At 61.3% G+C, this 42,222-nt stretch carries 39 protein-coding genes (1 of these 39 only partly in view); 26 read left to right on the top strand and 13 right to left on the bottom strand.

The features are described from left to right. Nucleotides 1–505: 505 nt before the first annotated feature. From ACP7E6_RS20210 to ACP7E6_RS20180, 7 genes are all read left to right on the top strand, one after another. Nucleotides 506–1,450: an ornithine cyclodeaminase family protein gene (locus ACP7E6_RS20210; RefSeq protein WP_426231486.1), complete on the top strand. Its 945-nt coding sequence runs from the start codon at nucleotides 506–508 to the stop codon at nucleotides 1,448–1,450. Nucleotides 1,451–1,552: 102 nt separating this feature from the next. Continuing rightward, nucleotides 1,553–2,791, top strand: a complete 1,239-nt coding sequence (locus ACP7E6_RS20205; protein ID WP_426231485.1) for an ABC transporter substrate-binding protein — start codon at nucleotides 1,553–1,555, stop codon at nucleotides 2,789–2,791. A gap of 76 nt (nucleotides 2,792–2,867) precedes the next feature. Then, the gene (locus ACP7E6_RS20200) at nucleotides 2,868–4,499 is read left to right on the top strand and encodes an ABC transporter permease (protein ID WP_426231507.1); all 1,632 of its coding nucleotides are present in this window, start codon (nucleotides 2,868–2,870) and stop codon (nucleotides 4,497–4,499) included. After that, nucleotides 4,500–5,162 carry an ATP-binding cassette domain-containing protein gene (locus tag ACP7E6_RS20195; protein ID WP_426231484.1) on the top strand — a complete coding sequence of 221 codons (663 nt, stop codon included), beginning with the start codon at nucleotides 4,500–4,502 and terminating at the stop codon, nucleotides 5,160–5,162. It begins immediately after the preceding gene. Beyond that, a complete protein-coding gene (gene hrpB / locus ACP7E6_RS20190) occupies nucleotides 5,159–7,627 on the top strand; it encodes an ATP-dependent helicase HrpB (RefSeq protein ID WP_426231483.1) in 2,469 nt (822 codons plus the stop codon). Before ACP7E6_RS20195 ends, hrpB begins: the two co-directional genes overlap by 4 nt. A 31-nt stretch (nucleotides 7,628–7,658) precedes the next feature. Further along, nucleotides 7,659–8,963: an ActS/PrrB/RegB family redox-sensitive histidine kinase gene (locus tag ACP7E6_RS20185; protein ID WP_426231506.1), complete on the top strand. Its 1,305-nt coding sequence runs from the start codon at nucleotides 7,659–7,661 to the stop codon at nucleotides 8,961–8,963. A 77-nt stretch (nucleotides 8,964–9,040) separates the two neighbouring features. Then, entirely contained in the window at nucleotides 9,041–9,625 is a 585-nt protein-coding gene (locus ACP7E6_RS20180) for an ActR/PrrA/RegA family redox response regulator transcription factor (RefSeq protein WP_426231482.1), read from the top strand. Nucleotides 9,626–9,632: 7 nt separating this feature from the next. Here ACP7E6_RS20180 and ACP7E6_RS20175 read toward each other — a convergent pair whose 3' ends face one another. Further along, nucleotides 9,633–10,166, bottom strand: coding sequence for an MmcB family DNA repair protein (locus tag ACP7E6_RS20175; RefSeq protein ID WP_426231481.1), 534 nt, complete (start codon nucleotides 10,164–10,166; stop codon nucleotides 9,633–9,635). A gap of 179 nt (nucleotides 10,167–10,345) precedes the next feature. Between ACP7E6_RS20175 and ACP7E6_RS20170 the strand changes: the two genes are divergently transcribed. Then, nucleotides 10,346–11,008, top strand: a complete 663-nt coding sequence (locus ACP7E6_RS20170) for a L,D-transpeptidase (protein ID WP_426231480.1) — start codon at nucleotides 10,346–10,348, stop codon at nucleotides 11,006–11,008. A 796-nt stretch (nucleotides 11,009–11,804) separates the two neighbouring features. Here ACP7E6_RS20170 and ACP7E6_RS20165 read toward each other — a convergent pair. Beyond that, nucleotides 11,805–13,973 carry a malate synthase G gene (locus tag ACP7E6_RS20165; RefSeq protein WP_426231479.1) on the bottom strand — a complete coding sequence of 723 codons (2,169 nt, stop codon included), beginning with the start codon at nucleotides 13,971–13,973 and terminating at the stop codon, nucleotides 11,805–11,807. 209 nt (nucleotides 13,974–14,182) lie between these two features. Next, nucleotides 14,183–16,183, bottom strand: a complete 2,001-nt coding sequence (locus tag ACP7E6_RS20160) for a hydantoinase/oxoprolinase N-terminal domain-containing protein (protein ID WP_426231478.1) — start codon at nucleotides 16,181–16,183, stop codon at nucleotides 14,183–14,185. 142 nt (nucleotides 16,184–16,325) lie between these two features. Between ACP7E6_RS20160 and ACP7E6_RS20155 the strand changes: the two genes are divergently transcribed. Next, nucleotides 16,326–16,943 (top strand): hypothetical protein, encoded by a 618-nt coding sequence (locus ACP7E6_RS20155; protein WP_426231477.1) that lies wholly within the window; start codon nucleotides 16,326–16,328, stop codon nucleotides 16,941–16,943. Here ACP7E6_RS20155 and ACP7E6_RS20150 read toward each other — a convergent pair. From ACP7E6_RS20150 to hslV, 5 genes are all read right to left on the bottom strand, one after another. Beyond that, nucleotides 16,906–18,300, bottom strand: coding sequence for a cytochrome P450 (locus ACP7E6_RS20150; protein ID WP_426231476.1), 1,395 nt, complete (start codon nucleotides 18,298–18,300; stop codon nucleotides 16,906–16,908). The two genes, ACP7E6_RS20155 and ACP7E6_RS20150, sit on opposite strands and share 38 nt — an antisense overlap. 82 nt (nucleotides 18,301–18,382) lie before the next feature. After that, nucleotides 18,383–19,297: a DUF1402 family protein gene (locus ACP7E6_RS20145; protein ID WP_426231505.1), complete on the bottom strand. Its 915-nt coding sequence runs from the start codon at nucleotides 19,295–19,297 to the stop codon at nucleotides 18,383–18,385. Between the two features lie 215 nt (nucleotides 19,298–19,512). Then, complete coding sequence (gene hslU / locus ACP7E6_RS20140) at nucleotides 19,513–20,820, bottom strand: ATP-dependent protease ATPase subunit HslU (RefSeq protein ID WP_426125655.1); 1,308 nt, start codon at nucleotides 20,818–20,820, stop codon at nucleotides 19,513–19,515. After that, nucleotides 20,817–21,335 (bottom strand): GNAT family N-acetyltransferase, encoded by a 519-nt coding sequence (locus ACP7E6_RS20135; RefSeq protein WP_426231475.1) that lies wholly within the window; start codon nucleotides 21,333–21,335, stop codon nucleotides 20,817–20,819. The genes hslU and ACP7E6_RS20135 overlap by 4 nt, the downstream gene beginning before the upstream one ends. Beyond that, nucleotides 21,325–21,849: an ATP-dependent protease subunit HslV gene (hslV, locus tag ACP7E6_RS20130; protein ID WP_426231474.1), complete on the bottom strand. Its 525-nt coding sequence runs from the start codon at nucleotides 21,847–21,849 to the stop codon at nucleotides 21,325–21,327. Before hslV ends, ACP7E6_RS20135 begins: the two co-directional genes overlap by 11 nt. A 223-nt stretch (nucleotides 21,850–22,072) precedes the next feature. On the opposite strand from hslV, the gene hisB reads away from it, so the two are divergent. From hisB to coaA, 7 genes are read left to right on the top strand one after another with little or no spacing between them, the layout of a single operon-like run. Next, entirely contained in the window at nucleotides 22,073–22,681 is a 609-nt protein-coding gene (hisB, locus tag ACP7E6_RS20125) for an imidazoleglycerol-phosphate dehydratase HisB (RefSeq protein WP_037096685.1), read from the top strand. 27 nt (nucleotides 22,682–22,708) lie between these two features. After that, the gene (locus ACP7E6_RS20120; RefSeq protein ID WP_426231473.1) at nucleotides 22,709–23,185 is read left to right on the top strand and encodes a DUF2628 domain-containing protein; all 477 of its coding nucleotides are present in this window, start codon (nucleotides 22,709–22,711) and stop codon (nucleotides 23,183–23,185) included. Beyond that, nucleotides 23,185–23,835: an imidazole glycerol phosphate synthase subunit HisH gene (gene hisH / locus ACP7E6_RS20115; RefSeq protein ID WP_426231472.1), complete on the top strand. Its 651-nt coding sequence runs from the start codon at nucleotides 23,185–23,187 to the stop codon at nucleotides 23,833–23,835. Before ACP7E6_RS20120 ends, hisH begins: the two co-directional genes overlap by 1 nt. Before the next feature lies 1 nt (nucleotide 23,836). Beyond that, nucleotides 23,837–24,580: a 1-(5-phosphoribosyl)-5-[(5-phosphoribosylamino)methylideneamino]imidazole-4-carboxamide isomerase gene (gene hisA / locus ACP7E6_RS20110; protein WP_426231471.1), complete on the top strand. Its 744-nt coding sequence runs from the start codon at nucleotides 23,837–23,839 to the stop codon at nucleotides 24,578–24,580. Then, a complete protein-coding gene (hisF, locus tag ACP7E6_RS20105) occupies nucleotides 24,577–25,353 on the top strand; it encodes an imidazole glycerol phosphate synthase subunit HisF (protein ID WP_426231470.1) in 777 nt (258 codons plus the stop codon). The genes hisA and hisF overlap by 4 nt, the downstream gene beginning before the upstream one ends. A gap of 18 nt (nucleotides 25,354–25,371) precedes the next feature. After that, nucleotides 25,372–25,686: a phosphoribosyl-ATP diphosphatase gene (locus ACP7E6_RS20100; RefSeq protein WP_426231469.1), complete on the top strand. Its 315-nt coding sequence runs from the start codon at nucleotides 25,372–25,374 to the stop codon at nucleotides 25,684–25,686. Nucleotides 25,687–25,693: 7 nt separating this feature from the next. Beyond that, entirely contained in the window at nucleotides 25,694–26,689 is a 996-nt protein-coding gene (gene coaA / locus ACP7E6_RS20095; RefSeq protein ID WP_426125666.1) for a type I pantothenate kinase, read from the top strand. Nucleotides 26,690–26,692: 3 nt separating this feature from the next. Here coaA and ACP7E6_RS20090 read toward each other — a convergent pair whose 3' ends face one another. The 5 genes from ACP7E6_RS20090 to ACP7E6_RS20070 all read right to left on the bottom strand — a co-directional run bounded on the left by ACP7E6_RS20090 (nucleotide 26,693) and on the right by ACP7E6_RS20070 (nucleotide 30,500). Further along, on the bottom strand, nucleotides 26,693–27,304 hold the full coding sequence (locus ACP7E6_RS20090; RefSeq protein WP_426231468.1) for an alpha-ketoglutarate-dependent dioxygenase AlkB family protein: 612 nt from the start codon (nucleotides 27,302–27,304) through the stop codon (nucleotides 26,693–26,695). An 8-nt stretch (nucleotides 27,305–27,312) separates the two neighbouring features. Continuing rightward, nucleotides 27,313–27,753 (bottom strand): hypothetical protein, encoded by a 441-nt coding sequence (locus tag ACP7E6_RS20085; RefSeq protein ID WP_426231467.1) that lies wholly within the window; start codon nucleotides 27,751–27,753, stop codon nucleotides 27,313–27,315. 2 nt (nucleotides 27,754–27,755) lie between these two features. Then, the gene (gene lysM / locus ACP7E6_RS20080; protein WP_426231466.1) at nucleotides 27,756–28,229 is read right to left on the bottom strand and encodes a peptidoglycan-binding protein LysM; all 474 of its coding nucleotides are present in this window, start codon (nucleotides 28,227–28,229) and stop codon (nucleotides 27,756–27,758) included. An 85-nt stretch (nucleotides 28,230–28,314) separates the two neighbouring features. Then, nucleotides 28,315–28,749 carry an alternative ribosome rescue aminoacyl-tRNA hydrolase ArfB gene (gene arfB / locus ACP7E6_RS20075; RefSeq protein ID WP_318414947.1) on the bottom strand — a complete coding sequence of 145 codons (435 nt, stop codon included), beginning with the start codon at nucleotides 28,747–28,749 and terminating at the stop codon, nucleotides 28,315–28,317. 140 nt (nucleotides 28,750–28,889) lie between these two features. Then, complete coding sequence (locus ACP7E6_RS20070) at nucleotides 28,890–30,500, bottom strand: phosphoenolpyruvate carboxykinase (protein ID WP_426231465.1); 1,611 nt, start codon at nucleotides 30,498–30,500, stop codon at nucleotides 28,890–28,892. Between the two features lie 341 nt (nucleotides 30,501–30,841). On the opposite strand from ACP7E6_RS20070, the gene ACP7E6_RS20065 reads away from it, so the two are divergent. The 10 genes from ACP7E6_RS20065 to addB form a co-directional block, all read left to right on the top strand. Next, complete coding sequence (locus tag ACP7E6_RS20065; protein WP_037097523.1) at nucleotides 30,842–31,576, top strand: response regulator transcription factor; 735 nt, start codon at nucleotides 30,842–30,844, stop codon at nucleotides 31,574–31,576. Between the two features lie 265 nt (nucleotides 31,577–31,841). Then, nucleotides 31,842–33,596, top strand: coding sequence for a stimulus-sensing domain-containing protein (locus ACP7E6_RS20060; protein WP_426231504.1), 1,755 nt, complete (start codon nucleotides 31,842–31,844; stop codon nucleotides 33,594–33,596). Next, complete coding sequence (locus ACP7E6_RS20055; protein ID WP_426231464.1) at nucleotides 33,593–34,060, top strand: HPr kinase/phosphorylase; 468 nt, start codon at nucleotides 33,593–33,595, stop codon at nucleotides 34,058–34,060. Before ACP7E6_RS20060 ends, ACP7E6_RS20055 begins: the two co-directional genes overlap by 4 nt. A 147-nt stretch (nucleotides 34,061–34,207) precedes the next feature. Further along, nucleotides 34,208–34,609 carry a PTS sugar transporter subunit IIA gene (locus tag ACP7E6_RS20050; RefSeq protein ID WP_037096714.1) on the top strand — a complete coding sequence of 134 codons (402 nt, stop codon included), beginning with the start codon at nucleotides 34,208–34,210 and terminating at the stop codon, nucleotides 34,607–34,609. 4 nt (nucleotides 34,610–34,613) lie between these two features. Beyond that, on the top strand, nucleotides 34,614–34,895 hold the full coding sequence (locus ACP7E6_RS20045; protein WP_426125672.1) for an HPr family phosphocarrier protein: 282 nt from the start codon (nucleotides 34,614–34,616) through the stop codon (nucleotides 34,893–34,895). A 182-nt stretch (nucleotides 34,896–35,077) separates the two neighbouring features. Next, nucleotides 35,078–36,478, top strand: coding sequence for an adenosylhomocysteinase (gene ahcY / locus ACP7E6_RS20040; protein ID WP_426231463.1), 1,401 nt, complete (start codon nucleotides 35,078–35,080; stop codon nucleotides 36,476–36,478). A 400-nt stretch (nucleotides 36,479–36,878) separates the two neighbouring features. After that, nucleotides 36,879–39,359 carry an ATP-binding protein gene (locus ACP7E6_RS20035; protein WP_426231462.1) on the top strand — a complete coding sequence of 827 codons (2,481 nt, stop codon included), beginning with the start codon at nucleotides 36,879–36,881 and terminating at the stop codon, nucleotides 39,357–39,359. Next, nucleotides 39,359–40,846, top strand: coding sequence for a tRNA (adenosine(37)-N6)-threonylcarbamoyltransferase complex ATPase subunit type 1 TsaE (gene tsaE / locus ACP7E6_RS20030; protein ID WP_426231461.1), 1,488 nt, complete (start codon nucleotides 39,359–39,361; stop codon nucleotides 40,844–40,846). Before ACP7E6_RS20035 ends, tsaE begins: the two co-directional genes overlap by 1 nt. A gap of 42 nt (nucleotides 40,847–40,888) precedes the next feature. Then, nucleotides 40,889–41,623, top strand: a complete 735-nt coding sequence (locus tag ACP7E6_RS20025; RefSeq protein WP_426231460.1) for a nucleotidyltransferase family protein — start codon at nucleotides 40,889–40,891, stop codon at nucleotides 41,621–41,623. A 4-nt stretch (nucleotides 41,624–41,627) separates the two neighbouring features. Continuing rightward, nucleotides 41,628–42,222: the start of a double-strand break repair protein AddB gene (gene addB, locus ACP7E6_RS20020; RefSeq protein WP_426231459.1), read on the top strand. It continues 2,597 nt past the right edge of the window; 595 of the gene's 3,192 nt are visible here — the first part of the coding sequence; the start codon lies at nucleotides 41,628–41,630; its stop codon lies off the right edge, out of view.

The raw sequence follows: 42,222 nt of genomic DNA, 5'->3' as shown, positions 1-42,222 counted from the left end.
TTAATCCAGTTGCGAACATCCGCCGCCCACGTTTCTCTTTCTCTCTATGCAATTGTCAAAAAACAGACGAACCAAAATCCGTCGAAACCTTAACCCCGAGAGCCTCAGCGTTCCCGCCTAAACCCACAATCCGCACCAAACTTTCGTAAGAAACTTCAGAGCGAGTTCGTCGGTCGCCAGCAGCGCCGCCGCCCTCGTTGGTGAGCGGTTTATAGGCGACACACCCGAAACAAGTCAACACAGACTTTGAAAGAAAATGAAGTTTTTGATAAGTGTCTGTTATTGTTGGTGTATTCCTAATGCACCCAAAACACACGCCAGAATCCGGCAAATCACACCCAATCCACGAGCTGGAATGTTGTCCAAATGGTCAAAAATGGGAACGACGCGGTGGGGCGAAATTTCGCGGTTATGCGCGGGCCGCACAACATCAGCCCATCCCCTCCTTTTGTCCCCTTGAGAACTCCTGCTAAGATTTGCCACTTATCTTATATGGGAGAGACAGATGCTGGTCCTGAATGAAGCCGAAACGCGCGCGATGCTGCCCTGGGGCGAGCTAATCGAGGCACTCAGAACAATGTTTCGCGACGGCTGCGAGATGCCGGTGCGCCATCATCATGACGTTGCGGTTCCCGGAGAAGATGCCGCAACCCTGCTTTTGATGCCCGCCTGGCAGCCGGGCAGCTATATCGGCGTCAAGATGGTGTCGGTGTTTCCGGGCAATAGCGGCCGCAACCTGCCGGCGATCCATGGCAGCTATCTGCTTTCCTCCGGCAAGACCGGCCAGCTTCTGGCCATTATCGATGGCGCCGAACTCACCGCACGCCGCACAGCCGCCGCTTCAGCGCTCGCCGCAGACTATCTCGCCGCCAAGGATGCGCGGCGCATGCTGATGGTGGGTGCCGGCCGGCTGTCGCAGAACCTGATCGAAGCGCATGCCTCCGTGCGGCCGATTTCCGAAGTGACGATCTGGGCCCGCGATATCCGCAAGGCGGAAGCCACCGCAGCACTGCTTGATCTTCCCGGTATCACCATCGCCGTTGCCACGGATATAGAAGCCGCCGCCCGTCAGGCCGACATCATTTCCTGTGCGACCCTCTCATCCGAACCGCTGATCCGTGGCGACTGGCTGAAGGACGGGGCGCATCTCGACCTCGTCGGCGCTTTCAAACCGAGCATGCGCGAGAGCGATGACCGGGCCGTCGAGCGCGCCACGCTGTTTGTCGACACGCGCGACGGCGCGCTCACCGAAGGCGGCGATCTGGTTCAGCCATTGCGGGCCGGTATCATTGCCGCCGGTTCCGTGCGGGCGGATCTGTCTGAACTGACCGGCGGGCGTCATGTGGGCAGAACGGACCCGAGCGAAATCACCCTGTTCAAATCCGTCGGCGCAGCGCTTGAGGATCTGGCCGGGGCCGTTCTTGCTTTTGAGGGCGCGCGGCGCAGCTGATTGCCGTCACCGGATCGTGATGGTGGTTGAACTCGCCTGGCGTTGACGGATTGCGGCCTTGGCTTAGGTTGGGGCCGCGCATTTGGAGCCAGTGGGGGAAGCATGATCAGATCGACGCGGCGGATGTTTATCCGGATGGCGCTTTTGGCGCCGCTAGCGCTGGCTTCTATCGGACCGGCCATGGCAACCGATGCGGCCAACTGGGACCAGGTACTGACTGACGCCCGCGGCGAAACCGTGTATTTCAATGCTTGGGGCGGTTCGGCCAATATCAATGCCTATATCCAATGGGCCGGCGACGCGGTGAAGGCGCGCTACGGCGTTACTGTCGTGCAGGTCAAGCTGGACGACACCGCAAAGGCGGTGACGGCGGTGCTGGCCGAAAAGACGGCCGGGCGCAACCGGCATGGGTCCGTCGATCTCATCTGGATCAATGGCGAGAATTTTGCCGCGATGAAGCGCCAAAGCCTGCTGTTTTCGCCGGGCTGGGCAACGAAGCTGCCAAACTGGGGTCTGGTCGATATCGAGAACCAGCCGACGACGACAACGGATTTCACCATTCCCACCGAAGCACTGGAAAGTCCGTGGGGGGCGGCAAAACTGGTGTTCTTCTATGACGGCGCGCGAACACCGGAAAAAGACCTACCGGATTCGACAAAAGACCTGCTTTCCTTTGCAAAAACTCATCCCGGCCGGTTCTCCTATCCGCAGCCGCCAGATTTCGTCGGTTCGTCCTTTCTGAAGCAAGTGCTGAGTGAACTGATCGCCGACGGAGCCAAGCTGCAGAAACCGGTCGATGACACGACGTTCGATGAGGATGTGGCGCCGCTGTTTGCCTATCTCGACCAATTGCATCCGCTCTTGTGGCGCAAGGGCAAGGCTTTCCCAAAAAACTATCCTGATATGAAGCAGAAGCTGGCGGACGGCGAACTCGATATCATCTTCGCGTTCAATCCGGCGGAAGCTTCGGCCGGTATTGCTGCCGGTGAACTGCCCGGCAGCGTCCGCTCCTTCGTGTTTCCGAAGGGAACGCTCGGCAACACACATTTTGTCGGCATTCCCTATAATGCCAATGCTAAGGCCGGTGCTCTGGTGCTGGCCAATTTCCTTTTGTCACCGGAAGCGCAGGTGCGAAAACAGGATCCGAAGATCTGGGGGGATCCGACGGTGCTGGCGGTCGGCAAGCTGCCGGAATCCGGCAAAGCCGCGTTCGCGGCGCTTGATCTCGGCGTCGCGACATTGCCGCCGCACAAGCTCGGGCCAGCACTGGCCGAGCCGCATCCCGACTGGATGACGCGCATCGAGGCGGAATGGATCAAGCGCTATGGGGCGGCAAACTGAAGGAAACCACATCCGGCCGCAGACCAGCGGTAAAACCGTGAGCCGCCGATTCAGCGTATCGGGCCTGGTGCTGGCGATGATCGGCCTGCCGATTCTGGCCGGGCTGGCCGGAACGATCGGGCCGGCCTTTGGCCTGCTGCCGGCGCTCGGCGGCGATCATCTGACCCTTGAGCATTTTGCCGACCTCGCAGCGCAACCTCACCTGTTGCGCTCGTCGCTGATCAGTTTTGCAACGGCGATCGTCACCAGCGGTGTGTCGCTTGTTCTCGTCATGTTGTTTACCGCCGGGTATGCCGGTACGCGGATGTTTTCGCGCATTCAGCACCTGGTTTCACCGCTGCTCGCCATTCCGCATGCCGCCGCAGCTTTTGGCCTTGTCTTCCTTGTTGCGCCGTCGGGATTGGCAGTGCGTCTCGTGTCGCCCGGTCTTTCCGGCTATGGCAGCCCGCCCGACTGGCTGGTGCCACAGGACCCGCTGGGATTGACGATGATGGCGGGATTGATCATCAAGGAAATGCCGTTCCTGTTTCTGGTGACGCTGGCGGCGCTGCAGCAGGTGCCGCTCGTCCAGGCGCGGCAGCTATCGGCCAGCCTTGGCTACGGCCGTATCCGCGGGTTCCTGATCAGCGTCTGGCCGCTGCTCTACCGGCAGATCCGGCTGCCGGTGTTTGCCGTGCTTGCCTATGCCAGCTCCGTCGTCGATGTGGCGATGATCCTCGGTCCGGCACTGCCGGCGCCGCTTGCGGTGCGTATTGCCGAATGGATGGCCGATAGCGATCTACGGATGCGGTTCCTTGCCTCGGCTGGCGCGCTGCTGCAGCTCGCTCTTACGATAACGGCAATGGTGACGTGGCTGGCCTTGGAGCAGGTCGGATCTGTTCTGTTGCGACGGATGTCTGTATCCGGTGTTCGCAGGGCTGATGACCGGTTGCTGCGCAGGTCGGCCTGCGCAGCCATGGCCCTAGCGGCGGCATTGGTCTTTCTCGGCCTTTTCGTGCTCTTCTTATGGTCGATTGCCGGTCTCTGGCCGTTTCCATCTCTGCTGCCGGATAGTGTTACGCTTCAGCCTTGGATGCGCGTCTTGCCGCAGGCTGGAGATGCGATTGCCACGACGATCTCGCTTGCCAGCAGTTCTGCGGCCATCGCGCTCTTGTTTTCTATCGGACTGCTGTGGCAGGGCGTTCGCGACAGCCGCGCCTTTAGCAGCGTGCTCTATCTGCCGCTGATCGTGCCGCAGCTCTGCTTCGTCTTCGGCCTGCAGATCCTCAGCGTGTCGCTTGGGTTTGACGCATCCTTTCCTCTGCTATTGTTCGTGCATCTGATTTTCGTGCTGCCCTATGTCACTCTTTCCCTGTCGCAACCCTGGCAGGCGCTCGACCGCCGCTACGAAACGCTGGCGGTGGGGCTCGGAAAATCGCCATTGCAGGTGCTGCTGCATGTCCGCCTGCCGCTGTTGACGCGGGCCTGCCTTACCGCCTTTGCCGTCGGTTTCGCGGTGTCTGCCGGGCTCTATCTGCCGACGCTTCTGATCGGCGCCGGACGGATTGTCACCATCACCACCGAGGCCGTGGCCCTGTCTTCCGGCGGCGACCGGCGGGCCATCGGCGTCTATGCGCTTCTGCAGACGCTGGTTCCGTTCGGCGGATTTCTGATTGCATCGCTGGTGCCGCACTTGCTATTCCGCGACCGGCGCGCGATGAGGATTTGAATGAAACCCGACACGACAGACGGCCTCGATCTGGAGACTATTTCCATCGCCCTTAACGGCCGAACGCTGCTGTCTCTGTCCGCGCATGTCCGGCCCGGAGAAATCCTGACGGTCATGGGACCATCCGGCTCCGGAAAATCGGCGCTGCTTGCTTATCTCGGCGGTTTTCTCGACCCGGCCTTTACGGCCAGCGGCCGTATCCGGATCGATGGCGACGACCTGACCGGCGTTGCAGCGGAAAAACGCCGGTGCGGTTTACTCTTCCAGGACGCGCTGCTGTTTCCGCATCTCTCTGTCGGCGGCAATCTATTGTTCGGATTGACACCATCGATCGCAAAACGCGACCAGCGGCGGCGCATGGCGGAGCAGGCACTGGTCGATGTGGAGCTCACGGGTTTTTTCGATCAGGATCCAGCCACGTTGTCGGGTGGGCAGAAAGCCCGGGTGGCGCTGCAGCGCGTTATGCTGTCGGCGCCGCGCTTGCTGCTGCTCGACGAGCCCTTCTCCAAACTCGACAGCGACCTGCGGCAACAGACCCGTGCTTTGATTTTCTCAAGGGCGAAAGCCGCCGGCCTGCCGGTTATTCTGGTCACCCATGATCATGCGGATGCGCAAGCCGCTGGCGGGGATATCGTTGTGATTGGTGAGGAGGCCAGCCAATGACCCTGACGGACACTCTGCCGGACCTGCCGGTACGGGCTATCCTGCCGCAGCTTGGGCAGGCGTTGGCGCAGGCTCCAGCGGTCGTGCTTTCGGCGCCGCCCGGAGCCGGCAAGACGACGCTTGTGCCACTGTTTCTATTGGATCAGTCCTGGCGTGGCGATGGCCGGATCATCCTGCTTGAGCCGCGCCGGCTGGCGGCCCGCGCGGCTGCCGGGCGCATGGCAAGCCTGCTTGGCGAAAGCGTTGGCGATACGGTCGGCTACCGCATGCGGCTCGACAGCCGGATTTCGGCAAGGACCCGCATCGAGGTGGTGACCGAGGGCGTGTTTGCGCGGATGTTGCTCGATGACCCGGAATTGCCGGGCGTTGCGGCGGTGCTGTTCGACGAATTCCACGAGCGCTCGCTGGATGCGGATTTCGGACTGGCGCTGGCACTCGATGTGCAGCAGGCGCTGCGCGATGACCTGAAGCTGATCGTCATGTCGGCGACGCTGGATGTCGGGCGGGTGGCGCAACTTTTGGGCGGCGCGCCTGTGATCGAAAGCCAGGGGCGGAGTTTTCCGGTTGATGTGCGCTATCGCGAACGGGCATCGACGGAACGCGTGGAAGATGCCGTGACGCGGGCCATCGTCGAGGCGCACCGCGAGGAAACCGGCTCGATCCTCGCCTTTCTGCCGGGACAGGCGGAAATCACCCGCACGGCCGAGCGGCTGACCGGCCGGTTCGGTACGGAAACCATCATCACGCCGCTGTTCGGCAATCTCAGCCAGAAGGAACAGGACGCGGCTATCCGACCTGCTGCTGCGGGAACGCGCAAGATCGTGCTGGCCACGTCGATTGCCGAAACCTCGATCACAATCGACGGCGTACGCATCATCATCGATAGCGGTCTGCAGCGGCTTCCGGCCTTCGAGGCATCCACCGGCATTACCCGGCTGGAGACGGTGCGCGTCTCGCGCGCTTCCGCTGATCAGCGGGCGGGCCGCGCCGGGCGCACGGAACCGGGCATTGCCATCCGTCTCTGGCATCAGGGGCAGACGGCCGCGCTGCCTGCGTTTACCCCACCGCAAATCCTGTCCAGCGACCTGTCTGGCCTCGTACTCGACCTCGCCCATTGGGGGGTGACAGATCCGTCCGGGCTTGCCTTCCTCGATCCGCCACCGGTGACGACATGGCAGGAGGCGAAGGCTCTGCTCGTTCAGCTAGGCGCACTCGATACCAACGGGACATTGACGGCTCGCGGAAAGCAAATCCGGCAGCTGGCACTGCCGCCACGTCTTGCCGCCATGGCTGTTTCGGCTGGGGAAGACGGACAGGCCACTGAAGCATGTCTTCTGGCCGTGGTTCTGACCGAGCAGGGGCTGGGCGGAAGCGGCATCGATCTGGAAGACCGGCTGCGTCGCTTCAAGTCCGAGCGCGGCGACCGGGCCGATGCCTCGCGGGGGCTGGCCCGGCGGATGGCCAAGGGCTTGAGCGCCGGCAAGGATTCCAGCGATCCGGTTCAGCCTGGCATTTTGTTGATGCAGGCGTTTCCTGACAGGATCGCCCTGCAGCGTGGCGGACGCGGACGGTTTGTCATGGCCAATGGCCGTGGCGCCGAGCTGCCCGAAACCGAACGTCTGGCGGGTGCCTCCATGCTGGTCATTGCCGACCTGACCGGCCGTGCCGGCGGGCAGCGTATACTGGCCGCCGCAGAAATCACCCGGGCCGATGTCGAAGCGCACATGCCGCAAGCGATCGTCCAGGAAGACCAGACCTTTTTCGACCGGCCAAGCCGGCAAGTCCGGGCGCGACGGGTGACACGGCTGGGCGCGATCATTTTCGACGAGACGCCTCTCAGTAAACCCAAGGGCGAAGCAGCGGCGCGGGCGCTCGCCGATGGCGTTCGCCAGCTCGGGCTTGTGGTTCTGCCATTCTCCAAGGAAGCCGCACAATTGCGCGACCGCATCGGGTTTCTCTATCGCATGCTGGGCGAACCGTGGCCCGACATGTCGGATGACAGCCTTCTATCGCGGCTGGACGAATGGTTCGTGCCTTTCCAGCGCGATACGCGCGGTATCGACGATATCAGTGCGGGCAGCCTCTCGGAGGGACTGCAATCGCTGGTGCCGCACGACGTCACCCGCGATCTCGCCCGGCTGGCGCCGACGCATTTCGAAGCGCCGACCGGCCAGCGTCATCCGATCCGCTACGATGGCGACGAGCCGGTACTGTCGATCCGTGTTCAGGAACTCTTCGGGCTAAAGACACATCCGTCGATCGGCGGCGGGCGATTGCCGCTGCTGCTGGAGCTGATCTCGCCGGGCCACAAGCCGATGCAGACGACGCGCGACCTGCCCGGCTTCTGGGCCGGATCCTGGAAGGATGTGCGTGCCGACATGCGCGGCCGTTACCCGAAACATCCCTGGCCGGAAGATCCGGCCAACGCGCCGCCGACGACACGGGCAAAGCCGCGTGGTACATGACACTCAAATGACTTTTACGACAGGAAACCGGATGATCGCGGCCGCACTCGACGGGGAAGAAGCCACCACAAGCCGTGTCTTGCGCCTGCAAACCATCGTTCGCCTACGCTGGCTGGCGGTCGGCGGACAGTCGATCACCGTCATCATCACCGCCTTCTGGCTGCAGTTTCCGCTGCCGCTGATCGCTTGCTGCTCGCTGATTGCCCTGCTTGGCTGGGTGAATGCCTATCTCACCATCCGCTATCCGCCGACGCACCGGCTGCAGCCACCGGCAGCCTTTGCCCTGCTTGGCATCGATCTTGCTCAGCTGACTGCACTTCTGTTCATCACCGGGGGCCTTGCCAATCCGTTTGCGCCGCTGGTCTGCGTTCCCGTCATCATCTCGTCCGCCTCGCAGCCGAAGTGGCACAGCATTGCGCTGGCAAGTCTTGCCATTCTCGGCATTACGGCGCTTGCCTACTCGCCCTTTCCCCTGCCCTGGTATCCGGGTGTCGTCCTTTTGGTACCAACGGTCCTTACGGCCGGATTATGGGTCGCCATCGTTGCCACCACGGCGTTCGCGGCTTTCTACACCTACCGCGTCTCGCTGGAGGCGAGCGAGCTGTCCGAGGCGCTGACGGCGACGGAACTGGTGCTGCAGCGGGAGAAGCACCTTTCGCAACTCGACGGCCTTGCGGCGGCGGCGGCCCACGAATTGGGCACGCCACTCGCAACCATCAGCGTCGTTGCCAAGGAGATGGAACGTGAACTGGGCAACGATCCGCGCTTCGGCGAGGACGTGCACTTGTTGCGCAGCCAGAGCGAACGCTGCCGGGATATCCTGCGGCGCCTGACGACGCTGTCTTCGGAAAACGAAGATCATATGCGCCATCTGCCGCTGTCCTCGCTGATCGAGGAGGTCATGGCGCCGCATCGCGAGTTCGGCATCCAGATCAACCTTGTCGAACGGGGAGACCGCGCCAAGGAGCCTGTCGGCAACCGCAATGCCGGCATTCTCTATGGGCTCGGCAACCTGCTGGAAAATGCGGTCGACTATGCCAAGAAGGAAGTGACGGTCACCGTCACCCATACGCCTGCGATCGTTTCGGTTGTCATCGAGGACGATGGCGACGGCTATGCGCCGGATATCCTCAGCCGGATCGGCGAGCCCTATGTCACCAAGCGGCAGAAAGACGACAGCGCCGGCGGCCTGGGCCTCGGATTGTTCATCGCCAAGACGCTGCTGGAGCGCTCAGGCGCCAAGCTGGCCTTTGAAAACGGCGGTCCGGAAAAGCCCGGCGCCCGCGTCAGCGTCGAATGGCCGCGCATCCTGATGGACACGAAACTGTCAAAATGACTTTACGGCATTCGGTAGCGGGAATATGCGAACTTACATAGAGTGCAGGAACGAGAGACTGCACCGAGGATTGCGACATGACGGAAAACACCACCGAAGCGGCCGGCGCTGCACCCAGTGATGCTTCGCTGATCGGCACTGATACGTCCCTTTTGATCGTCGATGACGACGCGCCGTTCCTGCGCCGCCTTGCCCGCGCCATGGAAACCCGCGGTTTTGCCGTCGATATCGCCGAATCGGTTGCCGAAGGCATCGCCAAGGCCAAGACCCGCCCGCCGAAATACGCGGTCGTCGACCTCAGGCTCGGCGACGGCAGCGGTCTCGACGTCATCGAAGCGATCCGCACCCGGCGCGACGACACACGCATCATCATGCTGACCGGCTATGGTAATATCGCCACCGCCGTCAACGCGGTGAAGCTCGGGGCTGTCGATTACCTTGCCAAGCCCGCCGACGCCGACGATATTTTCGGGGCGCTGGTGCAGCGGGCCGGTGAACGCGCCGAGCCGCCGGAAAATCCGATGTCGGCCGACCGGGTCCGTTGGGAACATATCCAGCGCGTCTATGAAATGTGCGAGCGGAACGTTTCGGAGACCGCCCGCCGGCTCAACATGCACCGCCGCACCCTGCAGCGCATCCTGGCCAAGCGCGCGCCGAAATAACGGCGCGTCAGCTTTCACCGTCCAGCGAGCCCGAAACGATATCGCGCATGTTCGGGCTGGTATCGCCTGCCCTGTCTGCCGACCACTCCGCCAGCATCAGCCGCTGCGCCGCGACACGGGCAAAATTCAGGGTGACGGATTTGCGCGTCGGCGCCGGGAGCCTATGTTCCGGCGCATCGCGGATCATTTCGGCATCATAGCCGTCCGACAGCAGCAATCCGCATTCTTCCGGAAAAATTTCCAGCGGCACGCCGCTATGGGTGGCGAAATAGAGCCGGTCGGAATGCATCCGGTAGTCCGGCCATTTCCGGTCCACCCTGAAATCCTCGATCGACGTCTTGATCTCGACGATCCAGATTTCGCCCTTTGGCGAAATGGAGATCAAGTCGGCACGCCTGCCGCTGGCCAGCGTCAGTTCCGGCAATACGGCATGGCGCAATTCATGCAGGTAACGCTGCACGCCGCGGCGAACCATCAATGCACGCTGCGACTGCCGGCCGTCGGTCAACGGACTATCGTTGTGGATAGAGAGAATCGCCATGCATCAAACTCTCGCATAACGGCGCTTTTGTTGCAAAAAAACAATCCGCCGGGAATTTGCACTGCCGCATAAAAATGCCGCAACGCATTCACTTGCAATCCGGCATGAATCGCAAATAAACCATAATCACTGGTGGTTGAAACGACCCAGATATTCTTGCCTCATTTTAAGAGATCCCCATGCGCTTCCGCAATGCATTCCTGCTGTGCAGCCTCGCGGCCACTCTCGCTTTGGCCAGTTGCTCCACCGCGCCGATCGCTCCCATCGGCGAAAAAGTCGCGACCAACCAGATTTTCTCGGATGGCTACGGCCCGATCGAAGATCACGGCTACGCTCTTCCGGCGATCCCGATCAACAAGGTCAACGAGCGTTTTCACCGCCAGATCGTCGATTACACGACGGCTGAAAAGCCCGGCACGATCATCGTCAACACGCCGAACCGCTTCCTCTATTTCGTGCTGCCCGGCGGCAAGGCCGTTCGCTACGGCATCGGCGTCGGCAAGGCCGGCTTTGCATGGGAAGGCCGCGCCTACGTCGCCTGGAAGCAGGAATGGCCGACATGGCATCCGCCGAAGGAAATGGCCGTGCGCAAGCCGGACGTTGCCCAATATGTCGAGAACGGCATGGGGCCTGGCCTGCGCAACCCGCTCGGCGCCCGCGCCATGTACCTGTTCAACGATGAAGGCAAGGACACGCTGTTCCGCATCCACGGTTCGCCGGAATGGGCCTCGATCGGCACCGCTGCTTCGTCCGGCTGCATCCGCATGATCAACCAGGACATCATCGACCTCTATGCCCGCGTCCGTCCGGGCAAGAACACCCACGTCATCGTCCAGCAGTAACTGCTGCTTCGACCGAGTGCCAGACGTTTCAGATCCCCGGCTTGTCCGGGGATTTTTGATTCCTCGACATGCCGAGATGACACGGGTCCGCCTTCGCACGGCGAAATCGCCTGCGGTTTTCAAAGAGCATGGAGAGCGCACGCGGATGCGGAACCTCTCAAAACAATTTCAACATGGCACCGCTTCCGCGTGGCCTTTGGCTTGTCTCGGGGCTTCCGGCCCCTACGAATGATTACCCCGTCTCGCTGCATCCCGGCCTTTGCGCCAGAACTTGCATGGCTCAACCAAACCGCAGCCTGGAAGCCGCGGGGGAGACGTTTTTGAGGCGGTTTCCCGCCCGGGCACCATCCCCCGCCATCAGGACCGCACGTTACGGCCGCGACGACGGGCACCAGCCTCCCCCTGTCCACGACCGTCTCGCGCAACACTCCGGTGGCGGAGGCTTGAGCAGTATGCCCTGTCTTTTGGGGGCGGGGAAAAACGGGGATGAATTTTTTTTGAATAGCCTCACACGGCTTCCGTCATGCCTGTGCCTGTCACAGGCATCCAGCCACCGCGCGTCTGCGCGGTAAGGGAGCAGTTTTACTCAAGGATTACAGAGTTCTTTGACCCGACGGACGTCGGGTCGCTGGATGCCCGCCACAAGGGCGAGCATGACGGAGAGTGGGGATGTACTGGCTTTTCCCTTATCAGATCACCGGATAGTCAACGGCAACAAGACTTTATGACAGGCGTGAATTTCCCCGGCACAATCCATTTTTTCCTGGAACGGGTTTCCCGTTCCCGGCAATCAACCTCAAGCCGCTTCGCTTGCCTTCAGCTCAAGGCGGCGGCGGTGGAGGACGGGTTCGGTGTAGCCGTTTGGCTGCTGGCGGCCCTTGAGCACCAGTTCGAGCGCTGCCTGGAACGCGATGGAGCCGTCGAAATTGCCGGCCATCGGCGTGTAGGCCGCATCCCCGGCGTTCTGGCCATCGACGACAGCGGCCATGCGCTGCATCGTCTCGACGATCTGCGCCTCGGTAACGACGCCATGATGCAGCCAGTTGGCCATGTGCTGGGCGGAGATGCGCAGCGTGGCGCGGTCTTCCATCAGGCCGACATTGTTGATGTCCGGCACCTTCGAGCAGCCGACACCCTGGTCGATCCAGCGGACGACATAACCGAGAATGCCTTGTGCATTGTTGTCCAGCTCGCGCTGGATTTCCTCTGCCGTCCAGTTCGGCCGTGAGGCGACCGGGACGGAGAGGATATCGCTGAGGTTTGCCCGTTTCCGGCTCTTCAGGTCCTTCTGGACAGCCGCAACATCGACCTTGTGATAGTGGGTCGCGTGCAGGGTCGCAGCCGTTGGCGAGGGAACCCAGGCGGTGTTGGCGCCGGCCTTCGGATGGGCGATCTTCTGTTCCAGCATGGCCGCCATCAGGTCGGGCATGGCCCACATGCCCTTGCCGATCTGCGCATGGCCGGACAAGCCGCATTCCAAGCCGATATCGACGTTCCAGTTTTCGTAGGCCGCAATCCACGCCGCCTGCTTCATGTCGCCCTTGCGGATCATCGGGCCCGCTTCCATCGAGGTGTGCATTTCATCGCCGGTACGATCGAGAAAGCCTGTATTGATGAAGACGACACGCTCTTTGGCAGCGCGGATGCATTCCTTGAGGTTGACCGTGGTGCGGCGCTCCTCGTCCATGATGCCCATTTTCATGGTATTCGGTGCCATGCCGAGCGCCTGCTCGACGCGGCCGAAGATTTCCGAGGCAAAAGCGACCTCTTCCGGACCGTGCATCTTCGGCTTGACGACATACATCGAGCCTTCGCGCGAGTTCATCCGGCGGCCATTCGGACCGATGTCATAGAGCGCGATCAGGCCGGTGATCATGGCATCCATGATGCCTTCCGGGACCTCGTTGCCATCGCGGTCAAGGATCGCCGGATTGGTCATCAGGTGACCGACATTGCGCACCAGCATCAGCGCGCGGCCCTTCAACGTGACCTCGCCGCCGTTTGGCGCGGCAAAGCTGAAATCCGGGTTGAGCTTGCGGGTAAAGGTCTTGCCGCCCTTGCTGACTTCTTCCTGCAGGTCGCCCTTCATCAGGCCCAGCCAGTTGCGATAGACGACGATCTTGTCTTCGGCATCGACGGCAGCAATGGAATCCTCGCAATCCATGATCGCGGTGATGGCCGATTCGAGGATGACGTCGGAAATATGGGCCTTGTCGTCCTTGCCTGTTGGCGTCGCGGCATCGATGACGATTTCGATATGCAGGTTGTTCTTCTTCAGAAGCAGATGCGAAGGCGAGGCCTTGTCGCCCCGATAGCCGGCGAACTGACCGCCGTCAGCAAGTTTTACCGGGCCTGATGCGGTCGAGATCGACAGGGATGCACCATCAACGGCAAGCGTCGTGACATCGCTCCAGCTGCCGGCCGAAAGCGGGGCGCTGGCATCCAAGAAACCGCGTGCCCAGGCGATGACCTTCTGGCCGCGAACGGGATTGTAACCCCTGCCCTTTTCAGCGCCGCCATCCTCGGCAATCGCATCGGTGCCGTAGAGGGCATCATAAAGCGAACCCCAGCGGGCATTGGCGGCATTCAGCGCATAGCGCGCGTTCATGACGGGAACGACGAGCTGAGGCCCGGCAATGGTGGCGATTTCCGGATCGACATTACTGGTGGACACCGAAAAATCCGGGCCTTCCGGCAGGAGATAACCGATCTCTTTCAGGAAGCCCTCATAAGCCGCCATGTCGACCGGTGCGCCATTCTGGCGGTACCAGTTGTCGAGCTTCTCCTGCAGCGCGTCGCGCTTGGCCAGCAGATCGCGGTTCTTCGGGGCGAGATCATGGACGATCTGCGAAAAGGCCGCGAAAAACTGGTCCACATCGATGCCAGTGCCGGGCAGTGCTTCCTTGACGAGGAATTCGTGCAGATCCGCATCGATTCCCAACCCATTCTTTTCTATCCGGCCCATCGGCAACTCCATGAATTAACGCTCAAATCCGCTGTATAATTCCTTAAATCGAATCTGATTTAAAGAATTATACAGCAATTTCAAAATGATACAGCGACCTTTGCGCGTCAGGACTGACGCGCGGCGCTGTAGGTGGCCGCAGTCTCTCACGCTTTCATTCCCTGTCAATCCAGCAAGAATGCGAAGAATTATTTCCAAAAAAGAACAAATCAAACGTGCGCGACGCGGGGACGGCCACTGGCAACAGCGGTGAACCGGGCCTCGATCAGCCTGCGGCTCCCCTCGGTTTCCGGCGCATCGATCTCCTCGCGCATCACCAGGGCCGGCTCATCAGCACCATTCGACCGGGCCGAGGCCAGGGCTGCCATTTGTGCCCGTTCGCGGGCCGATGCGAAAGCCTGATCCTGATCGAGGAACCGGCTGCTGGGGCCGGCACCGTTGACGATGAAGATACCCTCATCCGGCGCAGTGACAAAGACCGTGACGGAGGCCCGCACCTGGCCGACGATGGCGCCGACCGCATTGGCAACCCCCGCTTCGGCCGGGATTGATGATTCGGCGCCGAGCATCTCGGCGATAGCCGGGTAATAGACCGGTGCGGACGCCCCGAGCCCGACCAGCGGGCGATCCAGAGACAGCGAGAAGGCGACGATGCCCGGCTCGCGTTTCAACGCCCGGTCGACGGCAAGCGATACGGCCGGATCGATGGCCGCACCGTCTTCCGCCAGGCAGGAGGCAAGAATGACCTCGGCGGACTGGCGGGTAAGCCTGGCGACGATCATCTCCGACAGCGCTTGCGCGGACGCTGCGATCGGCTTGCCGGAGCCGTCCTTTACCCGGGCGGCAAGCTCTGCACCGAGCCGGGCGGCCGTGGCATTCCACTGGTCCTGCCGCCCCAGCACATGCATGGCATCGGACGGAGTGAGGCCACAGATATGGACGAGACCACGCGCCACCAGCCTGTCCAGCGTCGCCTTCTGCAAGGTGCTGGTCAGCAGGCTTTCCAGCGCCACCGGCACGGCGCCGATGCGCTCGTACAGCGCCAATTCCTGCGGCTGGAGGCCGCTTGCCAGATGATCGGGAAGGCCGGTGCGCACGGCCAGACGGCCATCATAGCGGCCGACATGGGCGGTGCGCAGCTGCCGCTCGAGCACGGAAATGACGGCGGCCTCATGCTCGACGGCGGCCAGGCTAAGCGGCAGGAACCGGCGCGGGCCAAGATCGATCTTTGCCTGCAGCCCGCGATCGTTGATGCGGACTTCCGAATCGCCGCCGAGACCGAAGGTGCGCATCGCCACCGCCTCGACCATGGTGCGGAACCCGCCAACGACAGCGCCTTCGCCATCCAGACGCGGACGGCCCTTGTCGAGCACCGCCACATCCGTGGTGGTGCCGCCGATATCGGAGACGACCGCATTGTCGAGGCCGGTCAGGTGCCGGGCGCCGACGAGGCTTGCCGCCGGGCCGGAGAGAATGGTTTCGATCGGCCGCAGCCGGGCCTCGGCCGCCGATATCAGCGCCCCGTCGCCGCGCACGACCATCATCGGCACGTCGATGCCGCGCGCCTGTAGAAAACCTTCGCAGGCGCCGATCAGCCGGTCGATCATCGAAACGAGACGGGCATTGAGAAGGGTGGTCAGCGCCCGGCGGGGGCCGCCAAGCTTTGAAGACAGCTCGTGGCTGCAGGTGACCGGCAGATGCGAGACTTCCCGGATGCGGTCGCGCACCCGCTGTTCGTGAGCCGGATTCCGGACGGCAAAATAGCCGGCCACGGCGAAGGAGGAAACTTGCGTCGTGAGCTGCGGCAACGCTTCGTCGAGCAGCGTCATATCGAGCAGCGTCTCGCCGCCATGGACATTATGGCCGCCGGGCAGGAAGATCACCGGATCGGTCCCCAGCGCCTCCAGCAGCCCATCGCGCTTCAGGTCTTCCGGGCCGAAACCGATCATCACCAGACCGGCGCGGCCGCCCTGCCCTTCGACCAGCGCGTTGGTGGCAAGCGTCGTCGATAGCGACACCAGGCCGATGGCGGATGCCGGTGCCTTTGCCTGTTGAAGCACCGCCTCGACGGCACCGGCAATGCCGACCGAGAGATCGTGGCGCGTGGTCAGCGCCTTTGCCTTGGCAACGACGCCCTGGGTCTCGCTGAAAAGAACCGCGTCGGTATAGGTTCCACCGGTATCGATACCGAGGAGGAGATGGTCAGTCACGAGAGCATCCATTCGGGTAGCACCGGAAACCCGGCTTCAAAGGATATGCACGAGGTGATATGACATCTTTCAGCGAAAGGCCATCGCTTCGCCGACATCGGCGATAAGGCTGCGCGACACTGTCAAAAGCAAGGATCACGGCATGACCGGTTTCTCACGTATGCTGCTCCTGTTCCTTGCGATTTCAGGTCTTCCTGCCCTCTCACTGCCCGCCTCTGCGCAGGAAGCGAGCGATGAGGAAGAATACAAGCCGGTGCTTCCGGATGTCGCCATCTACAAGGCGATGCTCAATGCCAACAAGACGACCGGCTGGATCCAGTTCCGCAATTACGACGACAAGCAGCTGATCTATTTTACAGCACTGCAGACCATGCATTGCCGGCTCTCGGAAATCCGCTACTCGGTCAATTCCGACACGCTCGACAAGCGCTTTCCGCTCGGCAAATGCAATCCGCAGATCCCGTTCAATCTGCCCGACAGCAATACCAACGAGTATATCTACATCTCGCTGCCGGCCGGAGAGGCAAAGACGCTCGCCATCCAGGCCGTCTGGGATGATGGCGCCGGCAGCGAGATCGTCGTCTACAAGCCCTGCGAGGGCGTTGGCGACGCGACCTGCGCGGCGATCAAGACGATCAAGCGGCCGAAGAAGCAGACGCAGGAGCCGGTGGCTTCCGATTCGCCGATCCGTGCCGTGCAATCGGAAACGCCGGGAAAAACCTTTAGCGCACCGACACCCTCAGCGGCAGCCCGCCCCTAGGCTGGGTGGTCAAACGCTGTACCGGCCAGGGTTTCGTCTCCGGCGTCATGTCGAAGCGGAAGCGTTTCATCAGCACGCCGAGCGCGATCACCGCTTCCTGCAGGGCGAACGTAGCGCCTATACAGATGCGCGGCCCGGCGCCGAACGGCAGGTACTGGAACCGGTGCAGCTTGTCGCGATTTTCCGGCAGGAAGCGTTCCGGCATGAAGGCGCGCGGTTTTTCCCAGTAAAGTACATGGCGATGCAACGTCCAGGGCATGATCAGAACCGCAATGCCCTTGGGGATATCCACCCGCTCGCCCTCGGGCGAGGTCCAGGAATCGGCTTCGATCGCGGCCCGGTTGATCGAAGGGGCCGGCGGATAAAGGCGCATAGCCTCCTCGAAGGAAGCGCGCACATGCGGCATCAGGTCGAGCCAGTCCACCGGCTCGGCTCCGCTCGACAGCACGGCGTCGATCTCGGCTTCCATATTGGCGCGCACATGCGGGGAATTGGCGACGCAATAGAGCGTCCAGGCAAGCGCCCGCGCCGTGGTTTCGTGTCCTGCCCCGATGAAGGTCAGGATATTGTCGGCGATCTCGTCGGTGGACAGTCCCTGTGGCCGTTCCAGCTGCAGGAGCAGCGTCAAAAAATCCTGTGGTGCGGCCTCCGGGTCGGAGCGCATCAGTTGCCGCCGCTGGTCCATGGTCTTGGCAACGATCGCCTGGAATTCCGCCATCACCTTGGCGCCACCGATGCGGGTGAGGCGCGGCACCCAGGACGGGGCCAGCAGAATATCCATCGGATCGACGCGGCCCATCCGGTGCAGCAGCCGTTCGACGCTATCGGCAAACCCCTCGGTCTCGGCAGCGATCTGGCCGGAGAACAGGGTTTCCGAGAGTATCTCATAGGTCAGCTCGGTCATGTCGGTGGCGATATTCACCACCGCACCTGTGGCAGCCGCCTCGTCGTATTTCGCGGCATATTCCTCGGTTTTCGACAGCATGCTTGTGGCAAAGCCGCGCGCATGGCGCGGCGTGAACACCGGCGCCATGGCCTTGCGCGAGCGCTTCCAGACCTCACCCTCTGCCGTCAGCAGCCCATCGCGCAGGATCGGCCGCAGGATGAGGCGGCGCACCTTGGACATTTCGTAGTTGGCGGCATTTTCGACGAGGATATAGCGGATCAGATTGGGATCGTTGACGATCAGCGTGCGCTGCGTGACGAACTTGGTATCGATCCAGGGCAGCGTGTAGGAAGGCTCGCCCCACAGTTCCAGCGGATTGCGCATCACCGTGCGGATGATCTGCAGACGCGACGGCGGCACCGTGCGGGGGATTGGTGCCGGTGGCTCGAAAGGTTCGGGTCTCATATCCATGATGATACTTTCCATACGCCGCCAAACATGCACGGCGGCAATCGCCTATCCTTCGCATGAAGATAAGGCGGTTTCAGGAAAGTTAAAGCAGCGCCTTGAGGTCGGCGAGCTTGTCGTTGACCAGCCAGCCGTAATAGTTTTCCTCCGGCCACTGCACCGCGCCGCCCTTGTTCTTCGCAGCCAGGGCCGCAGCGCGCTGGTCGGGATTGCCGACATTGTAGAGGGTCGAGGTGATGCCGGGATTATCGGAAATATCCATGCCGGCGATCGACTTGTAGGCGTCGATCGAGTGGCGGATCGAGGCGGCCATATAGGCGAGCGACTGGTCGGGATCCATGATCGCCTTATAGACCCCGGCAGCATCGTTTTCGTCCAGCCGGTCATAGCCTGAAACGCGCGACACCATGTCTGTCAGCATCAGAGCGGTCAGCGGATTGATCTGGCCGAGGCCAAAGGTCTGGCCGGCAAAGAACGGCTGGAAGAACACCGCGCTGAAGCGATTGTTCGGATAGGCGGTGCCACCGACCGTGTTGCCGCGGAACTGGCTATCCCAGACGCTTTCACGGCAGGTCCACAGCGCATAGGAGCTTTTCTTGCCCACGCATTTGGAAAATTCCGGCCGCGCCACGAACTGCGCCACCGTTTCGCCCTCGTAGCCGAACCGGAAACTGTCGCCGGCATAGGCGGCGGCCTTGACGTAATAGGACTGCAGCCGGTCATAGGCGTCGACATTGTAGGTGTGTTCGCCGACGATGGCGCCGATCATGTGGATCGGATCGATGCCATAGGCACGCGCCGTCGACTTGATCTTGCCCATCAGCTTGCTGTCATTGGCCAGCAGATTGTGCACTTTGTCGTATTTGGCATCGAACGAGGTCTTGCCGGCCTTGGTCCGGCGCACGGATGCACCCGGCACATTCGGCTGTTCCTGATACCGGTTGCCCTCGGGCACCACACGAATGCCGTCCGCCATTGCGGGGCCGGTAACGGCAATCATGGCCGCGACGAGAAGCATCTGAAGGATGGGGCGCACGCTCTGTTTCCTGTGAACCTGTCTTGACGTTCCGGATGTGCCGGGACGCATGCGGCAAAATCGTGTCGGAATCATGCCCGGCACCGGCGAAAGCCTTATCGCGTATGGGTACCACAAACAACAAGGGCACCTGCCGTTATGGCAAGTGCCCCAGTCATTAACAAACGGCCGTTGCAAATTTACAGAATATACCGCGACAGATCCGTGTTGGCGGCGAGATCGCCCACATGTTTCTGCACATATTCCGCATCGATCGTCAGCGCCTCGCCGGACTTGTCCGGTGCTGCATAGGAGATCTCGTCGAGGACGCGTTCCATGACGGTCTGCAGGCGCCGGGCGCCGATGTTTTCGACGCTGGTGTTGAGCTTGACCGCAACATCGGCCAGCGCATCGAGCGCGTCTTCGGTGAAATCCAGATTGACGCCTTCCGTTTCCAGAAGCGCCTTGTACTGGCGGATCAGACTGACTTCGGTTTCCGTCAGGATGCGGCGGAAGTCTTCCTTGGTCAGCGCCTTCAGCTCGACGCGGATCGGCAGGCGGCCCTGCAATTCCGGCAGGAGATCGGACGGCTTGGAGACATGGAAGGCGCCCGAGGCGATGAACAGGATATGGTCTGTCTTCACCGGACCATACTTGGTCGCGACCGTGGTGCCTTCGACCAAGGGAAGCAAGTCGCGCTGCACGCCTTCACGTGAAACACCCGCACCCATGCCGCCATCGCGAGCGGCGATCTTGTCGATTTCGTCGAGAAAGACGATGCCGTCATTTTCCGCCGAACGCACGGCCTCGCGCTGGATCTCCTCATTGTCGAGCAGCTTGTCGGATTCGTCGTTGATCAGGATGCCGTAGCTCTCCTTGACCGTCGTGCGGACCTTCTTGGTGCGCTGCCCCATCGCCTTGCCGAACATTTCCGACAGGTTCAGGACGCCGATATTGGCACCGGGCATGCCGGGGATTTCGAAGCCGCCGCCGGGCGTTGCCGTATCGGCAATCTCGATGTCGATTTCCTTGTCATCCATCTCGTTGGCCCGCAGCTTCTTGCGGAAACTGTCGCGTGTGGCCGGCGAAGAGGTCGCGCCAACCAAAGCGTCAAGCACGCGCTCCTCGGCATTCAAATGCGCCTTGGCCTTGACGTCGGCGCGCTTCTTTTCGCGCACCAGGCCGATCCCGACCTCGACAAGATCGCGGATGATCTGCTCGACATCACGGCCGACATAGCCGACTTCGGTGAATTTCGTCGCTTCGACCTTGATGAAGGGGGCACCGGCGAGCTTGGCCAGACGGCGGGAAATCTCGGTCTTGCCGACGCCGGTCGGCCCGATCATCAGGATGTTCTTCGGCATGACTTCGTCGCGCAGCTCGTCGGAGAGCTGCTGGCGGCGCCAGCGGTTGCGCAAGGCGATGGCAACGGCGCGCTTGGCATCGTGCTGGCCGATGATGAACCGGTCGAGCTCCGACACGATTTCGCGGGGTGAAAATGTGGTCATCTGGTCCTCTCAAATTCTGTCCGGGTCAATTCCATCAGGATTGTGCGCCCAGAGCTATCGTTCCATTCGCCATAGGGGATGAACCCCGCCTTGGCATAAGCCCTGAGGGCTCGCGTATTTCCTGCATCCGGGTCGATGATGATCCGTGGCGCCGTGCCGGCAAAAAGCTGCGGCACGAAAGCCCGGATCGCCCTGGAGGCTACGCCCTTCCCGGTCATCTCTGCCGGACCGACGAAGATATCGATCCCCGGCGTATCGGGTGTCAGGTCCTTGGCCCAGCGCTCGCTTTCATATTGCACCGGCAGCCAGGACTGGATGTAGCCGGCAGGCTCGCCATCGACGAAGAAAATGAAACCCTTCGTCTCTCCTGTTGTCCGGTCCTCGCGGATCAGCGCGAGCTCATCCTGCGGGTCGCCCCACCACTCACGCACATGCGGCTGCGACAGCCAGCCAAGCAGCATCGGCTCATGGCTCGCATCGACAGCCACAAAGGCAATGGTCTGATCAGGCTGCATCGAGCTTTTCGATGACGATATTGCCATTGGTATAGACGCAGATGTCGGCGGCGATTTCCATCGACCGGCGGGCGATCTCTTCGGCGGACTTATCGGTATCCATCAACGCCCGCGCGGCTGCGAAGGCATAATTGCCGCCCGAGCCGATGGCGATGGTGCCGTGTTCCGGCTCCAGCACATCGCCATTGCCGGTGATGGCAAGGGTGATCGACTTGTCGGCGACCAGCATCATAGCTTCGAGATTGCGCAGGTATTTGTTGGTGCGCCAGTCCTTGGCAAGCTCGACGGCGGCGCGCATCAACTGATCCGGATATTGCTCGAGCTTGGATTCGAGCCGTTCCAGCAGCGTGAACGCATCGGCTGTGGCGCCGGCAAAACCGGCGATGACCTCGCCCTTGCCGAGGCGGCGAACCTTGCGCGCATTGCCCTTCATCACGGTCTGGCCGAGGCTCACCTGGCCATCGCCCGCCATCACCACCTGTCCGCCCTTCCGGACGGTAATAATCGTTGTCATGAAACCCACCCTGCCCGGCTTCCGGGCCTTATCGGAGAGCCGAACATCGGCTCCGTTGAAACCTATGTAAGTGCGCTTTTGCCGATTGCAAATAACCCCCGCTGCGCTCCCCCTCCCTAGTCAATCCGGCAGCGTCTCGCGCTTACGAGAAACATGGCGGCAGTTCTGGATATTTCGCCCACCGCCTGATAAGGAGCGGCTCTATTACATTCGGGAGAACCTGATGGCCGACAAGCAAGTGAGCCGCACCGGCAGCGTTTCGCGCAAGACCAACGAAACCTCGGTGACCGTGTCCGTCAATATCGACGGCACCGGCACGTCGCGGATTTCGACCGGCGTCGGCTTTTTCGACCATATGCTGGAACAGCTTTCCCGCCATTCGCTGATCGACATGGACATCGTTGCCGAGGGCGACCGGCATGTGGACGATCACCATACCGTTGAAGACACAGGCATCGCCATCGGTCAGGCGCTTTCCAAGGCACTGGGCGACCGGCGCGGCATCACCCGCTACGCCTCGCTCGACCTTGCCATGGACGAGACGATGACCCGCGCGGCCGTCGACGTCTCCGGCCGGCCCTTCCTGGTCTGGAACGTCGATTTTTCGGCGCCGAAGATCGGTACGTTCGACACGGAACTGGTGCGCGAATTCTTCCAGGCGCTCGCCCAGCACGGCGGCATCACGCTGCATGTGCAGAACATCTACGGCGCCAACAACCATCATATCTCCGAAACCTGCTTCAAGGCCGTTGCCCGCGTGCTTCGCACGGCAACAGAGATCGATCCGCGCCAGGCAGGCCGCGTTCCCTCCACCAAGGGAACGCTGGTCTGATCCGGCCCATAGTGAAAGTTGGCTGACATGGCCTCCTATCTGGTTCTGACGTCTCCGGACGCTCTGAAGAGCGACGACAAGGCACGCTTCATCGCCGACAAGTTTTCCTGGATCGCTTTTGTCCTTCCTGCGTTCTGGCTGCTGTATCGGCGCCAATGGATTGCCGGCATCACCGTCGCCATCCTGCAAGGGCTCATCGCCTTTGCGACCCCGGAGCCAAGCGCGGCGGGATTGCTGATCGAACTGGCTCTGCGCCTGCTTGTTTCCCTCGAAGGCCCGGCGTTTGTGGCCAACCGGCTGCAGGCCCGGGGCTGGACGTTGCAAGCGATCATCGCCGCCGACGATCTGGTTACGGCCGAAATGATCTACGGTCACGCAGTGGACACCGAGGGCGCGGCCGAAGGCGAAACCATCTGGCAGCCGCCGGTGCTGCCGGCTGCCATGGCAAAACCCGCCGATGGCCGCGCGGCTGTCGGTCTGTTTGAAAATTATGGAGAACGCTGATGCGCGTTGCGATCATCGATTACGGATCCGGCAATCTGCGCTCGGCAACCAAGGCCTTCGAACGGGCGGCGCGTGAAGCCGGCATCAGCGCGGAAATCGAACTCACCGATAAAGCCGACCGCGTTGCCAGCGCCGACCGGATCGTGCTGCCCGGCGTCGGTGCCTATGCCGACTGCCGCCGAGGCCTTGATGCCGTCGATGGGATGCGGGACGCGCTGCACGAAGCGGTGGAGACATCCGGCCGGCCGTTCCTCGGCATCTGCGTCGGCATGCAGCTGATGTCGTCGCGCGGACTGGAGAAGACGACGACGGAAGGATTTGGCTGGATCAAGGGCGATGTCGTCGAGATGGTGCCGTCCGATCCCACGCTGAAAATCCCGCAGATCGGCTGGAATACGCTGGTGTTGAAGAAGCCGCATCCGCTCTTCGATGGCATCAAGACCGGTGAGGATGGGCTGCATGCCTATTTCGTCCATTCCTACCATCTCGCCGTCGAAAACCCGGACGACCTGATTGCCACCACCACCTATGGCGGCCCGGTGACGGCGTTTGTTGCCCAGGGAAACAAGGCCGGCGCCCAGTTCCATCCGGAAAAGAGCCAGACGCTCGGCCTTGCCCTCATCTCGAATTTTCTGCGCTGGAAGCCCTGACATGATCCTTTTTCCCGCCATCGACCTCAAAGACGGCCAGTGCGTGCGCCTCAAGCTCGGCGACATGGAACAGGCGACCGTCTACAATCCCGACCCCGGCGCGCAGGCCAAGGCCTTCGAGGACCAAGGTTTCGAATGGTTGCACGTGGTCGATCTCAACGGCGCCTTTGCCGGTGAAACGGTCAACGGGGCCGCCGTCGATGCGATCCTCAAGTCCACCAGGAACCCGGTGCAGCTGGGCGGCGGCATCCGGACGCTCGATCACATCGAAAACTGGCTGTCGCGTGGCCTTGCCCGCGTCATTCTCGGCACCGTCGCCGTGCGCGATCCGGCGCTGGTGATCGAAGCCTGCAAGAAATTCCCGGGCAAGGTCGCCGTCGGCATCGACGCCAAGGGCGGCAAGGTGGCGGTCGAGGGCTGGGCGGAAGCCTCCGAACTCGGTGTCATCGAACTCGCCCAAAAGTTCGAAGGCGCCGGCGTGTCTGCGATCATCTATACCGACATCGACCGAGACGGCATCCTGACCGGCATCAACTGGGAGTCGACGCTGGAACTGGCCGATGCCGTTTCCATCCCCGTCATCGCCTCGGGCGGCCTCGCCTCGATGGACGATATCCGCCGCATGGTTCAGCCGGATGCGGCCAAACTCGAAGGCGCCATTTCCGGCCGGGCGCTCTATGACGGACGCATCGATCCGGCGGAAGCTCTGACGCTCATCCGGAACGCCAAAGGAAAAGCGGCATGACCCTCAAAGCCCGCGTTATCCCCTGCCTCGATGTCAAGGACGGCCGTGTCGTCAAGGGCGTCAGCTTCCTTGATCTGATCGATGCCGGCGATCCCGTCGAATCGGCCAAGGCCTATGATGCGGCCGGTGCCGATGAGCTCTGTTTCCTCGACATCACCGCCTCCTCCGACAATCGCGACACGATCTTCGACGTCGTTGCCCGCACCGCCGATCATTGCTTCATGCCGCTCACCGTCGGCGGCGGAGTTCGTAGCGTGGCCGATATCCGCAAGCTGCTTTTGGCCGGAGCGGACAAAGTGTCGATCAATTCGGCTGCGGTCAGCAATCCGGATTTCGTCGCCGCAGCGGCCGACAAGTTCGGCAACCAGTGCATCGTCGTCTCGATCGATTCGAAGAAGGTCTCGAAGCCCGGCGAGGAGGACCGCTGGGAGATCTTTACCCATGGCGGCCGCCAGGCAACCGGCATCGATGCCGTGACCTTTGCCGAGAAGATGGTCAAGCTTGGTGCCGGCGAACTGCTCTTGACCTCAATGGATCGCGACGGCTCGAAAGCTGGCTACGATATCGCGCTGACCCGCACGATCGCGGATCGGGTCTCCGTGCCCGTCATTGCTTCGGGCGGGGTCGGCACGCTCGATCATATGGTCGAAGGCATTCGCGACGGCCATGCGACGGCGGTTCTGGCCGCGTCGATCTTCCATTTCGGCACCTATAGCATCGGTGAAACCAAGCGCTATATGGCAGAGCATGGCATCGCCATGCGGCTCGATTGAGCTTCAGGATAGAGACAGATGAGCAATTTCAGCCTTTCCGATCTCGAAGCGATCGTCGCCTTGCGGGCCAAGGCCTCGCCGGACGAATCCTGGACCGCCAAACTCGTGGCCCATGGGCAGGCGAAGGCGGCCAAGAAGCTGGGCGAGGAAGCGGTGGAGACCGTGATCGCCGCCATCAGCAACGATCGCAACAACCTTGTCGCCGAGAGTGCCGATCTGATCTATCATCTTATGGTCGTATTGAAAATTGCTGACATTCCATTGCAGGATGTGATGAGCGAACTCGAACGGCGGACAAGCCAATCGGGGCTCCAGGAAAAGGCAAGCCGGTAGACACGTCATGACAATCGTCGCCAAAGACATCGCACCGGCCGATATTCCGGATCACTTCGACAACAAGGACTATTCGCCCTACCGGTTCTTTTCGGCGGAGGAATGGTCGCATTTCCGGGCCGATACGCCGTTGACGCTGTCGGCGGATGAAGTCCAGCGGCTGCGGTCGCTCAACGACCCGATCGATCTCAGCGAAGTCCGGCGCATCTACCTGTCGCTGTCGCGTCTGTTGTCCACCCATGTGGAATCCTCGCAGCGGCTGTTTGCCCAGCGCCAGCAGTTTCTCAGCATGTCGAACGACGCCAAGACCCCGTTCGTCATCGGCATTGCCGGTTCCGTGGCCGTCGGCAAATCGACCACCGCGCGTATCCTGGCCGAGCTTCTATCCCGCTGGCCATCGAGCCCGAAGGTCGATCTGGTGACGACGGACGGTTTTCTCTATCCCAACGCGACGCTGCTGCGGGAAAACCTGATGGACCGCAAGGGCTTTCCGGAAAGCTACGATATCGGCGCGCTGTTGCGCTTCCTGTCGGCGATCAAGGCCGGCCAGCCGAACGTCAAGGCGCCGACCTATTCACATCTGACCTATGACGTGCTGCCCGACCAGTTCCAGGTCGTCGACCGGCCGGACATCCTGATTTTCGAGGGTATCAATGTCCTGCAGTCGCGCAATCTGCCCGCTGACGGCAAGATCGTGCCGATGGTGTCGGATTTCTTCGATTTCTCGATCTATATCGATGCCGAGGAAAGCCTGATCCACACCTGGTACGTCAACCGCTTCATGCGCCTGCGCCAGACCGCCTTCCGCGATCCGGAATCCTTCTTCAAGCGCTATGCGCAGGTGAGCGAGGACGAAGCGCTGGCGATCGCCGAGGGGCTCTGGCAGAACATCAACCTGAAGAACCTGCGCCAGAACATCCTGCCGACCCGGCCCCGCGCCGACCTGATCCTGCAGAAGGGTCCGAATCATCTCACCGAGACGGTGGCGCTGCGCAAACTTTAAACGTCAGACGGTGACGCGGCGGAGCGTCAGGTTGATGCGGCCGCCGTTCTTCAGCAGCGTCGATGTGTTGGGGTAGATCTTGTCGACGCCGTGAAAGGCGAGACGGCCCTCGCCGCCGAGCACGACGATATCGCCGCTCGCCAGCTTGAACGACAGCGTTCCGCCGCTGCGTTCGGTGCCGCCGACACGGAACAGGCAGCTGTCTCCCAGCGAAATCGACACGACCGGCGTTTCCAGGTCCTTTTCGTCGCGATCCTGATGCAGGCCCATCCGGGCATCATCGGCGTAGAAATTGACGAGGCAGGCCTCCGGCCCCTTCGCGGCGCCGGAGACGGTGCGCCAGGTTTCCAGAAGCATATCGGGCATGGCAGGCCATGGTTTGCCGGTGATGGGATGCTGCCTCTGGTAACGATAACCGCGTTCCTTGTCGGTCACCCAGCCGAGCGATCCGCAATTGGTCATGCGCACCGACATCGGCTTGCCGGTACGTGGCATGGCCGGGATGTAGAGTGGGGCATCCGCTACGACAGCGCGGATGCTCTCGACGAGGGCTTCTTGTTTAGCGCGGTCGAGAAAACCGGGAATATGGCGAATGCCCTTTGGCAGGACCTGCATCGGATTGCCTATTCCAGTCCGAGCAGGGCGGCCGGGATGCCATAGCGTTGCTGCCAACCGGCATAACCGACATCCGTCGGGCCAACCATGTGATCGATCAGGTTCCACCGGCCGGCCTGAAAGCCCATCAGTGCATAAACGGTCAGCCCGTCCATCATGTCGGTATCCCCGGCAAAACCGGTTTTCTCGGGATCGATGACACCGCCACCCGGCCTTTGCGGCTCGACCTGAACGAAGGCCCAGTTCGGCGTGACCCGGATGGTGGTCACCACGAATTCGACCGGGCCGCGCATCTCCGCCTCGACTGCGGGGCGCAGGCTATCCATGATGGCCGCCCGCTCCGACGAGCCCTTGGCGGGCTCGCGGAACGTCAGGGCCAGCGCAGGACCGCTGAGCGCCGTCATCAGAACGGCAACGGCAATCGACAGAGCTGCGCCGGCTGTTTTCATGATCAGGCCTGGTCCAAAGCCGGAATGCGCAGGACCTGGCCGGGATAGATCTTGTCCGGATGGGTCAGCATCGGCTTGTTGGCTTCGAAGATGACGGTGTTCTTCGCGCCCTTGCCCTTGCCATATTGCGATTCGGCGATCTTCCAAAGGTTGTCGCCCTTCTTCACCGTGTAGAAGACCGGGTCCTTGGCCGCTGCGGGTTCTGCAACACCGTCGGCGACCTTCAGTTCCGCCGCTTCGACCTTCGAGATACCCAGCGTATTGCCGACGGCAACGACGGCCTTTTCAAAGGCGGACTGATCCTTGACCACGCCGGTGAGCACGATCTTGTCGCCCTCGACCGCGACATTGACCTTGTCTGTGCCGAGATCATGGGACGCCAGTTCCTTCTTCACCGCTTCGACATCCGGCGCATCGTCATCGCCGCCGATGCCGAGTTTCTTGCCGGCATTCTTGATAAAGCTGAACAGACCCATGGCGCTTCTCCTTTTGCGGGTTTCTTCAACCCTAACAGAGTGCACTCATGGGGAAAAAACAAGGCCTGGATGAAAATTGCCGCGATCAATCGTTTTCCGGGCGTCCGCGCATCTTCTTGACTTCGCCGCGCCCGGTCTTTGCCTTCAGGCGGCGTTCGATCGAGCCTTTGGTCGGCTTGGTTTTACGGCGCGGCGGCGGCGGCGGTTCGGCGGCCTTGAGGATCAGCTCCTTCAGCCGTTCGCGCGCATCCTCGCGGTTGCGCTCCTGGCTGCGAAAGCGGCTCGCCTCGATCATCAGCACGCCATCCTTGGAAACCTTCCGGCCGGCAAGCTTGATGGCATTGTCCCGGACACGCTCCGGCAAGGCCGGCGAGGCGGCGATGCCGTAGAACAGCTGAACCGCGGTCGAGACCTTGTTGACATTCTGTCCGCCCGGCCCGCCGGCCAGCACGAATTGCTCCGTCAGTTCCCAACCGGCGATGACGATGCGGTCGTTGATGTAGAGCGGATCGCTGGCCATGACGTTTCATCCTTCCATCGCTCTATCTCACAGGATGGCGGAATTGAAAACGCGTGAACCTATAGGCAATGCGAAAACCCGGCACTTTTCGCGCCGGGTTTCACGTGAATCATGGTCTGCAACCCTCTGTGAGGGCTGATTTATTCGGCTGCGAGCTTCACGCCGGGTGCCGCATCACGGACGCTGCCGTCGACATGGCTTTCGAACTTGGCGAAGTTGGCGACGAACATATCGACCAGCTTGCGGGCCTGCGCGTCATAGGCAACGCCATCGCTCCAGGTCGAGCGCGGGTCAAGGATGCTGCTGTCGATGCCCGGAACCGAAACCGGAACGGCAAAGCCGAAATTGCTGTCGGTGCGGAATTCGGCCGAGGCAAGCGAGCCGTCAAGCGCGGCAGCAAGCAGCGCCCGTGTCGCCTTGATCGGCATGCGATTTCCCACGCCATAGGCGCCACCGGTCCAGCCGGTGTTGACCAGCCAGCAATTTACGCCGTGTTCGGCAATCAGAGCCTTGAGCAGATTGCCGTATTCCGACGGATGACGCGGCATGAACGGCGCACCGAAGCAGGTCGAGAAGGTTGCTTCCGGCTCGGTCACGCCCTTTTCCGTGCCGGCCACCTTGGCCGTGTAGCCGGACAGGAAGTGATACATGGCCTGATCGGGCGTCAGGCGGGCGATCGGCGGCATGACGCCGAAGGCATCGGCCGTCAGCATGATGATCGTGCCGGGATGGCCTGTCGTGCCGCTCTTGCTGGCATTCGAAATAAAGTCCAGCGGATAGGCGCAACGGGTATTTTCGGTCAGCGAACCATCGTTGAAGTCGGGAACGCGATTTTCGTCGAGCACGACGTTCTCAAGTACGGTGCCAAAGCGCCGCGTCGTTTCGAAAATCTCCGGTTCGGCCTCCGCCGACAGGCGGATGGTCTTGGCGTAGCAGCCGCCTTCGAAATTGAAAATGCCGTGTTCGCCCCAGCCATGCTCGTCGTCGCCGATCAACGTGCGCTTGGGATCGGCCGACAGCGTCGTCTTGCCGGTGCCCGAAAGGCCGAAGAACACGGCTGCATCACCATCTGGGCCGACATTGGCGGAGCAATGCATCGGCATCACGCGCCTGGCCGGCAACAGGTAGTTGAGCATGGTGAAGACGGCCTTCTTCATCTCGCCGGCATAGGACGTGCCGCCGATCAGAATGATGCCCTTGGTGAAGTTGCAAGCGATCACCGTTTCGGTGCGGCAGCCGTGGCGGGACGGATTTCCTTTGAAGTCCGGCAGATCGATGATCGTCAGCTTCGGGCTGAAAGCGGCGAGTGCCGCCTTTTCCGGGCGGATCAGGAGATTGCGGATGAACAGCGAATGCCAGGCGAATTCGGTGATGACGCGCGTCGGCAGAGCGTTTTCCGCATCGGCACCGCCGATCAGATCCTGCGCATAGAGCGACTTGCCCTTGGCGTGATCGAGCATGTCCTGATGCAGCACCGCGAAATGCTCCGGCGACATCGCATTGTTGTTGTCCCACCAGATTTCATCGGTGGTGTTTTCATCGCGAACGACGAACTTGTCCTTCGGCGAACGGCCGGTGTGCTGGCCGGTCAGGGCGCGCACGGCACCATCGGCAGTCAGCAGCGCTTCGCTGCGGCGCAGGATTTCCTCATAGAGTTCAGCGGTGCCAAAGTTGTACCGAACCACGTCCAGGTTGTTAAAGCCGATTGATTCCAGCCCAAGGGATGGGTTGTGAATGCCGAGTTCCTGCATGGTCCAGCTTTCCTCCGTGGTTTGCCGACAGAACATTGAATGTTAGCGACCATAGAAGGATGAAGACGAAAAGACAAGATTGCTGTCGTAAAAAATATAATGATTTCAGTATATTAATCGATTTAAAAGAAAATATCGCTTTTTTAATCGGTTGAATCGAGCCTTTTCAGGCACCGATTTTTCGCCGGAAACACCCGCCTGCCATCATGCTCATTGCTTTTGCATTTTACTTCGCCACAATTTGTTCCACCTTTATACTCATGAAACGCGTCTTACCGCAGCAGAGCCCCGGACAACCGGGCCGGCCTCGGAGGCGCAGCGAAATGGTGGAGCCCTATACGATGCAGACGATCGCACTTGTCGATGACGACCGGAATATCCTGACCTCGGTGTCGATTGCACTGGAGGCGGAAGGGTACAAGGTCGAAACCTATACCGACGGTGCCTCGGCTCTCGACGGTCTGCTTGCCCGGCCGCCGCAACTGGCGATCTTCGATATCAAGATGCCGCGCATGGACGGCATGGAGCTGTTGCGCCGGCTGCGCCAGAAATCCGATATTCCGGTGATCTTTCTCACCTCAAAGGACGAAGAGATCGACGAGCTTTTCGGCCTGAAGATGGGTGCCGACGATTTCATCACCAAGCCTTTCTCGCAGCGTCTGCTGGTGGAGCGCGTCAAGGCGATCCTGCGCCGGTCGGCCAACCGGGAGGCGGCAGCTGCCGCAAGCACCGGCAGTGGCGCTGCCAAGAGTGCCGCCGATATCCAGGCACGTTCGCTGGAGCGCGGCCAGCTGTCGATGGATCAGGAACGCCACACCTGCACCTGGAAGAATGAACCGGTGACCCTGACGGTGACCGAGTTCCTCATCCTGCATTCGCTGGCGCAGCGCCCCGGCGTGGTAAAGAGCCGCGATTCGCTGATGGACGCCGCCTATGACGAACAGGTCTATGTCGACGATCGCACCATCGACAGCCACATCAAGCGGCTGCGCAAGAAGTTCAAGATGGTCGACAACGACTTCGACATGATCGAAACGCTTTACGGCGTTGGCTACCGCTTCCGCGAATCGGCCTGAGGCCGGACCGCATCTCCTCCGCCACGCCGGCATCGCCACAAGGTGAAAGTCTGGCGTGGTCAAGGACGGAGCTGTATGATACGGCTCCGCGCCGAGAGAAAGACAGGGGCGTAATCTCCATTCTACCCTCGGGCGGACGGCAGCCGGGTCTACCATTGGACCGGTAGCAAGGCTGCCATTGAAACGGGCAGTAACCTGCCAATTGACATGCAGGGGCCGCGCAAGCGGAGTTGAAGGCTTGGTCGAAGTCTTGCGAAACATCGATATGGATGAAGGCGAAACACGGGCCGCTTCCGGGCGGACGTGGGCGCATCCCTTCACGTTGATTCGCCGCATCTTCGGCAACGCCGTGTTTTCCAGCCTGACGCGCCGTATCCTGTTCTTCAATCTCGTCGCGCTTGTCGTTCTCGTCGGCGGCATCATGTATCTGAATCAGTTCCGCGAAGGGCTGATCGATGCCCGCGTCGAAAGTCTTTTGACGCAAGGGGAAATCATTGCCGGCGCGATCGCGGCATCCGCCTCCGTCGATACCAACTCGATCACCATCGATCCGGAAAAGCTTTTGGAACTGCAGGCAGGCCAGAGCATCACGCCGCTGCCGAGCGACGAGGATCTGGAATTCCCGATCAACCAGGAACGTGTGGCGCCGGTCCTGCGGCGGCTGATATCGCCAACCCGCACCCGCGCCCGCCTGTTTGATGCCGACGCCGATCTTCTGCTGGATTCCCGCCACCTCTATACCGGCGGTCAGGTGCTGCGTTTCGACCTGCCGCCGATAGAACCGGAAGCGGTGACATGGTCCGAACGGCTGAACTCCTGGTTCAATCGCGTACTGCAGCCGGGCAACCTGCCGCTCTACAAGGAACCGCCAGGTGGCAACGGTGCTATCTATCCGGAAGTCATGAATGCGCTGACCGGCGTTCGCGGTGCCGTCGTGCGCGTCACCGAAAAAGGTGAGCTGATCGTCTCAGTCGCCGTGCCGGTTCAGCGGTTTCGCGCCGTTCTCGGCGTGCTGCTTCTGTCGACGCAGGCGGGCGACATCGACAAGATCGTTCACGCCGAGCGGCTGGCGATCATCCGCGTATTCGGGGTTGCGGCACTCGTCAACGTCATCCTGTCGCTGCTGCTCTCAAGCACCATCGCCAATCCGCTCAGGCGCCTGTCGGCCGCCGCCATCCGCGTGCGGCGTGGCGGGGCAAAGGAGCGCGAGGAAATCCCGGATTTCTCCTCCCGCCAGGACGAGATCGGCAACCTTTCGGTGGCGCTGCGCGAAATGACGACCGCGCTCTACGACCGTATTGCCGCGATCGAGAATTTTGCCGCCGATGTCAGCCATGAACTGAAGAATCCGCTGACCTCGCTGCGCAGCGCCGTCGAAACCCTGCCGCTGGCCCGTACGGACGATTCCAAGAAGCGGCTGATGGACGTCATCCAGCACGATGTCCGCCGTCTCGACCGGTTGATCAGCGATATTTCCGATGCCTCCAGACTGGATGCTGAGCTTGCCCGCAGCGACGCCAAGGCGGTCGATTTGGAAAAGCTCCTTGGTGGCCTTGTCGATCTTTCCCGGCAGATCCGCAGCGGCAAGAAGATCGTCGAACTCAGCTTCGTCGTCGAGCGCAAGGACAATCCGAAGGCGCGCTTCGATGTGGGTGGCTACGAGCTGCGCATCGGCCAGATCATCACCAACCTGATCGAGAACGCCCGGTCCTTCGTTCCGGAGCAGGGCGGTCGCATCGTCCTGCGGCTGACCCGTACCCGCAGCCGCTGCATCATCTATGTCGAGGACAATGGCCCGGGCATCCAGGCCGAAGACATCGACCGCATCTTCGAACGCTTCTACACCGACCGGCCGGAGGCTGAGGATTTCGGCCAGAATTCGGGTCTCGGTCTCTCCATCTCCCGCCAGATCGCCGAGGCTCATGGGGGCTCGCTGAAGGCTGAGAACATGATGGATGCGAGCGGCAAGATTACCGGCGCCCGTTTCATCCTGTCGCTTCCGATCGAAAACCATTCATGACCAACCCGGCGGTCAATATTCACGCGACCGCCGTCGTGCTCGGAACGCAGGGTTTTTTGTTTGTCGGCCCGTCCGGCGCCGGCAAGACGATGCTGGCGCTCTCCTGTGTGGCGGCAGCAAGGAATTGCGGGCTGTTTGCGGCTCTCGTTGCGGATGATCAGGTGCTGATCTCAGTGCGCAACGGCCGCATCATTGCTCTCCGTCCAGCCTCGATCGCAGGTCTTGCCGAGGTCCGCGGCACGGGGATCGTTGCTGTCGAGACGATACCGGCGGCGGTGATCGATTTTGCCATTCTGCCAGTCAAATCGCCGTTTGAGCCGCGTTTACCCCCGGAAAAAGAGAGGTTTTCTTTGCCTTCCGGCGATTTTTTGCCTTTGCATCGCGTTCCCGTCGCCGAAGGCTTGAATTCTTTTGAGATTCTGCGGCTTATTTTACCTCAAAATGCCAATTTTCAAGGACATTGATGCCTTTTAAGGCAGCATTTCCGGATTTTTAACTTGCCATTCGCCTTTTCCTTGCCAAGATGGCCGCCCTAAAGGTGGACGAAATTGCTGCATTGCGATATCTGACCCTCCTTATAGATTTGCAGATGCAGTTGGAGCGAAGACACCATGATCGGACTTGTGCTTGTCACACACGGCAAGCTGGCTGAAGAGTTTCGTCATGCGCTGGAGCATGTCGTTGGTCCGCAAAAGTCAATCGAGACTGTCTGCATCGGCCCCGAGGATGACATGGATCAGCGCCGGCAGGACATTCTGCACGCCGTTCTCGCAGCCGACGAGGGCAATGGCGTCATCATCCTCACCGACATGTTCGGCGGCACGCCGTCAAACCTGGCAATCTCGGTGATGCAAAGCGGCACCGTCGAAGTCATTGCCGGCGTCAACCTTCCCATGCTGATCAAACTGGCCGGCGTCCGTGGCGAAAGCGATATGGACAAGGCTCTCGTCGAAGCGTCCGAAGCAGGCAGGAAATACATCAATGTCGCAAGCCGCGTCCTCAGTGGAAAATAACGGGATGTCGGTCGTGACCCTCTCCCGCGACCTTTTGATCGTCAACAAGCGCGGACTGCATGCCCGCGCCTCGGCCAAGTTCGTGCAGACGGTCGAGGGATACGATGCCGAGATCCACGTATCCAAGGACGGCATGACCGTCGGCGGCACCTCGATCATGGGGCTGATGATGCTGGCCGCCAGCACTGGCTGTTCGGTCTCCGTCACCTCCAGCGGCCGCCAAGCCCAGGAGGCACTCGACGCCCTTGACGCGCTGGTTGCCGACAAGTTCGGCGAAGAAATCTGATCCCGCTAGACAAGAGACATAAAGACATAAAGACTTCTTTATGTCCTGTTGCTCCTTTTCGCGTTTCCTGATATTTGAGGAACAAACGTCCTGCCCATTGCAGGAAGTGCGAATTCTAGTGCGCCCTGCCCGGTCCTGCCAAACGTCAGGTATTCGTGCACGGCACCAGCCCGGAGACTTTCATGAGCACGAAAAACGACTATCTGGTTGCGGATATCGGTCTTGCCGATTTCGGCCGCAAGGAAATCACCATCGCCGAGACCGAAATGCCGGGCCTGATCGCCTGCCGCGAGGAATTCGGCACGACCAAGCCGCTGAAGGGCGCGCGCATCACCGGCTCGCTGCACATGACCATCCAGACGGCCGTGTTGATCGAAACACTGGTCGCCCTCGGCGCCGACGTGCGCTGGGCTTCCTGCAACATCTTCTCGACGCAGGACCACGCTGCAGCAGCCATCGCCGCCACCGGCGTTCCGGTCTTTGCGGTCAAGGGCGAAAGCCTCGAAGAATACTGGACCTACACGGACCAGATCTTCCAGTGGGCCGACGGCGGCGTTTCCAACATGATCCTCGATGACGGCGGCGACGCCACCATGTACATCCTGCTCGGCGCCCGCGCCGAAGCCGGCGAGGACGTTCTGTCGAAGCCCGAATCCGAGGAAGAAGAAATCCTCGTCGCCCAGATCAAGAAGCGCCTGGCCGCTTCGCCGGGCTGGTTCACCAAACAGCGCGACGCCATCAAGGGCGTGACGGAAGAAACCACCACCGGCGTCAACCGCCTCTACCAGCTGCATGCCAAGGGCCTGCTGCCCTTCCCGGCCATCAACGTCAACGATTCGGTTACCAAGTCGAAGTTCGACAACAAGTACGGCTGCAAGGAATCGCTGGTCGACGGTATCCGCCGCGGTACCGACGTGATGATGGCCGGCAAGGTTGCCGTCGTCTGCGGTTACGGCGACGTCGGCAAGGGTTCTGCCGCTTCGCTCTCCGGCGCCGGCGCCCGCGTCAAGGTCACGGAAGTCGATCCGATCTGCGCCCTGCAGGCCGCCATGGACGGCTTTGAAGTCGTTCAGCTCGAGGACGTCGTATCTTCGGCCGATATCTTCATCACGACGACCGGCAACAAGGACGTCATCCGCATGGACCACATGCGCGAGATGAAGGACATGGCGATCGTCGGCAATATCGGCCACTTCGACAACGAGATCCAGGTTTCCGCGCTGCGCAACATGAAGTGGACCAACATCAAGCCGCAGGTCGACCTGATCGAGTTCCCCAAGGGCAACCGCATGATCCTTCTATCGGAAGGCCGCCTGCTCAACCTCGGCAACGCCACCGGTCACCCGTCCTTCGTCATGTCGGCTTCGTTCTCCAACCAGGTCCTGGCCCAGATCGAGCTGTTCACCAAGGGCGAGCAGTATGACAAGGGCGTCCATATCCTGCCGAAACACCTCGACGAAAAGGTCGCGCGTCTGCATCTGGCCAAGCTTGGTGCCAAGCTGACCGAACTTTCGGAAGAACAGGCTGGCTATATCGGTGTGACGCCGACCGGTCCGTTCAAGTCTGAACACTACCGCTACTAGTCCTTACCCGGATAATCCACAACATATAGGGGCCGCGATCTTGACAGGAGATCGCGGCCTCTTTTTTTTCTCCGCCCTTCCCGAGGATTCCCCGAAGGCGTATGTTTTTGGCACAATGATTCGTGACGAAGATGCGGAACAGACGCGTCACGAATGGATGTCTTGTCGTTGAGGCGGCAAACAGACGAAGACATGCCGGACTGCAATCGGAATTGAACGAGGCCCGCGTCAGTGGGATTTCGATTTAGCACTGCGTGGCGATTTGCAACCGGACGAAATGACCCTGAACGGACCCGGCCGAAAGGCCGGGGCACGCTTCAAGGTATTGAATACACAGTTGATCGCGTGATTCGGTTTTCCGGCGCATCGATCATATGTGGTGCAAACGGGGAAGCACGCCATGGAAACAGGTCCTTCGAAACGCGCTGGCGGCCGGATTCCGTCTCTGCTGCGCCGGTTCATGGCGAGCTCGACGCTGGTGGCTTCTGCTGGCCCTGCCTGTGCAGCAGTTGAGGGCGTGGCGACCGCCAACCTTTTCGGCTCGTCCGAAGTCGTCACCTTTTCCCTGCTGATCGGCGTCATTTCCGCAGCAATGCTCTCGGCCATCTGGCTGATAAGGCAGCGCGGCAATATGGAGACCGACAACCGCGAACTGAACACGGCGCTGGCCGATGCCAATCACCGGATTTCGCGTTTCCAGGCGCTGATTGCCGACAAGAACCGCCGCATCGTCGTCTGGGAAGGCCAGGCGAACAAACCTGAATTTCTCGGCCAGCTGCCGGCCGAAACCGGCGCACCACAGGATGACCGCGACTTCCTCGCTTTCGGCCGCTGGATCAAATCGCAATCGGCATCCGAGCTGGAAAAAGCCATCGAACGGCTGCGCTCCAACGCAGAGAGTTTCGATCTTGTCGTCGAAACCAGCCGAAGTGAAATCATCGAGGCCCAGGGCCGCGTTTCCGGCGGCCGCGCTTTCGTCCGGTTCGTCGCATTGAACAATCTGCGGGCCGAGCTGGCGGAACTGAAAATGGAACGCGACCGCCTGCACGGCTGGCTGTCCAACCTGCACACGCTGCTCGATGCGATCGATTTGCCGGTCTGGCAGCGCGGTCCGGACGGCGCGCTCCTCTGGGTGAACGACGCTTATGCCGATGCCGTCGAAGCCACCGATCCTTCAGCCGCCGTCAAGGAAAGCCGCGAGCTTCTGGCAACCGTCGCGCGTGAGAAGATCCGCGTCATCAGCACCTATGATTCGCCCTATCGCGAAAAAGTCTCCACCGTGGTGCGCGGCAACCGGACGTTCTTCGATGTGGTGGATACCAAGAGCACGACCGGATCGGCAGGCATGGCGATCAACGTCTCCGACGTCGAGGCGGTTCGCGAAGAACTCAACCGCACCCTGAAGAGCCACGCCGAAACGCTGGATCACCTGGCAACGCCGGTGGCGATCTTCGACGGCAGCCAGCAACTGCAATTCTACAACCAGGCTTTCCAGCGGCTGTGGGACCTCGACATGGGCTTCCTGGAGCGCAAGCCCGGCAATGGCGAGATCCTCGACCGCCTGCGCGCCGTCGGCAAGCTGCCGGAACAGCTGAACTGGAAGCAGTGGAAAGACGGAGCGCTTGCCGTCTATCAGGCGATCGAGACGCAGTCCGACCTCTGGCACCTGCCCAACGGCCAGACCCTGCGCGTGTTCGCCACCGCCCGCCCGCAGGGCGGAGCGACCTGGGTGTTCGAAAACCTGACGGAAAAGGTCGATCTGGAAACACGCTACAACACGCTGGTGCAGGTTCAGGGCGAGACCATCGACCACCTGTCGGAAGGCGTCGCGGTGTTCGGACCAGACGGCCGCATCAAGCTCTCCAACCCAGCCTTCCGCGCACTCTGGGGCATCAGCGAGATCGAGGCGAAACCGGGTACCCATATCCGCGCCATCGAACTTGCCTGCGCGCCGTCCTACGACCAGCCGGATGGCTGGAAGCAGTTTTCCCATCTCATCACCAGCTTCGACGACGAACGCCCCTCCTGCCAAGGTATTCTGGAGCTGCGGACCGGCTTGATCCTCGATTTCGCCGTCATTCCGCTGCCCAACGCCCAGACGATGCTGACTTTCGTCAACATCACCGATAGCGCCCGGGTCGAGCGCGCGCTGACCGAAAAGAACGATGCGTTGCGGATGGCGGACCATCTGAAGAACGATTTCGTCCAGCACGTCTCCTATGAGCTGCGTTCACCGCTGACCAACATCATCGGCTTTGCCGATCTCCTGAAAACACCCGCTTTCGGATCGCTGACGGAACGGCAGGCGGAATATGTCGATCATATCTCGACATCGTCCTCGCTGCTTCTGACGATCGTCAACGACATCCTCGATCTGGCGACCGTCGATGCGGGGATCGTCGAGCTGGACCTGTCGGAAATCAACCTGACGGATTTCCTCGATGAAGTGTCGTTGCAGATGGCAGACAGGCTGCAGGAAAGCGCCGTCACCCTGCAGATCGATACGCCGGATATGCTGGGTCTGTTCGTGGCCGATCACCAGCGGCTGAAGCAGATCCTCATCAAGCTTTTGACCAATGCCGCCAATTTTGCGCCGGATGGCAGCACCGTCAGCCTGAAATGCCGCCGCGAAGGCAGCGATTTCGTTTTCAGCGTCACCGACAATGGGGCGGGCATTCCCCAGGATGTGCTCGATACCGTATTCAAGCGTTTCGAAAGCCACGGCCAGCATGGCGGCGCGGGACTTGGCCTGTCGATCGTCGAAAGCTTCGTCAGCCTGCATCACGGCACCGTATCGATCCGCAGCCGCGAAGGCGAAGGCACGGAAGTGACCTGCCGCATCCCTTCGGGCGACCTGCCGCAGATCGCTGCGGCGGAATAATGCAGGTGATCGAGCTCACCCTGCAGAACGAGGCTGCCACGATCGAGCTTGGCGAAGATCTGGCGCTGGCCCTGAAAGCCGGCGACTGTCTGGCGCTATCGGGTGATCTCGGCGCCGGCAAATCGACATTGGCGCGCGCCTTTCTACGCGCCCTGGCCGACGATGAGGCGCTCGAGGTTCCAAGTCCCACCTTCACGCTGGTGCAAAGCTATGATCTGCGCATCCCGGTTTCGCATTTCGACCTCTACCGGCTGGCCGACGTTTCGGAACTCGACGAGCTGGGTTTCGACGAGGCCCTGTCGGATGGTATCTGTCTGGTAGAATGGCCGGAGAACGCGCTGGCTGCATTACCCAAGTCGCGGCTGACCGCCACGTTTTCTCATCTCGGCGACGGACGCACCGTCACGATCACCGGCGAAGCTGGCGCCCTTGCGCGGATCGAGCGCAGCCTTGCCATCCGCACCTTCCTCAGACAGCGCGAATATGGCCATGCCAGACGCCGCCATCTCAGCGGCGACGCCTCCGCGCGCGCCTATGAGCGCATTCTCGTTCCCACAGAACCGGTCCGCATCCTGATGGACTCGGCGCGTCACAAGCCCGGTCCCATCCTTCAGGACGGCAAATATTATCAGCAGCTGGCCCATCTCGCCGAAGACGTCATCCCCTTCGTCGCCATCGACCGCGATATCAGGGAGAAGGGATTTTGCGCACCCGACATCTATGAGAGCGATCTCGATACCGGCATCCTGTTGATCGAAGACCTCGGCAGCGACGGTATTCTCGACGCGGACGGACAGCCGATCACTGAGCGTTACCTGGAAAGCGTGCGTGTCCTTGCGCATTTGCATGCGCAGCCGGTGACGCGGAATATTTCGCTCGGGTCCGTCACCCACCACATTGCCGATTTCGACCGCACCGCGATGAAGATCGAGACCAGCCTGCTGCTCGACTGGTACCTGCCCTGGAAACGCGGCGAAAAGGCTTCCGATGCCGAGCGCCACGACTATTTCGCGGTTTGGGACCAGCTGATCGATCTTATGGCTTCATCGGAAAAGAAGCTGCTGCTGCGCGATTTCCATTCGCCCAATATCATCTGGCGCGGCGACTGCTCCGGCTTCGACCGCATCGGCATCATCGATTTCCAGGATTCGATGATCGGCCCGACCGCCTATGACGTCGCCTCGATCTCGCAGGATGCCCGCGTGACGATCGAACCGGACCTACGCGACGCGATGCTTTCGCTCTACTGCGCGGAACGCAACGTGCTCGGAGCGTTCGACGAGACGACGTTCCGGCGCGACTGGCACCTGATGTCGGCGCAGCGCAATTGCAAGCTCGCCGGCATCTGGGTGCGCCTGATGCAGCGCGACGGCAAGCCGTTCTACATGAAGCATATGCCGCGCACATTTTCCTATCTTGAGGTGGCGCTTCAACACGAAGCACTCGCGCCCTTGCGCGATTGGTGCATAAAGGCTGGAATCCTTTAGGCCGAATCAGCGGTCGAAGCTTCAGTGGAATACGTGCTGCCCATGTCCATCATCGAAAACGCCATGGTGCTCGCTGCGGGACTTGGAACCCGCCTGCGTCCCATCACCGACACCATGCCGAAGCCGCTGGTTCCGATCGCGGGAAAGCCGATGATCGACTATGTGCTCGATCTCCTGGAGGCTGCGGGCGTGACGACGGCGGCGGTCAACGTTCATCATTTCGCCGACCGGATGGAAGCGCATCTGGCTGAGCGAAGCCGGCCAAGTATCGTTATTTCCGACGAGCGGGCAGCGCTGATGAATTCCGGTGGTGGCCTGGTCAAGGGATTGAAGCTGCTGCCCGAAGGTCCGGTTCTCGTCATGAATGCCGACCTGTTCTGGGTTGGGGAAAAGCCGGGCGAGCCGTCCAATCTCGAAAGGCTCGCATCCTTCTTCGATCCGGAAACCATGGACATGGCGCTTTTGTGCGTGCGCAACGAAGACACGACCGGCCATAACGGCAAGCTTGATTTCTCGCTCGATGCGGAGGGACGGCTGTCGCGCTTTAAGGACGGCATGGACAATCCTGTCGTTTATGCCGGCGCAATCGCCCTTCACAGCCGCCTTTTCACCGGCGCGCCGGATGATGCCTTCAATCTCAACATCTATTTCGACCGGGCAATCGCCCAGAACCGCCTTTTCGGTATCGTCCTCGATGGCCATTGGCTGACGGTCGGAACGCCCCAAGCGATCGGCCAGGCCGAGGACGCCATCCACCAGTTTGCAACAGGAGCCTGATGACGTGACGTATCCCGTCTCCAACGTCTTCACCATTCCACCCGGCCTTCCCTTCCTGAAGACCCTGGTTGAAAAGCTGTGCTCCGGCGAACTGATCCCAGGTTTCCGCTATGATACCGCAGATCCGCTGTCGCTTGCCGGCGTGACCATTTTCGTGCCGACCCGGCGATCGGCCCGCGTGCTGCGTTCGGAACTCGTTGATTGCCTTGGTGGACGCTCGGCGATCTTGCCGATGATCCGCGCGCTGGGCGAAACCGATGACGATAGCGGTTTTTTCGATGCCGAAATCCCGGCGATCCTCGATCTCGCACCGCCTTTGCCCAATATCGCCCGGCTGATCGAACTTGGCTGCCTCATCCTTGCCTGGCGAAACCAGCTGCCGAAGGCTGTGCTCGACGTGCATGCGGAAAGCCCGCTGATCGCCCCGGCCAGTCCCGCCGATGCCATCTGGCTGGCGCGCAATCTCTCCGAGATCATCGACGCGATGGAGACGGAGGAACTGGACTGGGACGCGCTCGGCAAGCTCGACGACGCCGACCATGCGCTGTGGTGGCAGTTGACTCTGGCCTTCCTGAAAATTGCCAGCAGTTACTGGCCAG

The sequence above is a fragment of the Pararhizobium sp. DWP3-4 genome (assembly GCF_049898205.1).
Classification (GTDB): domain Bacteria; phylum Pseudomonadota; class Alphaproteobacteria; order Rhizobiales; family Rhizobiaceae; genus Pararhizobium.
The sequence above is the reverse complement of the archived record's forward strand: the minus strand, read 5'-3'. Positions and strand labels throughout refer to the sequence as shown.

Coding starts and splice junctions, on each gene's coding strand:
- ACP7E6_RS20210 (WP_426231486.1), top strand. CDS start 506: ATGCTGGTCCTGAATGAAGCCGAAACGCGCGCGATGCTGCCCTGGGGC.
- ACP7E6_RS20205 (WP_426231485.1), top strand. CDS start 1,553: ATGATCAGATCGACGCGGCGGATGTTTATCCGGATGGCGCTTTTGGCG.
- ACP7E6_RS20200 (WP_426231507.1), top strand. CDS start 2,868: ATGATCGGCCTGCCGATTCTGGCCGGGCTGGCCGGAACGATCGGGCCG.
- ACP7E6_RS20195 (WP_426231484.1), top strand. CDS start 4,500: ATGAAACCCGACACGACAGACGGCCTCGATCTGGAGACTATTTCCATC.
- hrpB (WP_426231483.1), top strand. CDS start 5,159: ATGACCCTGACGGACACTCTGCCGGACCTGCCGGTACGGGCTATCCTG.
- ACP7E6_RS20185 (WP_426231506.1), top strand. CDS start 7,659: ATGATCGCGGCCGCACTCGACGGGGAAGAAGCCACCACAAGCCGTGTC.
- ACP7E6_RS20180 (WP_426231482.1), top strand. CDS start 9,041: ATGACGGAAAACACCACCGAAGCGGCCGGCGCTGCACCCAGTGATGCT.
- ACP7E6_RS20175 (WP_426231481.1), bottom strand. CDS start 10,166: ATGGCGATTCTCTCTATCCACAACGATAGTCCGTTGACCGACGGCCGG.
- ACP7E6_RS20170 (WP_426231480.1), top strand. CDS start 10,346: ATGCGCTTCCGCAATGCATTCCTGCTGTGCAGCCTCGCGGCCACTCTC.
- ACP7E6_RS20165 (WP_426231479.1), bottom strand. CDS start 13,973: ATGGGCCGGATAGAAAAGAATGGGTTGGGAATCGATGCGGATCTGCAC.
- ACP7E6_RS20155 (WP_426231477.1), top strand. CDS start 16,326: ATGACCGGTTTCTCACGTATGCTGCTCCTGTTCCTTGCGATTTCAGGT.
- ACP7E6_RS20150 (WP_426231476.1), bottom strand. CDS start 18,300: ATGGATATGAGACCCGAACCTTTCGAGCCACCGGCACCAATCCCCCGC.
- ACP7E6_RS20145 (WP_426231505.1), bottom strand. CDS start 19,297: ATGATTGCCGTTACCGGCCCCGCAATGGCGGACGGCATTCGTGTGGTG.
- hslU (WP_426125655.1), bottom strand. CDS start 20,820: ATGACCACATTTTCACCCCGCGAAATCGTGTCGGAGCTCGACCGGTTC.
- ACP7E6_RS20135 (WP_426231475.1), bottom strand. CDS start 21,335: ATGCAGCCTGATCAGACCATTGCCTTTGTGGCTGTCGATGCGAGCCAT.
- hslV (WP_426231474.1), bottom strand. CDS start 21,849: ATGACAACGATTATTACCGTCCGGAAGGGCGGACAGGTGGTGATGGCG.
- hisB (WP_037096685.1), top strand. CDS start 22,073: ATGGCCGACAAGCAAGTGAGCCGCACCGGCAGCGTTTCGCGCAAGACC.
- ACP7E6_RS20120 (WP_426231473.1), top strand. CDS start 22,709: ATGGCCTCCTATCTGGTTCTGACGTCTCCGGACGCTCTGAAGAGCGAC.
- hisH (WP_426231472.1), top strand. CDS start 23,185: ATGCGCGTTGCGATCATCGATTACGGATCCGGCAATCTGCGCTCGGCA.
- hisA (WP_426231471.1), top strand. CDS start 23,837: ATGATCCTTTTTCCCGCCATCGACCTCAAAGACGGCCAGTGCGTGCGC.
- hisF (WP_426231470.1), top strand. CDS start 24,577: ATGACCCTCAAAGCCCGCGTTATCCCCTGCCTCGATGTCAAGGACGGC.
- ACP7E6_RS20100 (WP_426231469.1), top strand. CDS start 25,372: ATGAGCAATTTCAGCCTTTCCGATCTCGAAGCGATCGTCGCCTTGCGG.
- coaA (WP_426125666.1), top strand. CDS start 25,694: ATGACAATCGTCGCCAAAGACATCGCACCGGCCGATATTCCGGATCAC.
- ACP7E6_RS20090 (WP_426231468.1), bottom strand. CDS start 27,304: ATGCAGGTCCTGCCAAAGGGCATTCGCCATATTCCCGGTTTTCTCGAC.
- ACP7E6_RS20085 (WP_426231467.1), bottom strand. CDS start 27,753: ATGAAAACAGCCGGCGCAGCTCTGTCGATTGCCGTTGCCGTTCTGATG.
- lysM (WP_426231466.1), bottom strand. CDS start 28,229: ATGGGTCTGTTCAGCTTTATCAAGAATGCCGGCAAGAAACTCGGCATC.
- arfB (WP_318414947.1), bottom strand. CDS start 28,749: ATGGCCAGCGATCCGCTCTACATCAACGACCGCATCGTCATCGCCGGT.
- ACP7E6_RS20070 (WP_426231465.1), bottom strand. CDS start 30,500: ATGCAGGAACTCGGCATTCACAACCCATCCCTTGGGCTGGAATCAATC.
- ACP7E6_RS20065 (WP_037097523.1), top strand. CDS start 30,842: ATGCAGACGATCGCACTTGTCGATGACGACCGGAATATCCTGACCTCG.
- ACP7E6_RS20060 (WP_426231504.1), top strand. CDS start 31,842: ATGGATGAAGGCGAAACACGGGCCGCTTCCGGGCGGACGTGGGCGCAT.
- ACP7E6_RS20055 (WP_426231464.1), top strand. CDS start 33,593: ATGACCAACCCGGCGGTCAATATTCACGCGACCGCCGTCGTGCTCGGA.
- ACP7E6_RS20050 (WP_037096714.1), top strand. CDS start 34,208: ATGATCGGACTTGTGCTTGTCACACACGGCAAGCTGGCTGAAGAGTTT.
- ACP7E6_RS20045 (WP_426125672.1), top strand. CDS start 34,614: ATGTCGGTCGTGACCCTCTCCCGCGACCTTTTGATCGTCAACAAGCGC.
- ahcY (WP_426231463.1), top strand. CDS start 35,078: ATGAGCACGAAAAACGACTATCTGGTTGCGGATATCGGTCTTGCCGAT.
- ACP7E6_RS20035 (WP_426231462.1), top strand. CDS start 36,879: ATGGAAACAGGTCCTTCGAAACGCGCTGGCGGCCGGATTCCGTCTCTG.
- tsaE (WP_426231461.1), top strand. CDS start 39,359: ATGCAGGTGATCGAGCTCACCCTGCAGAACGAGGCTGCCACGATCGAG.
- ACP7E6_RS20025 (WP_426231460.1), top strand. CDS start 40,889: ATGTCCATCATCGAAAACGCCATGGTGCTCGCTGCGGGACTTGGAACC.